Annotated in this window: 56 protein-coding genes (2 of these 56 cut by a window edge); 38 read left to right on the forward strand and 18 right to left on the reverse strand. The window is 72.8% G+C overall.

Features of this window, described 5'->3' with window-relative positions; all coding sequences use genetic code 11:
• Both ABTY61_RS24025 and ABTY61_RS24030 read left to right on the forward strand, forming a co-directional pair.
• A protein-coding gene (locus tag ABTY61_RS24025) for a GntR family transcriptional regulator (protein WP_350507106.1) crosses the window boundary here: on the forward strand, window positions 1-604 show its 3' portion. Its footprint begins 107 nt before the window's first position; only the last 604 of its 711 coding nucleotides appear in the window; the start codon falls outside the window, past its left edge; the stop codon is at window positions 602-604.
• 100 nt (window positions 605-704) lie between these two features.
• Window positions 705-1,328, forward strand: coding sequence for a Uma2 family endonuclease (locus ABTY61_RS24030; RefSeq protein ID WP_350507107.1), 624 nt, complete (start codon window positions 705-707; stop codon window positions 1,326-1,328).
• A 1-nt stretch (window position 1,329) separates the two neighbouring features.
• On the opposite strand, the gene ABTY61_RS24035 is transcribed toward ABTY61_RS24030, so the two are convergent.
• Window positions 1,330-2,010 (reverse strand): ABC transporter ATP-binding protein, encoded by a 681-nt coding sequence (locus ABTY61_RS24035; protein ID WP_350507108.1) that lies wholly within the window; start codon window positions 2,008-2,010, stop codon window positions 1,330-1,332.
• A complete protein-coding gene (locus ABTY61_RS24040; protein ID WP_350507109.1) occupies window positions 2,007-3,083 on the reverse strand; it encodes an ABC transporter permease in 1,077 nt (358 codons plus the stop codon). Before ABTY61_RS24040 ends, ABTY61_RS24035 begins: the two co-directional genes overlap by 4 nt.
• A gap of 162 nt (window positions 3,084-3,245) precedes the next feature.
• Between ABTY61_RS24040 and ABTY61_RS24045 the strand changes: the two genes are divergently transcribed.
• The 5 genes from ABTY61_RS24045 (at window position 3,246) to ABTY61_RS24065 (ending at window position 6,829) form a co-directional block, all read left to right on the forward strand.
• The gene (locus ABTY61_RS24045) at window positions 3,246-4,457 is read left to right on the forward strand and encodes a sensor histidine kinase (RefSeq protein ID WP_350507110.1); all 1,212 of its coding nucleotides are present in this window, start codon (window positions 3,246-3,248) and stop codon (window positions 4,455-4,457) included.
• Window positions 4,454-5,080: a response regulator transcription factor gene (locus ABTY61_RS24050; RefSeq protein WP_350507111.1), complete on the forward strand. Its 627-nt coding sequence runs from the start codon at window positions 4,454-4,456 to the stop codon at window positions 5,078-5,080. Before ABTY61_RS24045 ends, ABTY61_RS24050 begins: the two co-directional genes overlap by 4 nt.
• Before the next feature lie 60 nt (window positions 5,081-5,140).
• Window positions 5,141-6,163 carry a nitronate monooxygenase gene (locus ABTY61_RS24055; RefSeq protein ID WP_350507112.1) on the forward strand — a complete coding sequence of 341 codons (1,023 nt, stop codon included), beginning with the start codon at window positions 5,141-5,143 and terminating at the stop codon, window positions 6,161-6,163.
• Between the two features lie 100 nt (window positions 6,164-6,263).
• The gene (locus ABTY61_RS24060) at window positions 6,264-6,503 is read left to right on the forward strand and encodes a hypothetical protein (RefSeq protein WP_350507113.1); all 240 of its coding nucleotides are present in this window, start codon (window positions 6,264-6,266) and stop codon (window positions 6,501-6,503) included.
• Window positions 6,500-6,829 carry a helix-turn-helix domain-containing protein gene (locus tag ABTY61_RS24065; RefSeq protein WP_350507114.1) on the forward strand — a complete coding sequence of 110 codons (330 nt, stop codon included), beginning with the start codon at window positions 6,500-6,502 and terminating at the stop codon, window positions 6,827-6,829. Before ABTY61_RS24060 ends, ABTY61_RS24065 begins: the two co-directional genes overlap by 4 nt.
• Window positions 6,830-6,850: 21 nt before the next feature.
• Here the strand turns inward: ABTY61_RS24065 and ABTY61_RS24070 are convergent, their stop codons facing one another.
• Entirely contained in the window at window positions 6,851-8,299 is a 1,449-nt protein-coding gene (locus ABTY61_RS24070) for an aminopeptidase P family protein (RefSeq protein ID WP_350507115.1), read from the reverse strand.
• A 173-nt stretch (window positions 8,300-8,472) separates the two neighbouring features.
• On the opposite strand from ABTY61_RS24070, the gene ABTY61_RS24075 reads away from it, so the two are divergent.
• From ABTY61_RS24075 to ABTY61_RS24095, 5 genes are read left to right on the forward strand one after another with little or no spacing between them, the layout of a single operon-like run.
• A complete protein-coding gene (locus tag ABTY61_RS24075) occupies window positions 8,473-10,221 on the forward strand; it encodes an ABC transporter substrate-binding protein (RefSeq protein ID WP_350507116.1) in 1,749 nt (582 codons plus the stop codon).
• 8 nt (window positions 10,222-10,229) lie between these two features.
• Entirely contained in the window at window positions 10,230-11,192 is a 963-nt protein-coding gene (locus ABTY61_RS24080; protein WP_350507117.1) for an ABC transporter permease, read from the forward strand.
• A 31-nt stretch (window positions 11,193-11,223) separates the two neighbouring features.
• Window positions 11,224-12,210 carry an ABC transporter permease gene (locus ABTY61_RS24085; protein ID WP_350507118.1) on the forward strand — a complete coding sequence of 329 codons (987 nt, stop codon included), beginning with the start codon at window positions 11,224-11,226 and terminating at the stop codon, window positions 12,208-12,210.
• Window positions 12,210-13,217, forward strand: coding sequence for an ABC transporter ATP-binding protein (locus ABTY61_RS24090; protein ID WP_350507119.1), 1,008 nt, complete (start codon window positions 12,210-12,212; stop codon window positions 13,215-13,217). The genes ABTY61_RS24085 and ABTY61_RS24090 overlap by 1 nt, the downstream gene beginning before the upstream one ends.
• On the forward strand, window positions 13,217-14,242 hold the full coding sequence (locus ABTY61_RS24095) for an ABC transporter ATP-binding protein (RefSeq protein WP_350507120.1): 1,026 nt from the start codon (window positions 13,217-13,219) through the stop codon (window positions 14,240-14,242). Before ABTY61_RS24090 ends, ABTY61_RS24095 begins: the two co-directional genes overlap by 1 nt.
• 137 nt (window positions 14,243-14,379) lie before the next feature.
• Here ABTY61_RS24095 and soxR read toward each other — a convergent pair whose 3' ends face one another.
• Both soxR and ABTY61_RS24105 read right to left on the reverse strand, forming a co-directional pair.
• The gene (gene soxR / locus ABTY61_RS24100) at window positions 14,380-14,841 is read right to left on the reverse strand and encodes a redox-sensitive transcriptional activator SoxR (protein ID WP_350507121.1); all 462 of its coding nucleotides are present in this window, start codon (window positions 14,839-14,841) and stop codon (window positions 14,380-14,382) included.
• Between the two features lie 150 nt (window positions 14,842-14,991).
• Entirely contained in the window at window positions 14,992-15,369 is a 378-nt protein-coding gene (locus ABTY61_RS24105) for a YrdB family protein (RefSeq protein WP_350507122.1), read from the reverse strand.
• A gap of 137 nt (window positions 15,370-15,506) precedes the next feature.
• Here ABTY61_RS24105 and ABTY61_RS24110 point away from each other — a divergent pair, with 137 nt between their 5' ends.
• Complete coding sequence (locus ABTY61_RS24110; RefSeq protein ID WP_350507123.1) at window positions 15,507-16,709, forward strand: aminotransferase class V-fold PLP-dependent enzyme; 1,203 nt, start codon at window positions 15,507-15,509, stop codon at window positions 16,707-16,709.
• Here the strand turns inward: ABTY61_RS24110 and ABTY61_RS24115 are convergent.
• Both ABTY61_RS24115 and ABTY61_RS24120 read right to left on the reverse strand, forming a co-directional pair.
• Window positions 16,699-17,097, reverse strand: a complete 399-nt coding sequence (locus tag ABTY61_RS24115; RefSeq protein ID WP_350507124.1) for an ArsR/SmtB family transcription factor — start codon at window positions 17,095-17,097, stop codon at window positions 16,699-16,701. The genes ABTY61_RS24110 and ABTY61_RS24115 overlap by 11 nt on opposite strands.
• Window positions 17,098-17,126: 29 nt before the next feature.
• Window positions 17,127-17,501 carry a hypothetical protein gene (locus ABTY61_RS24120; protein ID WP_350507125.1) on the reverse strand — a complete coding sequence of 125 codons (375 nt, stop codon included), beginning with the start codon at window positions 17,499-17,501 and terminating at the stop codon, window positions 17,127-17,129.
• A 256-nt stretch (window positions 17,502-17,757) separates the two neighbouring features.
• Here ABTY61_RS24120 and ABTY61_RS24125 point away from each other — a divergent pair, with 256 nt between their 5' ends.
• Entirely contained in the window at window positions 17,758-20,613 is a 2,856-nt protein-coding gene (locus ABTY61_RS24125) for a DEAD/DEAH box helicase (protein ID WP_350507184.1), read from the forward strand.
• An 88-nt stretch (window positions 20,614-20,701) separates the two neighbouring features.
• Here ABTY61_RS24125 and ABTY61_RS24130 read toward each other — a convergent pair whose 3' ends face one another.
• Together ABTY61_RS24130 and ABTY61_RS24135 are read right to left on the reverse strand one after the other, a co-directional pair.
• Window positions 20,702-21,604: a 5'-3' exonuclease gene (locus tag ABTY61_RS24130; RefSeq protein ID WP_350507185.1), complete on the reverse strand. Its 903-nt coding sequence runs from the start codon at window positions 21,602-21,604 to the stop codon at window positions 20,702-20,704.
• Window positions 21,605-21,695: 91 nt separating this feature from the next.
• On the reverse strand, window positions 21,696-22,766 hold the full coding sequence (locus ABTY61_RS24135) for a cation diffusion facilitator family transporter (RefSeq protein WP_350507126.1): 1,071 nt from the start codon (window positions 22,764-22,766) through the stop codon (window positions 21,696-21,698).
• Between the two features lie 472 nt (window positions 22,767-23,238).
• Here ABTY61_RS24135 and ABTY61_RS24140 point away from each other — a divergent pair, with 472 nt between their 5' ends.
• Window positions 23,239-23,982, forward strand: a complete 744-nt coding sequence (locus ABTY61_RS24140; RefSeq protein ID WP_350507127.1) for an SGNH/GDSL hydrolase family protein — start codon at window positions 23,239-23,241, stop codon at window positions 23,980-23,982.
• 83 nt (window positions 23,983-24,065) lie between these two features.
• Here ABTY61_RS24140 and ABTY61_RS24145 read toward each other — a convergent pair whose 3' ends face one another.
• Window positions 24,066-24,794: a gamma-glutamyl-gamma-aminobutyrate hydrolase family protein gene (locus tag ABTY61_RS24145; protein ID WP_350507128.1), complete on the reverse strand. Its 729-nt coding sequence runs from the start codon at window positions 24,792-24,794 to the stop codon at window positions 24,066-24,068.
• A 170-nt stretch (window positions 24,795-24,964) separates the two neighbouring features.
• Between ABTY61_RS24145 and ABTY61_RS24150 the strand changes: the two genes are divergently transcribed.
• From ABTY61_RS24150 to ABTY61_RS24165, 4 genes are all read left to right on the forward strand, one after another.
• The gene (locus tag ABTY61_RS24150) at window positions 24,965-26,350 is read left to right on the forward strand and encodes a glutamine synthetase family protein (protein ID WP_502895426.1); all 1,386 of its coding nucleotides are present in this window, start codon (window positions 24,965-24,967) and stop codon (window positions 26,348-26,350) included.
• On the forward strand, window positions 26,347-26,475 hold the full coding sequence (locus tag ABTY61_RS24155; RefSeq protein ID WP_350507130.1) for a hypothetical protein: 129 nt from the start codon (window positions 26,347-26,349) through the stop codon (window positions 26,473-26,475). Before ABTY61_RS24150 ends, ABTY61_RS24155 begins: the two co-directional genes overlap by 4 nt.
• Window positions 26,476-26,482: 7 nt before the next feature.
• Entirely contained in the window at window positions 26,483-27,271 is a 789-nt protein-coding gene (locus ABTY61_RS24160; protein WP_350507131.1) for a 3-oxoacyl-ACP reductase, read from the forward strand.
• Between the two features lie 121 nt (window positions 27,272-27,392).
• The gene (locus ABTY61_RS24165) at window positions 27,393-28,589 is read left to right on the forward strand and encodes a DUF2510 domain-containing protein (protein WP_350507132.1); all 1,197 of its coding nucleotides are present in this window, start codon (window positions 27,393-27,395) and stop codon (window positions 28,587-28,589) included.
• A gap of 151 nt (window positions 28,590-28,740) precedes the next feature.
• Here ABTY61_RS24165 and ABTY61_RS24170 read toward each other — a convergent pair whose 3' ends face one another.
• From ABTY61_RS24170 to ABTY61_RS24180, 3 genes are all read right to left on the reverse strand, one after another.
• Window positions 28,741-29,664, reverse strand: a complete 924-nt coding sequence (locus tag ABTY61_RS24170; protein ID WP_350507133.1) for a lytic polysaccharide monooxygenase auxiliary activity family 9 protein — start codon at window positions 29,662-29,664, stop codon at window positions 28,741-28,743.
• 242 nt (window positions 29,665-29,906) lie between these two features.
• Entirely contained in the window at window positions 29,907-30,311 is a 405-nt protein-coding gene (locus tag ABTY61_RS24175; protein ID WP_350507134.1) for a hypothetical protein, read from the reverse strand.
• A 59-nt stretch (window positions 30,312-30,370) separates the two neighbouring features.
• Window positions 30,371-31,582, reverse strand: coding sequence for an amino acid deaminase/aldolase (locus ABTY61_RS24180; protein ID WP_350507135.1), 1,212 nt, complete (start codon window positions 31,580-31,582; stop codon window positions 30,371-30,373).
• A 91-nt stretch (window positions 31,583-31,673) separates the two neighbouring features.
• Here ABTY61_RS24180 and ABTY61_RS24185 point away from each other — a divergent pair, with 91 nt between their 5' ends.
• The gene (locus ABTY61_RS24185; RefSeq protein ID WP_350507136.1) at window positions 31,674-32,447 is read left to right on the forward strand and encodes an SseB family protein; all 774 of its coding nucleotides are present in this window, start codon (window positions 31,674-31,676) and stop codon (window positions 32,445-32,447) included.
• A gap of 60 nt (window positions 32,448-32,507) precedes the next feature.
• On the opposite strand, the gene ABTY61_RS24190 is transcribed toward ABTY61_RS24185, so the two are convergent.
• Window positions 32,508-32,885: a DUF1844 domain-containing protein gene (locus ABTY61_RS24190; RefSeq protein ID WP_350507137.1), complete on the reverse strand. Its 378-nt coding sequence runs from the start codon at window positions 32,883-32,885 to the stop codon at window positions 32,508-32,510.
• Window positions 32,886-33,375: 490 nt separating this feature from the next.
• On the opposite strand from ABTY61_RS24190, the gene infC reads away from it, so the two are divergent.
• From infC to ABTY61_RS24250, 12 genes are all read left to right on the forward strand, one after another.
• Window positions 33,376-34,137 carry a translation initiation factor IF-3 gene (infC, locus tag ABTY61_RS24195; protein ID WP_350507186.1) on the forward strand — a complete coding sequence of 254 codons (762 nt, stop codon included), beginning with the start codon at window positions 33,376-33,378 and terminating at the stop codon, window positions 34,135-34,137.
• A gap of 137 nt (window positions 34,138-34,274) precedes the next feature.
• A complete protein-coding gene (gene rpmI / locus ABTY61_RS24200; RefSeq protein WP_030055648.1) occupies window positions 34,275-34,469 on the forward strand; it encodes a 50S ribosomal protein L35 in 195 nt (64 codons plus the stop codon).
• A gap of 109 nt (window positions 34,470-34,578) precedes the next feature.
• Window positions 34,579-34,974: a 50S ribosomal protein L20 gene (gene rplT, locus ABTY61_RS24205; protein WP_030055649.1), complete on the forward strand. Its 396-nt coding sequence runs from the start codon at window positions 34,579-34,581 to the stop codon at window positions 34,972-34,974.
• Between the two features lie 125 nt (window positions 34,975-35,099).
• A complete protein-coding gene (locus ABTY61_RS24210) occupies window positions 35,100-35,966 on the forward strand; it encodes a TrmH family RNA methyltransferase (RefSeq protein ID WP_350507138.1) in 867 nt (288 codons plus the stop codon).
• Window positions 35,967-36,082: 116 nt separating this feature from the next.
• A complete protein-coding gene (locus tag ABTY61_RS24215) occupies window positions 36,083-37,186 on the forward strand; it encodes a sensor histidine kinase (protein ID WP_350507139.1) in 1,104 nt (367 codons plus the stop codon).
• Between the two features lie 223 nt (window positions 37,187-37,409).
• Window positions 37,410-38,531: a phenylalanine--tRNA ligase subunit alpha gene (gene pheS / locus ABTY61_RS24220; protein WP_350507140.1), complete on the forward strand. Its 1,122-nt coding sequence runs from the start codon at window positions 37,410-37,412 to the stop codon at window positions 38,529-38,531.
• A complete protein-coding gene (pheT, locus tag ABTY61_RS24225) occupies window positions 38,531-41,032 on the forward strand; it encodes a phenylalanine--tRNA ligase subunit beta (RefSeq protein ID WP_350507141.1) in 2,502 nt (833 codons plus the stop codon). Before pheS ends, pheT begins: the two co-directional genes overlap by 1 nt.
• Before the next feature lie 109 nt (window positions 41,033-41,141).
• Entirely contained in the window at window positions 41,142-41,579 is a 438-nt protein-coding gene (locus ABTY61_RS24230) for a GntR family transcriptional regulator (protein WP_350507142.1), read from the forward strand.
• The gene (locus tag ABTY61_RS24235) at window positions 41,579-42,502 is read left to right on the forward strand and encodes an ATP-binding cassette domain-containing protein (RefSeq protein WP_350507143.1); all 924 of its coding nucleotides are present in this window, start codon (window positions 41,579-41,581) and stop codon (window positions 42,500-42,502) included. Before ABTY61_RS24230 ends, ABTY61_RS24235 begins: the two co-directional genes overlap by 1 nt.
• Window positions 42,499-43,464, forward strand: a complete 966-nt coding sequence (locus ABTY61_RS24240; RefSeq protein WP_350507144.1) for an ABC-2 membrane transporter-related protein — start codon at window positions 42,499-42,501, stop codon at window positions 43,462-43,464. The genes ABTY61_RS24235 and ABTY61_RS24240 overlap by 4 nt, the downstream gene beginning before the upstream one ends.
• Before the next feature lie 119 nt (window positions 43,465-43,583).
• On the forward strand, window positions 43,584-44,426 hold the full coding sequence (locus ABTY61_RS24245) for a chitosanase (RefSeq protein WP_350507145.1): 843 nt from the start codon (window positions 43,584-43,586) through the stop codon (window positions 44,424-44,426).
• Window positions 44,427-44,689: 263 nt separating this feature from the next.
• Window positions 44,690-45,769 (forward strand): sugar ABC transporter substrate-binding protein, encoded by a 1,080-nt coding sequence (locus tag ABTY61_RS24250; RefSeq protein WP_350507146.1) that lies wholly within the window; start codon window positions 44,690-44,692, stop codon window positions 45,767-45,769.
• 76 nt (window positions 45,770-45,845) lie between these two features.
• Here ABTY61_RS24250 and ABTY61_RS24255 read toward each other — a convergent pair whose 3' ends face one another.
• A complete protein-coding gene (locus ABTY61_RS24255) occupies window positions 45,846-46,715 on the reverse strand; it encodes a 3-hydroxybutyryl-CoA dehydrogenase (protein WP_350507147.1) in 870 nt (289 codons plus the stop codon).
• A gap of 284 nt (window positions 46,716-46,999) precedes the next feature.
• Between ABTY61_RS24255 and ABTY61_RS24260 the strand changes: the two genes are divergently transcribed.
• Window positions 47,000-47,818 carry an SDR family NAD(P)-dependent oxidoreductase gene (locus ABTY61_RS24260; RefSeq protein ID WP_350507148.1) on the forward strand — a complete coding sequence of 273 codons (819 nt, stop codon included), beginning with the start codon at window positions 47,000-47,002 and terminating at the stop codon, window positions 47,816-47,818.
• 59 nt (window positions 47,819-47,877) lie between these two features.
• Here ABTY61_RS24260 and ABTY61_RS24265 read toward each other — a convergent pair whose 3' ends face one another.
• Complete coding sequence (locus tag ABTY61_RS24265; protein WP_350507149.1) at window positions 47,878-48,786, reverse strand: polysaccharide deacetylase family protein; 909 nt, start codon at window positions 48,784-48,786, stop codon at window positions 47,878-47,880.
• A gap of 219 nt (window positions 48,787-49,005) precedes the next feature.
• On the opposite strand from ABTY61_RS24265, the gene ABTY61_RS24270 reads away from it, so the two are divergent.
• Complete coding sequence (locus tag ABTY61_RS24270) at window positions 49,006-49,893, forward strand: SAM-dependent methyltransferase (protein WP_350507150.1); 888 nt, start codon at window positions 49,006-49,008, stop codon at window positions 49,891-49,893.
• 246 nt (window positions 49,894-50,139) lie between these two features.
• Window positions 50,140-50,646: an FBP domain-containing protein gene (locus tag ABTY61_RS24275; protein ID WP_350507151.1), complete on the forward strand. Its 507-nt coding sequence runs from the start codon at window positions 50,140-50,142 to the stop codon at window positions 50,644-50,646.
• An 8-nt stretch (window positions 50,647-50,654) separates the two neighbouring features.
• Here the strand turns inward: ABTY61_RS24275 and ABTY61_RS24280 are convergent, their stop codons facing one another.
• Together ABTY61_RS24280 and ABTY61_RS24285 are read right to left on the reverse strand one after the other, a co-directional pair.
• Window positions 50,655-51,032: an RNA-binding S4 domain-containing protein gene (locus ABTY61_RS24280; protein WP_350507152.1), complete on the reverse strand. Its 378-nt coding sequence runs from the start codon at window positions 51,030-51,032 to the stop codon at window positions 50,655-50,657.
• A 30-nt stretch (window positions 51,033-51,062) separates the two neighbouring features.
• On the reverse strand, window positions 51,063-51,467 hold the full coding sequence (locus tag ABTY61_RS24285; protein WP_350507153.1) for a VOC family protein: 405 nt from the start codon (window positions 51,465-51,467) through the stop codon (window positions 51,063-51,065).
• 83 nt (window positions 51,468-51,550) lie between these two features.
• Here ABTY61_RS24285 and ABTY61_RS24290 point away from each other — a divergent pair, with 83 nt between their 5' ends.
• The 3 genes from ABTY61_RS24290 to argJ all read left to right on the forward strand — a co-directional run.
• Window positions 51,551-52,759: a methyltransferase gene (locus ABTY61_RS24290; protein WP_350507154.1), complete on the forward strand. Its 1,209-nt coding sequence runs from the start codon at window positions 51,551-51,553 to the stop codon at window positions 52,757-52,759.
• A gap of 190 nt (window positions 52,760-52,949) precedes the next feature.
• Window positions 52,950-53,978, forward strand: a complete 1,029-nt coding sequence (gene argC / locus ABTY61_RS24295; protein ID WP_350507155.1) for an N-acetyl-gamma-glutamyl-phosphate reductase — start codon at window positions 52,950-52,952, stop codon at window positions 53,976-53,978.
• Between the two features lie 11 nt (window positions 53,979-53,989).
• Window positions 53,990-54,647 carry the 5' portion of a bifunctional glutamate N-acetyltransferase/amino-acid acetyltransferase ArgJ gene (gene argJ, locus ABTY61_RS24300; protein ID WP_350507187.1) on the forward strand. It continues 497 nt past the right edge of the window, so 658 of the gene's 1,155 nt are visible here — the first part of the coding sequence; its start codon is at window positions 53,990-53,992; its stop codon lies off the right edge, out of view.

Here is a 54,647-nt window from a genome sequence, read left to right on the forward strand (position 1 = left end):
CGTCGTCTACTCCGCACCCGCCCTCGCGGCCGACTTCGGCGTCTCCGCGACCCCGGTCCGCGAGGCCATGCTCGACCTCGCCCGGGAAGGGCTGGTCGAGGCCGTCCGCAACAAGGGCTTCCGGGTCACCGAACTCACCGAGCGCGACCTCGACGACTACACCGGGATCCGCGCCCTGATCGAGGTCCCGACCGTCGGCCTGGTCACCCGCACCGCCACCGGGGAACAGCTGGAGCGGCTGCGCCCGCAGGCCGAGGCGATCGTCGCGGCCGCGCGCAAGCACGACCTGATCGGCTACCTGGAGGCGGACCGGCAGTTCCACCTCGACCTGCTCGGCCTGGCCGGCAACGCGCGGCTGGTGGAGGTGGTCGGCGACCTGCGCAAGCGCTCCCGGCTGTACGGGCTGACCCGGCTGGACGAGCAGGGGCAGCTGGTCTCCTCGGCGGAGGAGCACCTCGAACTGCTCGACCTGATGCTGAGCGGCGACGCGGAGGCGGCGGAGGCCTGCATGACCCGGCACCTCAGCCACGTCCGCTCGCTCTGGGCGGGGCAGCAGGAGGCGGCGGAGACGGAGCCCCCGGGGCTGCGGCTGCGGGCCCGGTAGGGACTAAACCACCCGGTCGGGTGAAGGATGGGAATCGGGCGTCGGGAGACGCTCGCGTTCTACGATGATGTTCTCGACATCGGCAGCCAGGAGGAACTCCATGTCCGCCGCAGCAGTGGAAGAGCCCTTCGAGCAGCGCCCGCTGCTCGAAGCCGCCAGGCAGCCGACGCTGCTTGAGGTCGCCGAGCTGATTTCCAACCAGTTCGTTGGGCACCGGGTCGAGATCGTCGGGAGCCAGATTACCGTGACGCCGCCGCCGAATGCTTCGCACGGCAAGTCGCTGAGCCGCCTCATGCGGGCGCTGTTTGCGGCCGGCCTCGACGGGGACGAGGTCGACGTCCTGCAGAACGTCGGTATCTGGTTGCCGGACGGACCTTCGGACTATGCCGTACCAGACCTGTCGATTGTCGACGCCGACATCGATGACCACCTGATCGAGTACAACTGTTACGACCCGGCAGCCTTTCGGCTCGTGCTCGAAGTCACGTCATCGAATCTCAGCGACGACCTCAAGCGGAAACCAACCATTTACGCCTCTGCTGGTGTGCCTGTCTACGTCATCGTGGATCGGAAGAATCAGCGAGTCATGGTGTTGACCGATCCGAAGGACGGCGAGTATCAGGTGCACGCCGTCCACCATCCGGGGCAGTCGTTCACGTTGCCCGAATCGATCGGGGCAACGGTGACGCTTTCAGTGGACGACGTGCTCACCGCCAAGAAGTAGCTCAGGCGACCAGCGGTACCGTCAGGCGGCCGTCGTGGACTTCGGCGATCTGGTCGACAGCCGTCAGGTGGGTGCGGTCGTGGGTGACCAGGACGGTGGCGGTCGCCCGACGGTGGGTGAGTTCGGTGATCAACTCCAGGACGGCCGCGCCGCGTTCGTGGTCGAGGGCGCTGGTGGGCTCGTCGACCAGCAGCACGGTGGGGTCGTTCATCAGGGCGCGGGCGATGTTGACCCGCTGGCGCTGGCCGCCGGAGAGCTGGTGGGGGCGGCGGGCGGTCTGGTCGCGCAGACCCACGGCGTCCAGGAGTTCCAGGGCGCGCGGGAGGGCGCTGCGCGGGGAGCGGCCGTCGAGGTGGGCCATCACCTGGAGTTGCTCGGCGGCCGTCAACGAGGGCAGCAGGTTGGCCTGTTGGAAGACGATGCCGATCCTGGTGCGGCGCAGGGCGGTGAGTTCGGCGCGGCTGAGACCCGCCGTGTCGGTGCCGTCCACGACGACCCGGCCGGAGTCCGGGGCGATCAGGGTGGCGGCCACCGCCAGCAGGCTGGACTTGCCGGAGCCGGAGGGGCCGACGACGGCCGTGAGCGTGCCCTTGGGGACGGTCAGCGAGACGTCGTCCAGGGCGGTGAGCCGGCTGTCGCCGTCCGGGTAGGTCAAGGTGATGCGGTCGAGTTCCAGACTCATCGGGCGCTCCCCAGGGCGGTCAGCGGGTCGACGGAGGTGATCCGGCGGATGGACAGGGCCGCGCCGACCGCGCCGAGGGCGATCATGACGGCGGCGGGCAGCAGCAGGGTCGGGGCGTCCAGGACGAAGGGGACGGCGGAGCCGATCAGCGAGCCGGCGCCGAGGGCGATCGCGGTGCCCACGGCCGTACCGAGCACCAGCAGCAGCACGGCCTGGCCGAGGGCGTCGCGCAGCAGGTAGCGGGTGGAGGCGCCGAGGGCCTTCAACACGGCGATGTCGCCGCTGCGTTGGATCGTCCAGACGGTGAAGAAGGCGCCGATCACCAGGGCGGAGATGGCGAACAGGAAGCCGCGCATCAGCTGGAGGGAGCCGTTCTCGGAGGTGTAGGAGCCGATCGCGGCGAGGGCGTCGTCCCGGGTGCGGGTCACGGTGCCCTGGTGGGTGTCGGCGGCGGCGAGGTCGGCGCCCGCGGTGGTGCGGAGCGCGACGACGGTGGCGTGGCCTGCGCCGCCCGGGGCGAACTGCTGCCAGTCGGTGAGGCTGGTCCAGATCACCGGGGTGTGGCTGTACGCGGCGTCGCCGTCGACGGCGGCCACCTGCAGCGGGTGCCCGGCGAGGGTGAAGCCGGCGCCGGGGGTGAGGTTGCCGAGCTTCTCGGCGGCGGCCTTGGAGAGCACGGCCCTCCCGGGGGCGATCAGGCCGCCCTGCGGGGCCAGGCCGGAGCCGTCGGGGACGCCGAAGGCGGACAGGGCGGCGGTGCGCTGCCCGGCGGCGGCCTTGGTGGTGGTGATGCCGAGCGGCTGGGCGGAGGTGACGCCGGGCTCCCGGGACCAGGCCTGCCACTGGTCGGGGGTGACCTGGGAGTCGGTGAAGTTGAGCTCCTGCCCATCGGCGGGTTTGCCGAAGACCAGGTGGTCGGCGGGCAGGCCGCTGATCGCGGAGATGTTCTGCCGGCCGAGCCCGGCGGTCAACCCGGACAGCATGCCGACCAGGACGGTGATCAGCACGATGACGGTTCCCATCAGGGCGAACCGCCCCTTGGCGAACCCCAGATCCCTCCAGGCGACGAACACGGTGGGCCTTTCTGCGGACGGAACGAGCGATGCCCCCACGGTCGCGGAGAAGGGGGTCCGCGGGCATCGCGCCGGGGATTGCATCCTGGGCATCAAAGGGCAGAAGCGGAGTTCAACCTTTTGATTGATGCCGGACGCCGGGCCGGAACCTAGGCTGGAGGGATGGCGACCGAACGATCCAGAACCACCCCCGTCGCCCTCGTCCTCCGGGTCTGCCTGCACCTGCTGGTGGCGGGCCTGCTGGCGCTCGCCGTCGCCCGGGCCGCGTTCGCCGACCGGGGCGGGGACCCGGCCGCCGTCGCGGCCGCGGCCTCCGCGATGGCCGCCGTGTACGCGGTCGGGCCGAGGCTGGCCGCCGTGCACCGGTCCCGCCGGGGCGCGGCGCTCTGGCTGGCGCTGCTCGGCGTCACCTGGGTAGGCCTGCTGGTCGCCACCCAGGACGGGGTGTGGCTGGCGTTTCCGCTGTACTTTCTGGAACTGCACCTGCTCGGTCGGCGCAGCGGGCTGGTCGCCGTCGCGCTGACGGCGGCGGCGGCGATCGCCGGGTGGTCCTTCCACCAGCACGCTTTCAACCCGGCCGCCTCCATCGGGCCCGCGCTCGGCGCGGCCGTCGCCACCGCCACCGTGCTCGGCTACCAGGCGCTGTACCGGGAGAGCGAGGAACGGCGCCGGCTGATCGACGAACTGACTGCCGCCCGCGCCGACCTCGCCGCCGCCCACCACGCCGCCGGCGTGCTCGCCGAACGGGAGCGGCTGGCCCGGGAGATCCACGACACCCTCGCGCAGAGCCTCAGCTCCATCCAGCTGCTGCTGCGCGCGGCCCAGCGGGCGCTGCCCGAGCGCACCGAGGCCGCCGCCGGGTACGTCGAGCAGGCGCGGCAGGCCGCCCAGGACAACCTGGACGAGGCCCGGCGGTTCGTCCGCGCGCTCACCCCGCCCGCGCTGGACGGCGATCCGCTGTCCGTCGCACTGGAACGGCTGTGCGCGACCACCACGGCGCACAGCGGCCTGCCCGTCCACCTGCACGTCTCCGGGGAGCAGGTACGGCTGCCGGCCCCCCAGGAGGTGGCCCTGCTGCGGATCGCACAGTCGGCGCTCGGCAACACCGTGCGGCACGCGAAGGCCTCGCGGGCCGAGGTGACACTCAGCTACATGGAGGGCGAGGTGGCGTTGGACGTGTTCGACGACGGGGCCGGGTTCGACCCGGCGGCGGTCGCCGGCCGCACCGGCGGGGACGGCGGCTTCGGACTGCCCTCGATGCGGGCCCGGGCCCGGGCGCTCGGCGGCAGCTTCACCGTGGAGTCCGCACCCGGGGAGGGGACGGCGCTGGCCGTGCAGCTGCCCGTCGCCCCGTCGCCGGAGGTCGGACCGTGATCCGGCTGCTGATCGCCGACGACCACCCGGTGGTGCGGGCCGGGCTGCGGGCGGTGCTGGAGAGCGAACCGGACTTCGCCATCGTCGCCGAGGCCGCGACCGCCGAGCGGGCCGTCGAGCTGGCGGCCGAACCGGGCGTGGACGTGGTGCTGATGGACCTCCAGTTCGGTCCCGGCTCGGCGATGAACGGGGCCCAGGCCACCGCCGCGATCACGGCCCGGGCGGGGGCGCCGCGGGTCCTGGTCGTCACCACCTACGACAGCGACGCCGACACCCTGCCGGCCCTGGAGGCGGGCGCCACCGGCTACCTGCTGAAGGACGCGCCGCCGGAGGAACTCGCCCAGGCGGTCCGGGCCGCCGCGGCGGGCCGCAGCGCGCTGGCGCCCAGCGTGGCGGACCGGCTGCTGGAACGCATGCGGACGCCCGCGGCGGCGCTCAGCGCGCGGGAGACCGAGGTGCTCGGGCTGGTCGCGGACGGGCTGACGAACCAGCAGGTCAGCCAGCGGCTGCACCTGAGCCAGGCCACCGTGAAGTCCCATCTGGTGCACATCTACACGAAGTTGGGCGTGGACTCGCGCACCGCGGCGGTGCGGGAGGCGCGTGGGCGCGGGCTGATCCGCTGACCGGGCCGGGCGTAGGGTGGAGGAGTCCGGTGCATGGAGCCGTGGGAGGAGCCGTCCCCGATGACCGTCCGTCTCGATGACCTCGCCGTGCCGGTGATCGGCGCCCCGATGGCGGGCGGGGCCTCCACCCCCGAACTGGTGGCCGCGGTGAACCGGGCCGGCGGGCTGGGGTTCCTCGCGGCCGGCTACCGGTCGGCCGCCGCGATCGCCGAACAGATCGCCGTGGTACGGAAGGCAGGCGACCGGCCGTACGGGGTGAACCTCTTCGTGCCGGCCCCGCCCGGGGATCCGGCGGCCGTCGCCGCCTACCGGGAGCGGCTGCGGCCCGAGGCCGAGCGCTGGGCAGTGGCGCTGCCGGAGGAGATCGGGCCGGACCGGGACGACTGGGAGGCCAAGCTCGACGTACTGCTCGCCGACCCGGTGCCGGTCGTCTCCTACACCTTCGGGCTGCCCACGGCCGAGGAGGCGGCGGCGCTGCGCGCGGCGGGGACGCTGCAGGTCGGCACCGTCACCACGCCGGAGGAGGCCCGGGCGGCGCAGGCGGCTGGCATGGACGCCCTGTGCGTGCAGGGCCCGGAGGCCGGCGGGCACCGCGCCACCCACCGGGTGACGGACCGGCCGGGGAAGCTGCCGCTGCTGGAACTGCTGGCCGCCGTAAGGGCGGTGACGCCGCTGCCGCTGATCGCCGCGGGCGGGCTGGGCGACGGCCCGGCGGTCGCGGCGGCGCTGCGGGCCGGTGCGGCCGCGGTGCAGCTGGGGACGGCGCTGCTGCGCGCCGACGAGTCCGGCGCCTCGGCCGCGCACCGGGCCGCGCTCACCGAACGGCCGGAGACCGTCGTCACCCGCGCCTTCACCGGCCGCCCCGCCCGCGGCCTGCGCAACGCCTTCATCGACCGCCACGGCCCGTACGCCCCGCCGGCCTACCCCGAGGTCCACCACCTCACCGCCCCGCTGCGCGCCGCCGCCACCCGCCGCGCCGACACCGACGCCATGCACCTCTGGGCGGGCACCGCCCACCACCTGGCCCGCACGGGCCCGGTGGAGCAGATCGTCGCGGAGCTGTGGCGGGCTGCGCGGGGGTAGTGCGCCGGGCGCGCGTCGGGCGGGGCGTGTCGTCGCCCGCAGGGGTGGATCGGGTGGGAAAGCGCGCGGTGGCCTATAAGGCACAACTTAATGTGGCCGCATGTGGGAGATCACGCTTCTGGCACCGGTTGAGGAGCGGTACTTGCAGGTTTGCGAGGACGACCCCGAAACAGCGGAGAACATTCTCGAGGCATTGGACCTGCCGGCCGAGGAGGGGCCGACCTTGGGACGGCCTGCGGTGGACCGGATCCACCGCAGCCGGCTGCACAACCTCAAGGAGTTGAGAGAGGGGCGCTACGCGGATTACGTCGAGGAGCAACGGAACGGAGCACGCCGATGAAGGGGCGTAGTTGGACCGAGGTACGGGCCGAGGTCATGAGGCGGTTTCCCGAGCTGGCGACGCCTGAGGCGGAAGCCAGGCGGGAGCGGATGCGTCAGGAGACGCTGGCGCAGGTCAGGGGACACGAGCTGGCTGAGCTGCGGCGCAAGGCAGGGCTCGCCCAGATGCACGTGGCCGAGCTTCTCGGGGTGAGTCAGGCACGGGTTTCGCAGATCGAGCACGGGCAGGTGGACAGCCTGGACAACCTTCGGGCCTATGCTGCCGCGATCGGCGGCGAGGTCGAGGTCATCGTTCGGCAGGGGGAGCGGACGATCAAGGTGGCCTGATCGTCCGCCTCGACCGGGCCCTCAGCTGAGCAGGTTCGCCATCCAGGACTCGATGTCGGTGACCGTCCTGGGGAGGGCGGCGGACATCAGGTGGGCGCCGTCCTCGGTGATGACGAGGTCGTCCTCGATGCGGATGCCGAGGCCGCGGAGTTCGAGCGGGAGGGTTTCGTCGTCGGGCTGGAGGTAGAGGCCGGGTTCGACGGTGAGGACCATGCCGGCTTCCAGGGTGCCGTCGACGTAGCGGTCGGCGCGGGCCTTGGCGCAGTCGTGGTAGTCGAGGCCGAGCATGTGGCCGCTGCCGCAGAGGGTGTAGCGGCGGTAGAGGCCGTTGTCCTCGGCGAGGGCTTGGTCGGCGGGGATGCGCAGGACGCCCCAGTCGGCGAGGCCTTCGGCGATGACCCGCATGGCGGCGCGGTGGAAGTCGCGGAAGCGGGCGCCGGGGCGCAGGGCGGCGATGCCGGCGCTCTGGGCGGCGAGGACGAGCTCGTAGGCCTGGCGCTGGACCGGGGTGAAGGTGCCGCTGAGCGGGAGGGTGCGGGTGATGTCGGCGGCGTAGAGGGTGTCGGTCTCGACGCCGGCGTCGAGCAGGAGCAGGGCGTCGGGGTCGAGGGCGCCGTCGTTGCGGATCCAGTGCAGGACGCAGGCGTGGGCGCCGGAGGCGGCGATGGTGGTGTAGCTGGGGCCGTTGCCCTCGGCGCGGGCGCGCAGGTCGAAGACGCCCTCGATCCAGCGTTCGCCGCGGTGGTGGCGCAGGGCGGCGGGGAGGGCGCGGACGACGTCCTCGAAGCCGGCGACGGTGTGGTCGACGGCGAGTTGCAGCTGCTGGACCTCCCAGGTGTCCTTGACCAGGCGCAACTCGGAGAGCACGGCGGCGAGTTCGTCGTCCTGGACGAAGGAGCCGCGCCCGGTGGCCTGGTCGACGAGGGCGTCGGTGCCGGCCAGCACCCGGGTGGGCGGCTGCGGTCCGCTGAGCAACTTGTCGAGGTCGTCGAGGTGTTCGGTGCGCAGCCCGGTGAGCCGGGCGGCTTCGGCGAGGTCGGGGCGGCGGCCGACCCAGAACTCGCCGTAGCGCCGGTCGCGGTAGAACTCGCCGCCGCTGCGCGGGGATCGGGGGCGTACGTGGAGGACCGGTTCGTGGCCTTCGGGGCCGGCCGGTTCGAGGACGAGGACGTGGTCGGCCTGGTCCTCGCCGGTGAGGCCGGTGAGCCAGGCGTAGGCGCTGTGCGGGCGGAAGCGGTGGTCGAGGTCGTTGCAGCGGACCTTGAGGCGGCCGGCGGGGACGATCAGCCGTTCGCCGGGGAAGGCGGCGGAGAGCCGGGCGCGGCGGCGGGCGAACTCGGGGTAGCCGGGGACGCGTTGGTCGGCGGGGAGCGGGGTGGCGGCCCAGGCGGTGCCCATGAAGGCGTCCAGGGCGGGGGAGACCGCGAGGTCGTGGCTGCCGGCGGCGATTCGGGGGCGGGGTCGGGTCACCGGTGAACTCCTAGGCGGGGGTGGGGAGCTGGGGTTGGTGGGACACAGCTGGGTAACGGCGGGCGCCACCTCTTGTGCAGTGCAATTTCACATTACTATGTTACGGGTCACACAGCGGTGCGGCCAGAGCCGGCCCGCGGACCGATGCAGGCCCCCCACAGCGGAGTTGCCACATGACCAGGCGCACCCATGCCCTCCTCGCCGCCGCCCTCGCGGCGACCCTCACCCTCGGCCTCGGGGCCTGCAAGAACGACAAGAGCGACAGCGGCGACGACGCGGCCGCCACCAGCACCAAGGGCCCGGGCGCGGAGAGCGGTTCGGTCATCGGCGGTACCCCGGCCAAGGGCGGCACCCTCACCGTCCTGACCAACCAGGACTTCGCCCACCTCGACCCGGCGCGCAACTGGACCGTCCCGCACATGGACTTCGGCACCCGGCTGCTCTACCGCACCCTGACGACCTTCAAGTCCGAGCCGGGCGCCGCCGGCAGCGAGATCGTCCCGGACCTCGCGACCGACCTGGGCAAGTCCTCGGACGGCGGGAAGACCTGGACCTTCACCCTCAAGGACGGCCTCAAGTACGAGGACGGCAGCACGATCAAGTCCGCCGACATCAAGTACAACGTCGAGCGCTCCTTCTCCCCGGACCTCACCGGCGGGCCGGACTACGCGATCCAGTACCTGGCCGGCGGCGAGAACTACAAGGGCCCGCTCACCGGCGAGCACCTGGCGAGCATCGAGACCCCGGACGAGAAGACGATCGTCTTCCACCTCAAGCGCCCGGTCGCCGAGTTCTCGGACACCGTCACCCTGCCGACCTTCGCGCCCGTCCCGCAGTCCCAGGAGAAGGGCACCCAGTACGACTCCCGGCCGTTCTCCTCCGGCCCGTACAAGATCGAGACCTACGACCGGGGCAAGCAGCTGGTCCTGGTCCGCAACACCGGCTGGGACCCGGCGACCGACACCGTCCGCAAGGCCTACCCCGACCGGATCGTGGTCACCGAGGGCATCAAGGGCGGCCAGGCGGACGACCGGATCATCGCCAGCGAGGGCGCCGACGCCAACGCGATCAACATGCCCTGGATGCAGCACGAGTCGGTCGCCAAGGTGCTGCCCAAGGCGGACGTCAAGTCCCGGATGGTGGCCGAGCGGACCGGCTGTACGGACATGCTGTACCTGAACACCGCCAAGGCGCCCTTCGACGACCCGAAGGCACGCGAGGCGATGATGTGGGCCGTCGACCGCGAGGCCCAGGTGACGGCGTTCGGCGGCCCGGCGATGGCCGACGTGGCGACCTCCTTCCTCCCGCCGTCGCTGACCGGCGGGGTCAAGGCCGATCCGCTGAAGATCCCGGCCACCGGGGACCCGGAGAAGGCCAAGGCCCTGCTCAAGGACGCGGGCAAGACCGACCTCAAGGTCGGGCTCACCGTTTCGCTCGGCGACAAGACCCGCGCCGAGGCGGTCCAGCAGTCGCTGGCCAAGGCCGGAGTCCAGGTCACCGTCAACACCGTGGACCCGTCCGCCTTCACCGACACCCTCGGCGACACCAAGAACGCCCCGGAGCTGGCCATCAACGGCTGGTGCCCGGACTACCCGTCCGCCGCGACCTTCCTGCCGTTTCAGTTCGACGGACGCACCATCAAGGAAAAGGGCAACCAGGGCAACCTCAGCCAGTTCCGGGACCAGGCCACGATGGACCGGATGGACGCGATCGCGGCCATGCCGGACGTCAACGAGGCCAACAAGGCCTGGCAGCAGCTGGACGAGGACCTGATGCGCAAGGCGCCGGCCGTCCCGCTGATGTGGCAGCGCCGCCCGCTGATGGTCGGCACCAATGTGGCCGGGGCGTTCGGCAGTTCGGGCTACGCCGGGATGATCGACCTGGCCGTGGTGGGCCTCAAGGACCCGGCCAAGGGCAAGTGAGGCGTTCGATGAGCACCACCACCGAGCCTCCCGTCGTGGCGGAAGCCGCGGCGGCGGGCCCCGCGAAGGCCGCCGGGCGCGGGCCGTGGCGGCTGGTCCTGGACCAGCTGTGGGCCCGCGGTTCGGCCCGGTTCGGCCTGATCACGGTCGGCGTGCTGCTGCTGGCGGCCGCCCTGGCAGGCCCGCTGAGCGCGCTCGGCGGCTGGACCCCCGAGGAGTTCGACAAACGCGCCGTGGACGCCTACCTGGGCGGCATGCCCAGGGGGGACTTCGGCGGCATCAGCACCCGGCACTGGCTGGGGGTGGAGCCGATCACCGGGCGCGACCTGTTCGCCCGGGTGCTGCACGGCGGGCAGGTGTCGCTGCTGATCGCGTTCACCGCGACCGCGGTCGTCGTGGTCACCGGCACCCTGGCGGGCGTCGCCGCGGGCTACTTCGGCGGCCGGACCGACGCCGTGCTGTCCCGGCTGATGGACCTCACGATGTCCTTCCCCTCGCTGATCTTCATGATCGCGATGATGTCGGTGGCCAAGGACGTCAACCGGATCCTGCTGATCACCCTGGTGATCGGCCTGTTCACCTGGCCCGGCATCGCCCGGGTGGTGCGCGGCCAGACCCTCTCGCTCAAGCACCGCGAGTACGTCGAGGCCGCCCGGGTCGGTGGCGCCCGCTCCTGGCGCATCCTCACCCGGGAGATCCTGCCGAACGTCTCGGGCCCGGTCATCGCGTACACCACGCTGCTGATCCCCGGCATGATCGCCACCGAGGCCGCGCTCAGCTACCTCGGCGTGGGCGTGCGCCCGCCGACCCCGTCCTGGGGGCAGATGATCGCCGAGAGCATCGTCCACTACGAGACCGACCCGACGTACTTCCTCATCCCGACGGCCTTCCTGTTCCTCGCCGTGCTCGCCTTCACCCTGCTCGGGGACGCGCTGCGGGACATCCTCGACCCCCGGGGAGCCCGGTCGTGATCCGCTACCCCGACCCCCGCGGAGGCCGGTCGTGATCCTTTACCTCGGCCGCCGCCTGCTCGGCGTGGCGGGCATCCTGCTCGCCATCTGCGCCATCACCTTCACCATCTTCTACCTGCTGCCCAACGACCCGGCCGCGGCCGCCTGCGGCAAGACCTGCAGCCCCGAGCGGCTCGCCGACGTCAAGGCGGCGATGGGCCTGGACAAGCCGGTCTGGGACCAGTTCGCCGCCTACCTGACCGGGATCTTCGCGGGCCGCGACTACGGCACCGGCCCGAGCGCGGTGCACTGCGGCTTCCCCTGCCTCGGCTACTCCTACGAGTACGGGCTGCCGGTCTGGGACCTGCTCACCGACCGCCTCCCGGTCTCGATCTCGCTGGCCCTCGGCGCGGCCGTGCTCTGGCTGCTCCTCGGCCTCGGCGCGGGCGTCACCTCGGCGCTGCGCAAGGGCGGCTTCACCGACCGGACCCTGATGGTGCTCTCGGTCGGGGCGGCCTCGCTGCCGGTCTACTTCACCTCGATCATGCTGATCTGGGGCGTGGTCCGGACGGCCGGGCTGCTGCCCTACCCCTCGTACCACGCGTTCACCGACGGCCCGCTCGACTGGGCGAGCAACCTGCTGCTGCCCTGGACCGCGCTCGCCCTGCTGTACGCGGCGATGTACGCCAGGCAGAGCCGCACCTCGATGATCGAGACGATGGCGGAGCCGTACATCCGCACCGCCCGGGCGAAGGGACTGCCGGCCCGCACGGTGACCGTCAAGCACGGGCTGCGCTCTGCGGCGACGCCGATCCTGACCATCTTCGGGATGGACCTCGGCGGGCTGCTGGCCGGGGCCGTCATCACCGAGTCGATCTTCGGCCTGCCCGGCGTCGGCCGGCTGTTCTACGACGGACTGGCCCGCTCCGACCAGCCCGTGATCCTCGGCGTCACCCTGCTCGCGGCCTTCTTCATCGTCGCGGCGAACCTGCTGGTCGACCTGCTCTACGCGGCCGTCGACCCGAGAGTGAGGTACTGATGCCCAGTCTGTTGGAGGTCGAGGACCTCAAGGTCGCCTTCGACACCCCGCGCGGCACCGTCCGGGCCGTGGACGGCATCTCCTTCACCGTCGAGGCCGGGCGCACCCTCGGGCTGGTCGGCGAGTCCGGCAGCGGCAAGTCCGTCACCTCGCTGGCCCTGATGGGCCTGCACCGCGGTGCCGCCGTCACCGGCTCGATCCGGCTCGACGGGCGGGAGCTGACCGGGCTGGGGGAGCGGGAGCTGGGCACCGTCCGGGGCCGGCGGATCGCCATGGTCTTCCAGGACCCGCTGTCCAGCCTCCACCCCTTCTACACCGTCGGCGAACAGATCGCCGAGCACTACCGGGTGCACTTCCGGGCCGGCCGCAAGGCCGGACGGGCCCGGGCGGTGGAGATGCTCGCCGAGGTCGGCATCCCGGAGCCGGCCCGCCGGGTCGACGAGTACCCGCACCAGTTCTCCGGCGGCATGCGCCAGCGCGTGATGATCGCCATGGCGCTCGCCTGCGAACCCGACCTGCTGATCGCCGACGAACCCACCACCGCGCTGGACGTCACCGTCCAGGCCCAGATCCTCGACCTGATCGCCCGGATCCAGCAGGACCGCGGCCTCGGCGTCGTGATGATCACCCACGACCTGGGCGTGGTCGCCCGGGTCGCCCACCAAGTGCTGGTCATGTACGGCGGCCGGGCAGCCGAACAGGCCCCGGCGGAACGGCTGTTCGCCGAACCCGCGCACCCGTACACCCGCGGCCTGCTGGACTCGCTGCCGCGCCTGGACGACCCCGACGACGCCCCGCTGCGGGCCATCCCCGGCAGCCCGCCCTCGCTGCTCGCCCCCGCCCCCGGCTGCTCCTTCGCCCCGCGCTGCGCCCGCACCACCGCGGCGCCCGCCGAGGAGCACGCCCGCTGCCTGGCCGAGCGCCCGCCGCTCGACCCGTTCGGCCCGCCCGAGGCGGGCCACCGGGCCGCCTGCCATCTGCCACTGGTGCCGGAAGGGGCCCTCTGATGGCCGAATCACTGCAGTCCGAGCCGTTGCCGGTCGAGCCGCGGCCGACCGAACCGCTGCTGTCCGTAAGGGACTTGGTGAAGACCTTCGCCGGCCGGCGCAGCCGCACCGGCCGAGCCGGCGCGCCGGTCCGGGCCGTGGACGGGGTGAGCTTCGACCTCGGCGCGGGTGAGACGCTCGGCCTGGTCGGCGAGTCCGGCTGCGGCAAGTCCACCACCGGCCGGATGATCGTCCGGCTGCTCGACCCCACCTCGGGCACCGTCACCTTCGACGGCACTGAGATCGGCGGCCTCTCCCAGGCCCGGCTGCGGCCGCACCGGCGGCACCTGCAGATGGTCTTCCAGGACCCGTACTCCTCGCTCAACCCCCGGCAGACGGTGGCCCGGATCATCTCCGAGCCGCTGCTGGTCCAGGGCGCGAGCGCCGCGGCGGCGCGCGGCCGGGCGGCCGAGCTGATGGAGCTGGTCGGGCTGATCCCCGAGCACCTCGACCGCTACCCGCACGAGTTCTCCGGCGGCCAGGCGCAGCGGATCGGCATCGCCCGCTCGTTGGCCACCTCGCCGAAGCTGGTGGTCGCGGACGAGCCGGTGTCCGCGCTGGACGTCTCGGTCCAGGCCCAAGTGGTCAACCTGATGGAGCAGTTGCAGCGGGAGCTGGGCCTGGCGTACGTGTTCATCGCGCATGACCTCTCGGTGGTCAAGCGGGTCTGCGACCGGGTCGCGGTGATGTACCTGGGCCGGATCGTGGAGATCGGCGACAAGGCCGAGGTGTACGGCAGCCCGGCGCACCCGTACACCCGGGCGCTGCTGTCCGCCGTCCCGCTGCCGGACCCGGCGGCGGAGCGGGCCCGGGAGCGGATCGTGCTGCTCGGCGACCCGCCGAGCCCGGCCGACCCGCCCGCCGGGTGCGGCTTCCACCCACGCTGTCCGAAGGCACAGGCGCGCTGCCGGTCGGAGCGGCCGCTGCTGGAGCCGGTCGGTACGGGCGGCCGCCTGGCGGCCTGCCACTTCCCGGACCGGCCGTAGCGGAGCCGTGGTGAAGCCGCAGTAGAGCCGCAGCAGGGCCGGAGCAGGGCCGCAGCGGCGAACAAGCCCCCGGTCGGGCGTGGCGGGGAACCTCACGAGGGCCGCGTCCGACCGGGTTCCACCCCCCTATCGCTCCGCTACTGCTCCTCGGGGGGCAGCAGCAGCCGGGGCCCGGGCCCCTCGGTGGCGAGTTCGTCGCCGGGGTTGAGCACCCGGCAGCGGCGCAGCGACACGCAGCCGCAGCCGATGCAGCCGGTCAGCTCGGCCTCCAGGTGCTCCAACTCGGTCCGACGGGCCCGCAGCTGATCGGCCCACCGGCGGGAGATCCGTTCCCAGTCGTGCTTGCCCGGCATCCGGTCCTCGGGCAGGCCGGTGAACACCTCGGCGACCTCGGCGAGCGGGATGCCGAGCCGTTTGGCGACCAGGATCAGCGAGATGCGGCGCAGCACGTGCCGCCGGTAGCGGCGCTGGTTGCCCGCCGACCGTTCGGAGGAGATCAGCCCCTGCTCCTCGTAGAAGCGCACGGCCGAGGTGGCGATCCCGGCCCGTCGGGCCACCTCGCCCACGCTCAGCAGGTCGACGGGCGCGGTCCCGGTCATGGTCACCCCACTCCTTGACTTCAAGTTCTCTTGAAGTCCCAGCTTATCGGACGTGACCGGATCGACCGCTGTCCGCCGCCACCGACCGTGCCGACAAGACCAGTTGCCCAACGCGGTCGCCGACCGCCTGGCCCTCTCCGGGCGGGCGGGTCAGTGCGCGGTGTACTCCACGGTCACGCTGACGACCACCAGCGCCGCGTAGACCACGGCCAGGGTGGTCCGGCCGGACGCGTGCAGCGCGAGTGCCCCGCTGAGCAGGGCCAGCAGCTTGAGCACGATCTCCACGCCGAGCGGCTGGCGGAACCTGGGCCCGCCCGCGGCCAGGAACAGCCCCCAGAAGGCGGCCGCCAGGGCCGGGGCGCCGAGGCCCAGCAGCAGTCGGGTGGCCAGGCCGGAGCCGGTCTTGAAGCCCCAGTAGCAGAGCGAGGCCAGCAGGGCGAGCTCCAGCCCGAAGGCGAGTCCCGCGTTGGTGATGGTCAGCGGGGTCCACTGCCGCTGCCCGACCGGTTTCGGTCTTTCGATCCTCATCCCGTGTTCTCCCCGTTCGCGGGCCGCCCGGTCGGGCGGCGGTCAGCCGGAGTTTCCCAGTCCGGCCCGCGGGAACTCAATGGATCGCCCCGAAGACGTGTGCGGAACAGGGGCCGGGCCGTAGCCTGACGCATGCAATGTCACACATCACCAGAGGGAGTACCGCCGTGGTCGACGACCCGAGCACCGCCGAGCCCCCGGCCCCGCTGCCCGCCGCCGAGGGCCTGTTCAGCCTGTCGCCGCAGGCCGCGCACCTCAACCACGGCTCCTTCGGCGCCGTGCCGCTCCCGGTGCAGCGGCTGCAGGCGGAACTGCGGACCGAGCACGAGCTGGACCCGGACGGCTTCTTCGCCGACCTGCCGGCCCGGATCGCCGGGGCCCGGGAGCTGATCGCCGCCGAACTGGCCACCGACCCGGCACGGCTGGCGCTGGTCGCCAACGTCACCGAGGCGGCCGCGATCGCCCTGGACAGCATCCCGCTCGCCGTCGGCGACCGGATTCTGGTCACCGACCACGGCTACGGCGCCGTCACCCAGGCCGCGGCCCGCAGGGCGGCCGAGACCGGCGCCGAGCTGGTGGTCGCCCAGGTGCCGCTGGACGCCCCGGACGAGGCCGCCGTCCGCGACGCGGTGCTCGCCGCCGTGGACGGCCGCACCACCGTCGCCGTCCTGGACCGGATCACCTCGCTCACCGCCCGTACCGTGGCCTCCCCGGCCCTGGTGGCCGAGCTGCGCGGGCGCGGAGTGACCACCCTGGTGGACGGCGCCCACGCCCCCGGGATGCTGCCCGAGCCCGTCGACCCCGATGCCGACTTCTGGTTCGGCAACCTGCACAAGTGGGCCTTCGCCCCGCGCGCCACCGGCGTGCTGTCCGTCCGCCCCGAGTGGACCGCCCGGGTGCGCCCGCTCGCGCTGTCCTGGGAGCACCACCGGGGCTTCCCGGCCAACGTCGAGTGGCGCGGCACCTGCGACTACACCCCCTGGCTGGCCGCCCCGGCCGGCTTCGGGCTGCTGCGCGAACTGGGCCGGGAGGCGGTCGCCGCCCACAACGCCGCGCTCGCCGCGTACGGCCAGCGGGTGCTGGTCGAGCGGGCGGGCCTGCGGGCGCTGCCCGCGACGCCCGGGGTGTGGATGCGCACCGTACGGCTGCCGGAGGGGTTCGCCGACACCGAGCCGCAGTACCTGGCGCTGCTGGCCGAGCTGTGGCGGCGGCACCGGATCCGGGTCGCCGTCCGGCCCGGGCCCGAGGGCGCGGTGCTGCGGGTGAGCGCCCAGGTGTACAACCGGGCGGCGGACTACGAGCGGCTCGCGGACGCGCTGGTGGAGCTGCTCAAGGAGTAGTCGGCGAAGCCGCTGGAGGAGCGGCCGGTGCGGCTGCCCAAGGAGCGGTCGGCCCCTGGTCGCCCGCCGCCCGCAGCTCCGCGAGCAGAACGTCCCGGTCGGCGAGCAGCCCGGTGAGGATCCGCCGGGCTGCTCGCAGCAGGTCGGCGACGTCGCCGCCGGCCAGTGCGTAGACCACGGTGCTGCCGTCCCTGGTGGCGGTGACGATGCCGGAGCGGCGCAGCACCGCGAGCTGCTGGGACAGGCTGGAGGGCTCGACCTCCAGTTCGGCGAGCAGGCAGCGGACGGGTGTCGGCCCGGCCTGCAGCAGCTCCAGCACCCGGATCCGGACGGGATGGCCGAGCATCCGGAAGAACTCGGCCTTGGCCTGGTACAGAGCTACCGTCACGAGGCCCCCCTTCCCTGGTGTCGGCGGGCTCAGATCTCCAGCGAGAGCTCGATCTGCTTGAGCCGGTGGCGGGCCATCGCCAGGTTGGAGCGCTCCCGGTTGAGCGCGAGGAAGAGGAAGAGCCCGCGTCCGCTGGGCGTCGTGATCGGCCGGACCATGTGGTACTGGTTGGTCAGGCTGATCAGGATGTCCTCGATCGCGTTGTCGTGCAGGTTGAGCATCTCCATCGCCCGCATCTTGGCGCGGACCACGTCGGTGTTGCCGGCCGCGGCGATGTTGAGGTCCAGCTCGCCGCCGTCGCCGAGGCTGCCGAGGGCCATGCCGCTGCCGTAGTCGACCAGGGCGACGCCGATCGCGCCGTCGATCGACATGGCGTCCTTGAGGGACGTCTCCAGGTTCGCCATCGTGGCTGTCCTCCCGTGAGTCGGTGGCCGTTGCTCGCGGCCGTGGCTCATGAAGGTAGGGAGCATTTCCCGGACTCCACCGTGAATGACCGGAGTCGTTCGGATCTGGTTGGACCCTGATCACTTGAAGACATTTGCAACTATGGATCTGAGAGAGGAGTGATCTCCTCGCACGGAAAACGGTGCTATCGATGTCACTCCTCCCGGGTAACCTCTCGCTGAGATGCGAGATCACACCAACCACACCCGGACGGCGATGAACACCCCCGACCCAGAGCCCCAGGAAGACCAGGAGCTCAGCCCCGCCGAGGCGTACGCGGCCAGCCGTCGCCGGGCCAAGGAACAGGCCACCGCGCTGTACGGCTTCCAGCAGCTGTACGACTTTCCGCTGGACGACTTCCAGGTGGAGGCCTGCGAGACCCTGGAGGCCGGCTCCGGCGTCCTGGTCGCCGCCCCCACCGGCTCCGGGAAGACCATCGTCGGCGAGTTCGCCGTGCACCTGGCCCTCCAGGCGGGCCGCAAGTGCTTCTACACCACGCCGATCAAGGCGCTCTCCAACCAGAAGTACGGGGACCTGGTCAAGCGCTACGGCGCCGCCAAGGTCGGCCTGCTCACCGGTGACAACACCGTCAACGGCGACGCCCCCGTGGTGGTGATGACCACCGAGGTGCTCCGCAACATGCTCTACGCGGGCTCCAGCACCCTCGACGGCCTCGGCTACGTCGTGATGGACGAGGTGCACTACCTCGCCGACCGCTTCCGCGGCGCCGTCTGGGAGGAGGTCATCATCCACCTCCCCGAGTCGGTCACCCTCGTCTCGCTCTCCGCGACCGTCTCCAACGCCGAGGAGTTCGGCGACTGGCTGGACACCGTCCGCGGCGGCACCAAGGTGATCGTCTCCGAGACCCGCCCGGTGCCGCTGTGGCAGCACGTGATGGCCGGCAACCGGATGTACGACCTGTTCGCCGACCCCGACCGGGACGGCCGCCCCAAGCACAGCCTCAAGAACCCCGGCAAGGCCGTCAACCCCGAGCTGGTCCGGCTCGCCCGCTCCGAGGTCGACCGCAACCCGCGCGACCGGTTCGGCCGCGGCCGGGGCCGCTCCATGCCCAACGGCCGCCCCGGCAAGGTCTGGACGCCGGGCCGGGTCGACGTCATCGACCGGCTCGACGCCGAGGGCCTGCTGCCCGCGATCACCTTCATCTTCAGCCGGGCCGGCTGCGAGGCCGCCGTCCAGCAGTGCCTCAGCTCCGGCCTGCGGCTCAACAAGGACTCCGACCGCGCCGTGGTCCGGGCCATCGTCGAGGAGCGCTGCGCCGACATCCCCGACGAGGACCTGCACGTCCTCGGCTACTTCGAGTGGCTGGACGGGCTGGAGCGCGGCATCGCCGCCCACCACGCCGGGATGCTGCCCCGGTTCAAGGAGGTGGTCGAGGAGCTCTTCGTGAAGGGCCTGGTCAAGGCCGTCTTCGCGACCGAGACCCTGGCCCTCGGCATCAACATGCCCGCCCGCTCGGTGGTCATGGAGAAGCTGGTCAAGTGGAACGGCGAGACCCACGCCGACATCACCCCCGGCGAGTACACCCAGCTCACCGGCCGGGCCGGGCGGCGCGGCATCGACGTCGAGGGCCACGCCGTGGTGCTCTGGCAGCGCGGCCTCGACCCGGAGGCGCTGGCCGGCCTGGCCGGCACCCGCACCTACCCGCTCAAGTCCTCGTTCCGGCCGTCGTACAACATGGCCGTCAACCTGGTCTCCCAGTTCGGCCGGCACCGCTCCCGGGAGCTGCTGGAGACCTCCTTCGCCCAGTTCCAGGCGGACCGCTCGGTGGTCGGCATCGCCCGCCAGGTGCAGCGCAACGAGGAGGGGCTGGACGGCTACCGCGAGTCCATGACCTGCCACCTCGGCGACTTCGACGAGTACATGGAGCTGCGCCGCCGGCTCAAGGACCGGGAGAACGCGCTGGCCCGCGAGGGCACCAGCCAGCGCCGCGCCGCCGCCGTCGAGTCGATCGAGCAGCTCAAGCCGGGCGACGTCATCCACGTCCCCGCCGGCAAGTTCGCCGGCCTCGCCCTGGTCCTCGACCCGGGCCTGCCTCCGGTCAGCCGCTCCGGCCGGGGCGGCCCGCGCCACCCCGACTTCCAGGACGGCCCGCGACCGGTGGTGCTCACCGCCGAACGGCAGGTCAAGCGGCTCGCGATGATCGACTTCCCGTACCCGGTGGCCGCCGTCGAGCGGGTGCGCATCCCCAAGTCCTTCAACCCGCGCAGCCCGCAGTCCCGGCGCGACCTCGCCTCCGCGCTGCGCACCAAGGCCGGCCACCTGGAGCCCGACCGGTTCCGGCGCGGCCGCGCGGCCGCCGCCGACGACCCGGAGATCACCCGGCTGCGCGCCGAACTGCGCCAGCACCCCTGCCACGGCTGCAGCGACCGCGAGGACCACGCCCGCTGGGCCGAGCGCTACCACCGGCTGCACCGCGACACCGAACTGCTGGAACGCCGGATGCGCTCCCGCACCCACACCATCGCCCGCACCTTCGACCGGGTCTGCGGCCTGCTCACCGACCTCGGCTACCTCAGCGGGGACACCGTCACCGACGACGGCAAGCGGCTCGGCCGGCTCTACGGCGAACTCGACCTGCTCGCCTCCGAGTGCATCCGCGAGGGCGTCTGGAGCGGCCTCGCCGCCGCCGAACTCGCCGCCTGCGCCTCGGCGTTGGTGTACGAGTCGCGCCAGTCCGACGACGCCGGCGCCCCCCGGGTGCCGGAGGGCGCGGCCAAGGAGGCGCTCGGCCAGATGGTCCGGATCTGGGGCCACCTGGACGCCCTCGAGGAGCAGCACCGGATCAACACCGCCGAAGGCGTCGGCCAGCGCGAACCCGACCTCGGCTTCGCCTGGGCCGCCTACCGCTGGGCGCTCGGCCACAGCCTCGACCAGGTCCTGCGCGACGCCGAGATGCCGGCCGGCGACTTCGTCCGCTGGACCAAGCAGCTGATCGACGTCCTCGGCCAGATCCAGGACGCGGCCGGTGAGGACGCCGAACTCCGCAAGACCGCCCGCAAGGCCGTCGACGGGCTGCGCCGCGGCATCATCGCCTACTCCTCGGTGGGCTGAGCCGCCGGCGACGCGAAGGGGCCCGCACGTTCTGTTCGAACGTGCGGGCCCCTGGCGTGTGCGGGACTTCGAGGACGAGCCCCGTGGCTCAGCGGGTGGCGAGCGCCTCCAGGACGCGCTCCAGGGAGGTGCCGAGGCCCCAGCGGGCGGAGAGGTGTTCGAGGGTCATCGGGTCGAGGGGCTCGCGGGGGAGCGCCGGGTCGAACTCCGGGAGCGGGGCGTCCTGGGCGACCCGGACGACGGTGGGGGCGACGTCCAGGTAGGCGGCGCCCTCGACGATGTTGCGGCGGCGGGCCGGGGTGAGCCGGGAGCCGAGGTCGAGGGCGGCGGCGCGGATCGCGGGCAGGTCGCCGTACTCGTTGATCAGCTGGGCGGCGGTCTTCTCGCCGATGCCCTTGACGCCGGGCAGGCCGTCCGACGGGTCGCCGCGCAGCGCCGCCATGTCGGCGTACTGGTCGCCGCGCACGCCGTACTTCTCCAACAGCACCGTGTCATCGGTGACCTGGAGGTTGCCCATGCCCTTGACCGGGTAGAGCACGGTGATCCGCCGCTCGTCGTCGACCAGTTGGAAGAGGTCGCGGTCGCCGGTGACGATCTGCACCGGGCCCTCGGCGCGTGCGGTGAGGGTGCCGATCACGTCGTCCGCCTCGTAGCCGGGGGAGCCGACCCGGGCGATGCCGAGGGCGTCCAGCACCTGCTCGATCACCGGGACCTGCGGGGCGAGGGTGTCCGGCACCTCCTCCTCGCCGTCCTCGGCGGCCTCGGCGACCCGGTGGGTCTTGTACGAGGGGACGAGGTCCACCCGCCACTGCGGACGCCAGTCGGCGTCCATGCAGGCGACGAGTTCGTCCGGCCGGTGGTCGTGGACCAGCCGGGCGATGAAGTCCAGCAGGCCGCGGACGGCGTTGACCGGCTCTCCCTGCGGCGAGCGCAGGGAGTCCGGTACGCCGTAGTAGGCCCGGAAGTACAGGCTGGCGGAGTCGAGCAGCATCAGTCGCGGTGCGGTCACGCCTCAGATCATGCCGCACCGCGCTGACGGACGGTGCGTTCTCGGTGCCCGGTGTTCTCGGTGCCCGGTGTTCTCAGTGCTCGTGCGGGCCGGCGCGGTGCACCGGGCCGTGGGCGTCGGCGCAGTGCTCGGCGGCAGGCTCGCCCGGGCCGGCGATCTGCAGCAGCGCGCCCGCCTCGTCCTCGCCGACGTGGTCGACCTGGAGGGTGCTGTGGGTGATGCCGTACTCCTTCGCCAGCCGGCGCTGCAGTTCGCGCCGGACGGCGTGGCAGTCGCCGCCGGGGGTGACCAGGATGTGCGCGGACAGGGCCGGCTGGTTGGAGGTGATCTCCCAGATGTGCAGGTCGTGGATCTCCTCGACCAGCGGCTCGGTGACCAGCCGGTCGGCGACCGCGTCCGGGTCGATCCCGGCCGGGGCGGCCTCCAGGAAGATCCGCCCGGAGTCCCGGACCAGCCCGATGCCCGCCTTGAGCATCAGCGCGACCACGATCAGCGAGGCGATCGCGTCGGCCCGGGCGAAGCCGGTGGTCACCATGACCACACCGGCCACGGCGGTGGCGATGAAGGCGTACAGGTCGGTGAGCACGTGCTGGAAGGCGCCCTCGACGTTCAGCGAGCTGCGGTTGGCCTTCGACATGCACCAGGCGGCGGCCAGGTTGACCGCGACCCCGATCAGTGCCGTGATCAGCACCAGCGAGCCGGTGACTGCGGGCGGCTCGATCAGCCGGGTGATCGCCTCGTAGCCCAGCCAGGCCGACAGCACCAGCAGCGTCACGCCGTTGGCCTGCGCGGAGAGGATCTCGGCGCGCTTGAGCCCGTAGGTGTAGCCGCCGCGGGCCGGGCGGGCGGCGAGCCGCATGGCGATCAGGGCCAGCACGATCGAGGCGGCGTCGGTGAGCATGTGCGCCGCGTCGGAGATCAGGGCCAGCGACTGGGCGGCGAAGCCGACCACGACCTCGCCGGCCATGAAGACGACGATCAGGGCGAGGGCGCTGACCAGCCAGCGGCGGTCGGCGTCGGCGGCGACGCCGTGGGAGTGGCCGCCGTGGCCCCCGTGGCCGTGCGCGTGGCCGCCGTGGCCGTGGCCCTGCGGGTTCTGGTGGTCATGCGCATGATCATCGTGGGAATGCTCGTGCCCGGCCATCGAAGTCCTCTCTGGACGCACGGGTGGGTGGTGACGGGATGCGATCGCCCGCACTCGAAGTGAACCGCAGAATCGACAAAGATCCAAAGGCTGTACTGGTGACCGTTGTCGTTGCCGTTCACCCGCCGCGTGTCGGGTCGGTCGGGGTCGGTCGGGCGCCGGTCGGCGGCCGGATTGCCGGTGGCATGTTCCCAGGTCAGGGCCGTGACCCCGGGGTCACCTGAACGGGTGAGGCGAGCTTGCGCAGCCGTGCGCCGGTCGGCGACGATCATGGCCGGTGAAGATCGCTGCCGCGGAAACCGCCCGCCGGCCCTCCGAACGCGGAGCGACCGCAGGGGAGTTGATGAACCGTCGTCTCCCGGCGGCGCACGAGTGGTTCCCGCAGCAGTACGTCCCCTGGAGCCTCGGCCGGGACTTCGACGGCCCGCTGGGCGGCGAACCCTGACCGCCCGACCCCGGAGTCCATCCCCTCATGCGCCGCCTCGCCCGGCTGTACCTGCACCTGCTCGCCCACAAGCCGCCCGCCGACTGGACCGCCCCGGTCGCCGACGGCCGGTACGGGCCATCCGCCGATGACGCCGACGACCATCCGCTCACCCTGCTGATGCTCGGCGACTCGCTCGCCCAGGGCTTCGGCGCCCACCGCCCCGAGCAGACCCTCGGCGCCCTGCTCGCCCGGGGCCTCGCCGAGGGCACCGGCCGGCCCGTCCTCCTCCGGGTCCACGCCCGGGCCGGCGCCACCACGGCCGACGTCGGCCGCCAAGTCCTGCGTGCCGCCCGGCTGCGGCCCGGTATCGCCGTGCTGATCGTCGGCGGCAACGACGTCCTGCTGCCCGCCCCGCTCGGCCGCGCCGCCCGTCGGCACGCCCACCTCGCCCGGTCCCTCCGGGAGGCCGGCTGGCAGCTCGTCGTCGTCCCCTGCCCCGACCCCGGCTACGCGCCCGGCTTCCGCGCCCCCGTCCGCTGGATCGGCCACCACCGCTCCACCCGCCTCGCCCGCCTCCACACCCGCACCGTCACCCGCACCGACGCCCACCTCGCCCCCACCTCCGGCCCCGAATTCCACCGCCGGGCCGCCCGACTCCTCGGCCCCGACGGCATTCACCCCTCCCCCCACGGCTACGCCATCCACGCCACCCGCATGCTCCCCACCCTCCTCACCGCCGCCTTCCACCTCGCCCCCTCCCTCCCCACCCCGGCCCCGGCCACCCGCTGACCCCTCGCCCCGCCTCCACCCACCCCTCCTCCCGCGCACAAGGAGAGCCGGCAGGCCTCCGGGGGAAGGTGGTCATCGCACTCTCAGGCGAGGGCGACCGCGTCCAGCGAAGCGGCGGTGGCGGCGCGGACGAGGGCTTGCATGATGCGGAGGTCGGTGCCCTGTTCGGGGTGCCACTGGACGCCGAGGGTGAAGCCGGGGCCCTCGACGGCCTCCACGGTGCCGTCCGGGGCGAGGGCGCTGACGCGCAGGCCGGCACCGAGGCGGTCGACGGCCTGGTGGTGGAAGGTGGGCACCTCCAGCTCGCTCTCCGGGAGCAGCCCGCCGAGCAGGGTGCCCGGCACCGGCCGTACGAGGTGGGCGCCGTAGTGGCCCGGCGAGCCGGCGTGCACGTCGACGTCGAGGACGTCCGGCAGGTGCTGCACCAGTGTCCCGCCGCAGACCACGTTGAGCACCTGCATGCCCCGGCAGATGCCCAGCACCGGCATGCCCGCCGCCAGGGCGCCGCGCAGCAGGGCGACTTCCCAGGCGTCGCGTTCCGGGGAGTCGACGTCCGTCAACGGGTGGGCGGGTTCCCCGTAGTAGGCCGGGTCGATGTCCGGGCCGCCGGCGATGACGAGGGCGTCGAGCCGGGCGAGCACCTCGGGGGCGCGCTCGGGGGCGTCCGGCGGGAGCAGGACGGCGATCCCGCCGGAGCCCTGCACGTAGGCGGTGTACCGCTCCGGCACCAGGGCGACGCGACGGCCGCGCCAGTCGCTCCAACTCGCGTCCACCAGGTACGTGCTGACACCGATGAAAGGCCTGCGATCCATGGCGCGCATTCTCCTCCCGTACCGTCCGGTACCTCGTCAACCACGCACCTCGGCGCGCCACACCCGTCCGCCCTCTTCCGCCCCGTGAGTCGCAGGCCGTACGGTTCGCTGTGACCGCTTGATCTCGAAGAGTGATCGAGGAGGAGGGTTTCGGCATGCCCGAGAACGCCATGCCCGAGAACGCCCCCGCGGGTTCGCGGCCCCGGCCGCCACTGACGCTGGCCGAGCTGCGCATCCTGGTGGACGCGGGCGAGGTGCACACCGTCGCGCTCGCCTTCACCGACATGCAGGGCCGGTTGCAGGGCAAGCGGTTCGCCGCCCGCTTCTTCCTCGACGAGGTGGCGGAGAACGGCGCCGAGGCCTGCGACTACCTGCTGGCCGTGGACGTCGACCTGAACACCGTGGACGGCTACGCCTTCTCCTCCTGGGCCACCGGCTACGGCGACTTCGCGATGCGCCCCGACCTCAACACCCTGCGCCTGATGCCCTGGCAGCCCGGCACCGCCCAGGTCACCGCCGACCTGGCCCGGCACGGCGGCCACCCGGTCGACGCCGCCCCGCGCCAGCTGCTGCGCCGCCAGATCGCCCGCCTCGCCGAGTACGGGCTGGCCGCGGACATCGGCACCGAGTTGGAGTTCCTGGTCTTCCGCGACACCTACGAGCAGGCCTGGTTGGGCGGCTACCGCGGCCTGACCCCGGCGAACCTCTACAACGTGGACTACTCGATGCTGGGCACCGCCCGGGTGGAGCCGCTGCTCTCCCGGATCCGCAACGAGATGGCCGGCGCCGGGTTGACCGTCGAGTCCGCCAAGGGCGAGTGCAACCTCGGCCAGCACGAGATCGCGTTCCGCTACGCCGACGCCCTCACCACCTGCGACCAGCACAGCGTCTACAAGACCGGCGCCAAGGAGATCGCCGCCCAACAGGGCTGCGCGCTCACCTTCATGGCCAAGTACGACGAGCGCGAGGGCAACAGCTGCCACATCCACCTGTCGCTGCGCGACGCCGTCGGCGCCCCCGCCTTCGCGGACCGGGACGGCCGGATGACCGACACGATGCGGCACTTCCTGGCCGGGCAGCTCGTCGCGCTGCGCGAGTTCAGCCTGCTGTACGCGCCGAACGTCAACTCCTACAAGCGCTACCGCCCGGGCTCCTTCGCCCCGACCGCCGTCGCCTGGGGCCGGGACAACCGCACCTGCGCCTACCGGGTGGTCGGCCACGGCCCGGCCCTGCGGATGGAGAACCGGGTGCCCGGCGGCGACGTCAACCCGTACCTCGCGGTGGCCGGGATGATCGCGGCCGGACTGCACGGGATCCAGCACAAGCTCGACCTGCCCACGCCCTGCCTGGGCAACGCCTACGCGGTGGAGGAGTACCCCCGGGTGCCCGGATCACTGCGCGAGGCCGCCGAGTTGTGGGCGGGGAGCGAACTGGCCCGGACGGCCTTCGGGGACGACGTGGTCGAGCACTACCTGAACATGGCCCGGGTCGAACAGGCCGCCTACGACGGAGCCGTCACCGACTGGGAGCGTTACCGCTCCTTCGAACGGATGTGAGGCGGGGCGGTACTGGACGCCCCTTCGGCGGCTTCGGCGACTCCAGGGTCGGCCGCGAGCCGGGGCCGGACGCGCTGCGCCACTTCACCGAGACCAAGAACGTCTTCATCCACCCCGAGGAGTGAGCGCCCGATGCCCGCCAAGGACGAAATGGTCTGCCGCCGCCTGGTCGGCCGCACCGCCGTGGTCACCGGCGCGGGCAGCGGGATCGGCCTGGCCGCGGCCCGCCGACTGGCCTCGGAGGGGGCCGAGGTGGTCTGCGCGGACCTCGACGAGCAGACCGGACGGGCAGCCGCCAAGGAGGTCGGCGGGCTCTTCGTGCACACCGACGTCACCGACCCGTACATGGTCGAGGCGCTGTTCGACGAGGCGTACGAGACCTGCGGCAGCGTGGACGTCGCCTTCAACAACGCGGGCATCTCCCCGCCGGAGGACGACTCGATCCTGACCACCGGGCTGGACGCCTGGCGCAAGGTCCAGGAGGTCAACCTGACCTCGGTCTACCTGTGCTGCAAGGCCGCGCTGCCGTACATGCGCCGGCACGGGCGCGGCTCGATCATCAACACCGCCGGCTTCGTGGCCCGGATGGGCGCGGCCACCTCGCAGATCTCGTACACCGCCTCCAAGGGCGGGGTGCTGGCGATGTCCCGCGAGCTGGGCGTGCAGTTCGCCCGGGAGGGGATCCGGGTGAACGCGCTGTCGCCCGGGCCGGTGGACACCCCGCTGCTGCGCGAGCTGTTCGCCGCCGACCCGGAGCGGGCGGCCCGGCGGCTGGTGCACATCCCGCTCGGCCGGTTCGCCCGGGCCGAGGAGATCGCCGCCGCGGTGGCCTTCCTGGCCAGCGACGACTCCTCGTTCATCACCGCGAGCGAGTTCCTGGTGGACGGCGGCATCTCCGGGGCGTACGTCACCCCGCAGTAGGCCCGCTGCAGGCGCCGGCGGAGGAGCCAGGGGGCCTTCTCACCGTAATCTCATCGAAAACCACCGGAATTCCCGGCTGCGCTGATTTCGCGTTTATCCGGCTACCTTTAGATTCTTTGCTGTGAGTGAGCAGATCCCCGCCGGGTGGTACCCGGACCCGAAGAACACCGGCGACCCGAGACCGCAGCGCTGGTGGGACGGCAAGGGCTGGACGGCCGACACCCGGCCCGCACCCTCGGACGCCCCGCAGCCGGAGCCTCCGGCCGCGACGGTCCCGGGGCCGGAGACGGCCGAGCAGCCCAGGGTGCTGGAGGGCGAGGTCCTGGACAGCGGGCCGACGGTCCGCTACCCGGAGCCGCCGCCCTTCGGCACCGCCTACGGCGCCCCCGGCGAGCCGCCGCGCAAGGCCCGGCGCAAGCCGTCCAAGCTGGTCGTGGCCACCGTCGTCGCTGCCGTGCTCGGCCTGGGCGCCGGTTCCGGGATCACCTACCTGGCGATGGACGGCCACGGCAACGGCTCGCAGCAGCGCAGCGCGGCCCGGAGCCAGCCGGCCCCGAACGGCGACGGGCCGTTCGGCTTCCCCGGCTTCGGCGGCGGCAGCAGTGGCGGGAACGGCAACGGCGGCAGCGGCAACGGCAACGGCGGCGGGAATGGCAGCGGGAAGGCCAGGCCGGGCGCCAACAAGGCGATCGACCTGGTGAACGGGCTCACCCTGCCCACCCCCTCCGGCTGGCAGGCGGGCACCACCAACGACGGTTACGCCTCGCTGTCCGTCGGCGCCTACAAGTGCGCGGACGGCAGCAGCAACTGCACCCTCGGCGGCGTCAACACCGGCCGGATCCCCGGCGGCGGCACGGACGTCCAGGCGGCGGCGAAGGCGGACATCGCGCAGGCCGCCAAGGACGCCTACGGCGACATCACCGGGCACCAGGAGCTCAAGTCCGAGGCCGTGAAGGTCAACGGCCAGGACGGCTACCTGGTCCGCTGGAAGGTGGACGCGGCCAAGGGCAACCCCGGCTACGTCCAGACCGTGGTCTTCCCGTCCAGTGACGGCAAGGCGCTGGTCTCGGTGCACTTCGGCTTCGACATCGCCGACAAGGCGCCGGACGTCGGCGTGATGGACACCATCGTCAAGGGCATCGCCGACTTCAAGGGCAAGATCCCGAGCCTGCCCGGCCTGCCGGGCTCCGGCTCCGGCAGCGGGTCCGGCAGCGGGTCGGGCGGCGGCTCCGCGCCGGGCTCCGGTTCGGGGTCCGCCCCCGGCTCGGGCTCCGGAGCCGACGGCAGCCCCGACGGCTCCGGAACGGCCACCACCTGAGCCCCCCGCTCCTCACACCACGACGGCCCACCCGGGAGGAATCCTCCCGGGTGGGCCTCGCCGTTCGGTCCGTCAGGGCTTTGAGTGGGGGCAGGGGCCACGGAACCGGACCGGACGGGGGTGGGCCGGCCCGGCCCCGTGCCGTCCGGCGTCAGGAGTCGCGTCGAACAGCCTCGATGCGACGGCGCCGGAGCACCATGCCCGCCCAGCCGACGCCGAGCGCGGCGGCACCGGCGAGCAGCAGCGGACCGGTGGCGGAGGTGCCGGCCACGGCCGCCGCGGTGGTCGGGAGCGGCTGGCCGGCCGGGGCGTTCGGGTCCCCGCCGTGCCCGTGGTGGGCGACCGTGGACTTGGGCGCGTCGGCGGCGATCTGGGCGTCGCTGGGCGCGGCCGGGGCGGCGAACGAGGAGACGGCCGGAGCCCCGGCGGCGGTGCCGGACGTGCCGAAGTCGACGTCGGAGCAGCTGTAGAACGCCTCCGGGCTGTCGCTGCGCTGCCAGATCATGTACAGCAGCTGGCGGCCGGTGCGCTGCGGCAGGGTGCCCGGGTAGGTGTAGTACCCGTTGGTGGCGGTGCGGTCGACCTGCACCTGGGCCACCGGGGTCGGGTCGAGGTCCGACCACTTCAGCGGCTTGGTGGGGTCGTAACCCGGCTTGGTGATGTAGACGGTCTGGGTGCCGACGTGCGGCGCGGTGGTGCGGAACTGGAAGGTGAAGGCGCCCGCGCCGACCTGGGTGGCCGGCCAGTCGGTGCGCGGCCAGTCCAGGGCCGCGTACTTGTCGCGGTTGGCCGAGCAGAGCCTGCCGTCCGGGATCAGCGCCTGGTGGTTGCCGTTGGCGTTGGCGATGTTGACCTCGTTCCAGTCGTACAGCGGCTGGGTGCCGCTCGCGGCGACGAGGTCCTTGCAGACCTGGGACACCGGGTGCTCGGGGCCCTCGGCGTAACAGGCGGCGATCCGGCTGACCGGGCCGGTCATGGTGCCGTGGGCACTGGCGGTACCGGCGCTGGTCGCCGCCACCGCGAGGACCGCGGCGCCGACCATGCCCACGGACAGGGCACTTCGCTTGATGGACATGGGGTGGGGACTCCTTGACCGTCGTTCCGGGCGGGTGTGGGGGAGCGGACACGCCTGCCCGTTCGGGGGCCGCCGGCCCGGATCGCGGGCCCCCGGCCAGAGCGTAGGATTGGTCTGGACCAGATGGCAATAGCCTGGACTGGTGCGGTTATTGACGGACTGTAGGCTCCCGAACAGCGCAAAGGCCCGACGGGACACCAGGGTTAGGTGTTCCATCGGGCCCGCTTAAGGCTGGGGAAAGGTCAGCGCTTCCCGTCGTTGTAGAAGCCGGCCTGGATCACGGTCTGGTTGTAGGTCCCGCTCTCGATCGTGTTGTAGATGTACGTCGAGCCGGGTTCCTGCCGGGGGACGAATTCGGTGAGGATCTCCCGGAGTTCGACCGCCGCCTCCGGGTGCTCGCGGAACAGCCGGCGCAGCCGGGTGCGCAGCACGGCCGTCTGGTCCGCCAGTGCGTCCTCGTCGTCCCCGGCCTCCACCACCTCGGCCCGGATCACCTCCAGCTCGGCGCCGGCCGCCTCGTCCTCCTCGCCGCGCCCGAACAATCGGGAGACCCGCGAACTGACCTGCTGCCAGGCCGCCGTGGCCATCAGCCCGGCCAGCGAAGAGGCGCCCGACGTCACCATCTGCTGGACGATCTCGGCTTCCATGCTGCTCCCTCGTCGTTCGTCGTGTCTGCGACCACGGTAGGGCAGAGCCGGACGGACCGTCAGAGGAACGTCTTCGCCTCGCCCCGGTAGGTGGGGACGGTCCGGACGATCCGGTCCCCCTCGATCAGGTGCAGTTCGGCGAAGCGCTCGCACAGCTCGCCCGCCTTGGCGTGCCGGAACCACACCCGGTCGCCGATCAGCAGGTCGTCGGCGGCCGGGCCGATCAGCGGGGTCTGCACCTCGCCCGCGCCCTCCATCGGGTCGTACTGCAGCCCCGGCGGCAGGTACGGCACGGGCGGGCGGTCCGGCCCGGCCGGGCCGGAGGCCGGGTAGCCGCCGCCGAGCACCGTCACCACCCCGACGCCGGGGCGGCGCACCACCGGCTGGCCGAACAGCGCGGCCGGACGGCCCCGGAAGGCGCGGTAGTTGTCGAACAGCTGCGGCTGGTAGAGCCCCGAGCCGGCGGCGACCTCGGTGACGGCCCGTTCGGCCACGGTGGACTCCACGCTGCCGGTGCCGCCGCCGTTGACGAACTCCAGCTCGGCCACCTCGCGCAGCCGCTGGACCACTGCCGCCCGCCGCTCGGCCAGTTCGGTCCGGGACCTGGCCTGCATCAGCCGGATCAGCTGGGAGCGCACCGGCCGCCCGGGCAGCCGGTCGCCCACCCCGGCCACGTGCCCCTCGTACGCCATCAGGCCGACCACCCGGAACCCGGGGCGGCGCTGGACGAGTTCGGCGAAGGTGCCGAGCTCCTCCGGGGTGCGCAGCGGCGAGCGCCGGGCGCCGACCCGGACCCGGCCGCCGAACAGGTGCAGCGCGGTGTCCAGTTCCAGGCAGACCCGCACCTCGGCGTCGCCGGTGCGGGCCTTGTCGATCAGGTCCAGCTGGGCCGGGTCGTCCAGGACGACGGTGACCCGCTCGGCCAGCTCCCGGTCGCCGGTCAGTTCGGCGTAGCCGGCGCGGTCGGTGGAGGGGTAGGCGAGCAGGATGTCGCGCACGCCGGTACGGGCCAGCCAGAGCGACTCGTCCAGGGTGAAGCTCATCACCCCGCGGAAGCCGTCCACGGCCAACGCCCGTTCCAGCAGGGCCCGGCAGCGCAGCGACTTGCTGGCGACCCGGATCGGCTTGCCGCCCGCGCGGCGCACCAGGTCGGCGGCGTTGGCGTCGAAGGCGGCGAGGTCCACGACGGCCACCGGTCCGTCGAGGTGGGCGGTGGCCCGGTCGTACCGGTGCCGGTCGGAGACCGGGGTGGGCGCAACGAGGATGGGCATGGCCGCAGGGTGCCACAGTGCGCTACCGGTGGGTAGAGGTCGTGTGCACGGAAATGCGGGCGGCGGTGCCCGGTGGCATAGGGTCGGCCGGGTGGACCGCAAAGACTTCTCCAACCCGGCGTTCGTCGGCAAGAGCATCCCGAATCCCGGTTTCTCCGACGACGACGGCACGGCGGACGCGGCCCTGACCGCGGCGCTGGCCCGCTGGTCGCAGGACCGTACGGCCGAGCCCGAGGTGCTGGCGGCGCTGACCCCGACCCGGCTGATGGTCCCGATCGTGGCCATCCTCGGCGAGGTCGAGGTGGACGAGCACGGGCACCAGCACGACAAGTCCAGCGACATGGCGGTCCCGGTGCTGGAGGCCCCGGACGGGCGCCGCGCGCTGCCGGCCTTCACCTCGCTGGAGACGCTGACCCGCTGGCGGGCCGACGCCCGCCCGGCGCCGACCGCGGCCCCGCAGGCCGCGATGGTCGCCTTCTCCGAGCGCGCCGACACACTGCTGATCGACCCGGCCGGGCCGGTGCCGTTCCTGCTGTCCGGCGCCCGGCTGCGGGCGCTGGCGGAGAACCGTCCGTACCTGCCGCCGGTCCGGGACCCGGAGGTGCGGGAGGCGGTCCGGGCGCTGCTGGCGGCCGAGCCGCAGGTGGTCAGCGGGCTGCTGGCGCCGTCGGAGGACTCGGACGGGGTGCTCGCGGTGGTGTTCGACCCGGCGTTGGACCAGCCGGGGCTTCAGGAGGCCGCGCAGCGGGTCGGCCGGGCGGTGGCCGGGGACCCGGTGCTGCGGGTGCGGCTGGACCGGGGCCTGGACCTCGCGGTGCTGCCGGCCGACGCGCAGCTGCCGGGGGAGCCGCTGTACCGGCGGTAGACACGACGAAGGGCCTTCACGTACGAAATTTCGTACGTGAAGGCCCCGGCCGGATCCGTCTCAGCTGTAGACCGGCCCGGTGAACTTCTCGCCCGGCCCCGTGCCCGGCGCGTCCGGCACCAGCGAGGCCTCGCGGAAGGCCAGCTGCAGCGAGCGCAGCCCGTCCCGCAGCGGCGCGGCGTGGAAGTTGCTGATCTCCGGGGCGCCGGCGGTGACCAGCCCGGCGAGCGCGGTGATCAGCTTGCGGGCCTCGTCCAGGTCCTTGTCCTTGTCGCCGCCCTCGGCCAGGCCGCACTTGACCGCGGCCGCGCTCATCAGGTGCACCGCGACGGTGGTGATCACCTCGACGGCCGGGACCTCGGCGATGTCGCGGGTGAGGTCGTCGAAGCCGATCGCGTCGTCGTCCGCGCCGGGGGTCTGGGTGGGGTCGCTGCTCACAGGGGGCTCTTCCGTCGTGCGGTGTGGGTACAGGTGGAGCGTACAAGGGGTCCGGAAGGCGCCGGGAAGGCAGTGCGCCGGGGTGGAGCGGCGGCGGAATGGCGTTCGACAGCGCGACGCTGTAAGCTTCGAGACTGACCGGCCGGGATCCCGCATGGGCGCCTGGCCAGCAAGTGGAGGCTCCACTGCGAGGAGGCCCGAGAGGGCAACCGCGAAAGTCTCCCACCTGATCGGCTTCACGGTCGACGGGTCCCGGTCCGCGACGGGCGCCACGGCGCCGAGTCGCCCGCAGCGTCCCTCACCGGACGCGGCCCCCGGTTGTGTGGAGCCCCGCTTGTACCGAGCGGGGCTTTTTTCGTGTGGCGGTGCACGCGGTACCGAGAGGTGCCGGGCAGCGCAGCACGAATGAAGCCCCGCCCAGTGGTCGAGTCCACTACGTGCGACCGCCGTCCGACGGCCGCATCGCAGAAGGTGCAACCGAGGAGGCCCCATCAGCACCGAGCCCCGCATCAACGACCGGATTCGCGTTCCGGAGGTGCGACTCGTCGGTCCCAGCGGCGAGCAGGTCGGCATCGTGCCGCTTGCCAAGGCGCTGGAGCTTGCGCAGGAGTACGACCTCGACCTGGTCGAGGTCGCGGCGACCGCCCGGCCGCCGGTGTGCAAGCTCATGGACTACGGCAAGTTCAAGTACGAGTCGGCCATGAAGGCCCGTGAGGCGCGCAAGAACCAGGCGCACACGGTCATCAAGGAGATGAAGCTCCGGCCGAAGATCGACCCGCACGACTATGACACCAAGAAGGGTCACGTCGTCCGGTTCCTCAAGCAGGGCGACAAGGTCAAGATCACGATCATGTTCCGTGGTCGTGAGCAGTCCCGCCCCGAGCTGGGCTTCCGCCTGCTGCAGCGGCTCGCCGACGACGTCCAGGACCTGGGCTTCATCGAGTCCTCGCCGAAGCAGGACGGCCGGAACATGATCATGGTTCTCGGCCCGCACAAGAAGAAGACCGAGGCGATGGCCGAGGCCCGCGCCATCGCGGACGCCCGCAAGGCCGAGCGTCAGGGCCGTGCCCACGGCTCCGACGCCGCCGCGGACGACGACGCGGTGGCCGAGGACCTGGACGCCGACGACCTGGTCACCGAGGACCTGGCGGACGACGACGCCGTGATCGAGGCGCAGGACGCCCCGGTCGAGGCGCCGGCCGCCGAGGCCGAGGCCCCGGTCGAGCAGCCGGCCGCTTCCCAGGGCGCCTGAGCCGCAAGGCTCACAGTCCGGGGTCGGCCCCCAGGGTGACGGGGCGTCCCGCCCGGTCACCACAGATCCATCCAGTTCACGCCCGCGCGGCGCAGGTCGCGCGGGCGTGGACGGGACTGACGAGGAGATACGGCGAAATGCCGAAGCAGAAGACGCACAGTGGCGCCAGCAAGCGCTTCAAGATCAGTGGCTCTGGCAAGGTGCTGCGCGAGCGCGCCGGCCGCCGCCACCTCCTGGAGCACAAGCCCTCGACGCTGACCCGCAAGCTGGCCGGGACCGTCGAGCTGGCCCCCGCTGACGCCAAGAAGATCAAGAAGCTTCTCGGCAAGTGATCGCCCTCCCGCCCGGCGCGAGCCGTGTGCGGGGCAGCTGATCCTTCCCGACCCATTCGAATGACGGACCACGTGAAGTAGTCCGTGGTCCAACCCAAGGAGTAATCAAGTGGCACGCGTCAAGCGGGCAGTCAACGCCCACAAGAAGCGCCGGGTCATCCTGGAGCGCGCCAGCGGCTACCGTGGCCAGCGTTCGCGCCTGTACCGCAAGGCCAAGGAGCAGGTCACCCACTCGCTGGTCTACAACTTCAACGACCGCAAGAAGCGCAAGGGCGACTTCCGTCAGCTGTGGATCCAGCGCATCAACGCTGCGGCCCGTGCCAACGGCATCACCTACAACCGCTTCGTGCAGGGCCTGAAGGCCGCCAGCGTCGAGATCGACCGCAAGATGCTGGCCGACCTGGCCGTCAACGACCCGGGTGCGTTCGCCTCCCTGGTCGAGGTCGCCCAGAAGGCGCTGCCGGCCGACGTGAACGCCCCGAAGGCCGCCGCGGACGCCGCCTGATCTTCCGAGATCGGTTGAGCTCTGACCGGACCCGCAGGCTCGCCTGCGGGTCCGGTTCTGCGTTCCCCCCACCTCCAGCCTCCGTCAGCCCCCGTCAGCCGCCTGCGCCTCCAGAGAACGAGACCATGTCGAGCACCGAGACCCCCCTGCTCACCTCCCTGCGCTCGCCGCGCGTCGTCGCCGCCCGCCGGCTCGCCAAGCGGAACCAGCGCACCAAGGAGCGTCGCTTCCTGGCCGAGGGCCCGCAGGCCGTCCGGGAGGCCATCGCGTTCGGCCGGCTGCCGGGGACGGCCGACCACGCCGTGGTCGAGGTGTACGTGGGCCTGGAGGCCGCCGAGCGGCACGCCGACATCGTCGAGGCGGCCCTGGCGGAGGGGCTGCCGGTGCTGACCGCCACCGACGAGGTGATCGCCGACATCTGCGACACGGTGACCCCGCAGGGGATCGTGGCGCTCTGCCGCTTCATCGACACCCCGTTCGCCGAGGTGCTGGCGGCTCGGCCGAAGCTGGTGGCGATCCTCGCCCATGTGCGCGACCCCGGCAACGCCGGCACCGTGCTGCGCACCGCCGACGCGGCCGGCGCGGACGCCGTGGTGCTCACCGACGCCTCGGTGGACCTGTACAACCCCAAGGCCGTCCGGGCCTCCGTCGGCAGCCTGTTCCACCTGCCGGTCGCGGTCGGCGTGCCGGTCGAGGAGGCCGTCGGGCAGCTGCGCGCGGCCGGTGTCCGGGTGCTCGCCGCGGACGGCGCGGGGGAGCGCGACCTGGACCAGGAGCTCGACGAGGGCACCCTGGGCGCGCCCGGCGCATGGGTGTTCGGCAACGAGGCGTGGGGGCTCCCGGAGGAGACCCGCGCGCTCACCGACGAGGTCGTGCGCGTCCCGATCCACGGGCACGCCGAGAGCCTCAACCTGGCCACGGCCGCGGCCGTCTGCCTGTACGCCTCGGCCCGGGCGCAGCGCTCGCCCGGCGGCTGCCGCCCGAACGGCTGACACACGCCCGGGCGCGCGGCGTTCTCACGTTGCAAGCCCTACTGCGGGGGCCTGGGAGGCGCTAGGGTCTGCCTCGGTGGGGGGAACGGCACGGTGGGTAATCGGGGAGGCAACCCATGGTCGGCAGCGGACCCGAGCTCGACCCGGACGACCTTCCGGACGGCCTGGTGGTCGCCGACGCGCTGGGTCGGGTGGTCTGCTTCAACCGGGCCGCGGCCCGGCTCACCGGCGTGCTCGCGGGCGCCGCGCTGGGCAGCGCACTGGAGGACGTCCTGCCGCTGGAGGACCTGGACGGCCGCCGCTGGTGGCAGCTGACCGATCCGTACGGCGGCCTGGCGATCCGCACCCGTCAGCCGGAGCGCAACCTGCTGCTGCCCGGCGGCCGCGAGGTGCTGGTGTCCGCCCGCTACGTCCGGGCGGTGCCGCTGGGGCCGCTGGAGCGCCTGGTGATCGCGCTGCGCGGGACGGAGGCCCGGCGCCGCACCGAGCGCAGCCACGCCGAGCTGATCGCCACCGTCGCGCACGAGCTGCGCTCCCCGCTGACCAGCGTCAAGGGCTTCACGGCGACGCTGCTGGCCAAGTGGGAGCGGTTCACCGACGGGCAGAAGCGGCTGATGCTGGAGACGGTGGACGCCGACGCCGACCGGGTCACCCGGCTGATCGCCGAGCTGCTGGACATCTCCCGGATCGACGCCGGGCGGCTGGAGCTGCGCAAGCAGGTGGTCGACCTGGCGGCCGCGGTGCGCCGGCACGTCGAGCGCAAGGTCGCCACCGGGATCCCCGAGGAGCGCTTCGACATCCGGATCACCGAGCCGCTGACCGTGCTCTGGGCGGACCCGGACAAGGTCGACCAGGTGCTGGCGAACCTGCTGGAAAACGCGGTGCGGCACGGCGAGGGAACTGTCACCATCGAGGTGGCACCGGCCAAGGAGGTCGTCGAGGCGCCCGTCTGGGAGCGCTCCGGCACCCCGCCCCGCATCGTGGAAGGCACAGCGGTCACCGTGAGCGACGAAGGCAGCGGCATCCCCGAGGAGTCGATGCCGCGCGTCTTCACCCGCTTCTGGCGGGGCTCCAAGCGCGGTGGCACCGGCCTGGGGCTCTACATCGTCAAGGGCATCGTGGAGGCCCACGGCGGCTCGATCCGGGTCGACCGCGCGCCCGGCGGCGGGGCCCGGTTCCGATTTATCCTGCCCGCCGGGGTGCCCGACTTCATGCTCTGAGAGAGCATGCGGTCGGTGACCGGACGGGCTTGACGGCAGCCGCGCTACGCGCTGCGACTACACTCGACCTTTGGCGTTGCGCAACGCCCTGTGCGGCTGTGCCGCGGACACCACTCCCAGTGACCACGGAGAACGGCTGCCCGCGCCCCGGCCCCGCCGGGCGTGACGCGAAGGCGAGCCCACACACCTGAGCACGGACGAGCAGGAGCACGGGAAGATAGAGATGTCGGCACCCAACAAGTCGTACGACCCGGTCGAGGTCGAGGCCCTCAAGCCCGAGGTGGTGGAGCAGGCGCGGGACGAGGCGATCGCCGCCTTCGCCGCCGCCGGCTCCCTGGACGAGCTGAAGCAGGCCAAGGTCGCCCACACCGGCGACCGCTCCGCGCTCTCACTCGCCAACCGCGAGATCGGCGCCCTTCCGCCGCACGCCAAGGCCGCCGCCGGAAAGCTGATCGGCCAGGCCCGCGGCGCCGTCAACCAGGCGCTGGCCAAGCGGCAGGCCGAGCTGGAGGCGGAGCGGGACGCCCGCGTGCTGGTCGAGGAGGCGGTGGACGTCACGCTGCCGTACGACCGCACCCCGCGCGGCGCCCGGCACCCGCTGACCACGCTGGCCGAGCGCATCGAGGACACCTTCGTCGCGATGGGCTACCAGGTCGCGGAGGGCCCCGAGGTCGAGGCCGAGTGGCTGAACTTCGACGCCCTCAACCTGGGCCCGGACCACCCGGCCCGCTCGATGCAGGACACCTTCTTCGTGCAGGCCCCGGACGGCTCCGCCGACTCCGGCGTGGTGCTGCGCACCCAGACCTCCCCGGTCCAGGCCCGCACCCTGCTCGACCGCGAGCCCCCGGTGTACGTGGTCTGCCCCGGCCGGGTCTACCGGACGGACGAGCTGGACGCCACCCACACCCCGGTGTTCCGTCAGGTCGAGGGTCTCGCCGTCGACGAGGGCATCACCTTCGCCGACCTCAAGGGCACCATCGAGGTGCTGGTCGAGAAGCTGATCGGCGGCGGCCTGGAGCTGCGCTGGCGCCCCTCGTACTTCCCGTTCACCGAGCCGAGCGCCGAGATCGACCTGCAGTGCTTCGTGTGCCGCGGCGAGAGCGTCGGCAACCCGGACCGCCCGTGCCGCACCTGCTCCTCCGAGGGCTGGATCGAGCTCGGCGGCTGCGGCGTGGTCAACCCCCGGGTGCTGGTCGCCTGCGGCGTGGACCCGAACCGCTACAGCGGGTTCGCCTTCGGCCTGGGCCTGGAGCGGATCCTGATGAATCGTCACAACGTCGCCGACATGCGCGACATGGTCGAGGGTGACGTGCGCTTCACCCTCCCGTTCGGGATGGAGATCTGATGCGCGTCCCGCTTTCCTGGCTGCGCGAGTACGTCGACCTTCCGGCCGGCGAGACCGGCCGTGACGTGGCCGAGCGCCTGGTCCGGGCCGGCCTGGAGGTCGAGACCGTCGAGCAGCTCGGCGCCGACTTCAAGGGCCCGCTGGTGGTCGGCGAGGTGCTCTCCATCGAGGAGCTGTCCGGCTTCAAGAAGCCGATCCGGCACTGCTTCGTCAACGTCGGTGACGCCAACGGCACCGGCGAGCCGCAGGAGATCGTCTGCGGCGCGACCAACTTCGCCGTCGGCGACAAGGTCGTCGTGGTGCTCCCGGGCGCCGTCCTGCCGGGCCCGTTCCCGATCGCGGCCCGCCAGACCTACGGCCACACCTCGGCCGGCATGATCTGCTCCGCCCGCGAGCTGGGCATGGGCGACGACCACAACGGCATCATCGTGCTCCCGCCGGAGTACGAGCCCGGCACGGACGCCATCGAGCTGCTCCAGCTGGTCGACGAGGTGCTCGACATCGCCGTCACCCCGGACCGCGGCTACTGCCTGTCGATGCGCGGGGTGGCCCGTGAGGCCGCCGCCGCGTACGGGCTGCCGCTGGCCGACCCGGCGCTGCTCGACGTGCCGCCGGCCAACTCCTTCGGCTACCTGGTCAAGGTCGACGACCCGGCCGGCTGCGACCGCTTCGTGGCCCGCACGGTCGTCGGCGTCGACCCGACCGCCAAGTCGCCGATCTGGCTGCAGCGCCGCCTCCAGAAGGCGGGCATCCGCCCGATCTCGCTGACCGTCGACATCACCAACTACGTGATGCTGGAGGTCGGCCAGCCGCTGCACGCCTACGACAAGCAGCGCGTGGCCGGCCCGATCACGGTCCGCCGGGCGGCCGAGGGCGAGACCCTCACCACCCTCGACGGGGTCGAGCGCAAGCTCGCCGCCGAGGACCTGCTGATCTGCGACACCAGCGGCCCGATCGGCCTGGCCGGGGTCATGGGCGGCGCCTCCACCGAGATCCTCGACCCGGCCGCCGGTCCGGGCACCACCGAGGTGATCATCGAGGCCGCGCACTTCGACCCGGTCTCGATCGCCCGCACCGCCAAGCGGCACAAGCTGCCCTCCGAGGCGTCCAAGCGCTTCGAGCGCGGCGTCGACCCGGAGGCCGCCCGCGCCGCCGCGCAGCGCGCCGTCGACCTGCTGGTGCTGATCGCCGGCGGCACCGCCGAGGCCGGGGTCACCGACATCGCGGCGCCGCACCCGGTGCGCACCATCACCATCGCCGCCGACCTGCCGGACCGGGTCGCCGGGACGGTGTACGGCCGGGAGACCGTCACCCGACGGTTGCAGGAGATCGGCTGCTCGGTCGCGGGCGCCGACGTCCTGGAGGTCACCCCGCCGACCTGGCGGCCCGACCTCACCGACCCGTACGACCTCGCGGAGGAGGTCATCCGGCTGGAGGGCTACGACAACGTCCCCGCCCGGATGCCGAACGTCCCTCCGGGCAAGGGCCTGACCGAGGCCCAGCGGGTGCACCGCCGGATCGGCGTGGCGCTGGCCGCGGCCGGCTACGTCGAGGTCAACAACTACCCGTTCCTCGGCGAGGCCGCCTTCGAGGCGCTCGGCCTGGAGCCGGAGGACCGCCGCCGCCGTACGGTCAAGCTGGTCAACCCGCTCAACGACGAGGAACCGTCGCTGCGCACCACGATGCTGCCGGGCCTGCTCGGCACGCTGCGCCGCAACATCGGCCGGGGCAACACCGACCTGGCGGTCTTCGAGACCGGCACCGTGTTCCTGCCGAAGGACGAGCTCTCGGTGGCCCCGCGCCCGGCCGTCGACCGTCGGCCGAGCGACGCCGAGCTGGCCGAGCTGGACGCCGCGCTGCCGGACCAGCCGCGCCGGGTCGCCGTCGCCCTCGCGGGCGAGCGGCTGCCGTCCGGCTGGTGGGGCAAGGGCGACCAGGCCTCCTGGGCGGACGCGGTCGAGGCGGCCCGTACGGTGGCCCGCGCGGCCGGCGTCGAGCTGACCGTCCGCCAGGGCCAGCTGGCGCCCTGGCACCCGGGCCGCTGCGCCGAGCTGGTCGTGGCCGGCACCGACCGGGTGGTCGGCCACGCGGGTGAGCTGCACCCGCGGGTGCTCAAGGCGCTCGGGCTGCCCGCCCGTGCGGCGGCGATGGAGCTGGACATCGACCTGCTGACGGCCGACGGCTCGACGAGGGTCGACGGCCCGGTGGTCTCCGGCTTCCCGGTGGCCACCCAGGACGTCGCGCTGATCGTCGACACCGCCGTCCCGGCCGCCGAGGTCGAGGCCGCGCTGCGTTCGGGCGCCGGCGAACTGCTGGAGGCCATCCGGCTGTTCGACGTGTTCACCGGCGAGCAGGTCGGCGAGGGCAAGAAGTCGCTGGCCTACGCGCTGCGCTTCCGCGCGGCCGACCGCACCCTGACCGCCGACGAGGCCACCGCCGCCCGCGAGGCGGCCGTGGCCGAGGCCGTCAGCCGCACCGGCGCGGTGCTGCGCGGCGCCTGATCGCTGTTCAGGGCCTGTGGGGCCCCGTCCGGACCGTTTCGGTCCGGGCGGGGCCCTTTGCCTTTCCTTGGGTTGACGGCCTGTCATCCGCTCGTTTATCTCTTTACCTATGGAACTAGATAAAGGCGCCGACCAGCCCTCTCCGATCGAGTTCCGCCTGGACCCGGCCTCCGGCGTCCCGACCTACCTGCAACTCGTGCAGCAGGTCGAGCAGGCGTTGCGGATGGGCTGGTTGACGGAGGGGGACCAGCTGCCCCGGGTGCGGGAGGTGGTCGCCGGACTGGCGATCAACCCCAACACCGTGCTCAAGGCCTACCGCGAGCTGGAGCACCGCGGCCTGGCGGCCGGCCGGCGCGGCCAGGGCACCTTCGTGCGCGGACTGCCCGCCGGAGTGGTGCCGCTGCGCGAACGGGCCGCGCTGCGGCGGGGGTTGCTGGACTGGATGCGCTCGGCGCGGACCGCCGGGCTGGACGAAGGGGGAATGGTCGCGGTGTTCGAGGACGCGCTGCGCGACCTGCGCGAGGGCCGCGACGGGGTGGTGGCGTGATGGCCGCGGACACCGTCATCGACTGCGGCGGGATCGGCAAGCGCTACCGCCGCTCCTGGGCGCTGCGGGACTGCCACCTCGCCGTCCCGGCCGGGCACGTGGTCGCCCTGGTCGGCCCGAACGGCGCCGGCAAGACCACCCTGCTCAGCCTGGCCGCCGGCCTGACCCTGCCCAGCGAGGGCGCGATGACCGTCCTCGGCGACCAACTCCCCGGCTCGCCCCGGGCCTTGGACCGGATCGGCTTCGTCGCCCAGAACGCCGCGCTCTACCCGGGCCTGCCCGTACGCGACCTGCTCGCGATGGGCCGCCACCTCAACCGGCGCTGGGACGACGCCCGGGCGCGCACCCACCTGGACGGCCTCGGCATCCCGCTGGACCGCAAGTACGGCCGGCTCTCCGGCGGCCAGCAGGCCCAGGTCTCGCTCGCCCTCGCACTCGCCAAGCGGCCCGAACTCCTCCTCCTGGACGAGCCGTTGGCCGCGCTCGACCCGCTCGCCCGACACGACTTCATGGCCGTGCTGCTGACCGCGGTGGCCGAGGACGGCCTCTCGGTGCTGTTCTCCTCGCACGCCGTCAACGAGCTGGAGCAGAGCTGCGACTACCTGGTGGTGCTGGCCGGCGGCCGGGTCCAGGTGTCCGGGGAGGTGGACGACCTGGTCGGCGGCCACCGGATGCTCACCGGCCCCACCGCCGAGGCGGACGCGGTCGCCGAACGGCTGCCGGTGGTCCGCGACCGCCGGGCCGGCGTCCAGTCCCACCTGCTGGTGCGCACCGGCGGCCCGGACGCGCCGGTCTCCGCCGGCTGGCGCCAACAGCGCGTCGGCCTGGAGGAGTTGGTGCTCGCCTACCTGCGCGAGCCGACCGCCTCCGCCCTGCCCGGCCCGCGCGGGGCCGTCCGTACGAACCAGAAGGTACTGTCGTGAGCTCGACCACCCTCGCCCCGCCCCGCTCGGCCGTGCTGCGGGCCGCCGGGCTGCGCCACCGGCCGGCGCTGCTGACCCTGCTCGCGGTGATGGGCGCGGTCTCCCTCGCCCTGCTGCTGCACGGCTGGTACCTGCACGACGGCCTGGACCGTACCGGCGCGGGCTCCTGCGATCCGAGCACCGCCGCCTGCGCGGCCACCTTCAAGCGGTTCCTGCACCAGTACGCCGACACCATGCCGATGCTCGGCAGTGTCTCCTACGTCCTCGGCGGCGTGTTCGGCGCGTTCCTCGGCGGACCGCTGCTGGCGCGGGAGTTCGAGCACGGCACGGTGCGCTTCGCCTGGACCCAGGGCGCCGGGCGGACCCGTTGGACGGCGGGCGGCCTGGTGCTGGGCGGCGCGGTGCTGGCCGTGGTGGCCGCGCTGTTCGGGCTGGTGCTGCGCTGGTGGAGCGCGCCGCTGGAGCGCCTGGGCGGGCAGTTCCACCCGGACCTCTTCGTACAGACGTCGCCGGTGCTGATCGGCCGGGTGCTGGTGGCCTTCGGGGTGGCGGCGCTGGCCGGCGCGGTGCTGCGCCGCACCGTGCTCGCGGTGGGTCTCGGTCTGGCGGTCTCGGTCGCGCTGCCGTTCCTCGCCCAGGCCGTGCGCTCGCACTACATGACTCCGCTGGAGGAGCCGGTGCGCGCCATGACGTCCCTGGCGGTGGACGACCGCTGGGTGCTGAGCGTCTGGTACTCGGACCCGGCCGGGAACCGGCTCTCCGAGTCCGAGTTCTACAACCTCGGCGGCGACTACGCCCACCTCCAGTCCCTGGTGCACGACGGCGGGTACACCATGCACGAGGTGTACCAGCCGGCGGACCGGTTCTGGCCGTTCCAGTGGATCGAGTTCGGTTGGACGACCCTGCTCGCGGTGGCGCTGTGCGCTGCGGCGGTCTGGTGGGTGCGGCGCCGGGCGGTCTGACCGGACCGCTCCCGTGGTTTGAAGTGTTTTCGTCAAAACCCTTGCGGGACCTACGGTTCCGGGCGTTTGCTTCTCGTTAGGAAGGTTACCTAACCCAACGAGGAACCGGAGCATCCCCCATGCGCCCTCAGCCCCGTCGTGCCCTCCGCATAGCCCTCGCCGCCGCTCTGGTGGCCGCGCCCCTCACGGTCGCGGCCACCACGGCCGCCCAGGCCGCGCCGGCCCCGGCAACCGCCGCGCACCTCGGCGGAGTCGGCCTCGACGACCCGCACAAGAAGGACATCGCGATGCAGCTGGTGTCCAGCGCGGAGAACTCCTCGCTGGACTGGAAGGCCCAGTACAAGTACATCGAGGACATCGGCGACGGCCGCGGCTACACCGCCGGCATCATCGGCTTCTGCTCCGGCACGGGCGACATGCTGGACCTGGTCCAGCACTACACCGACCTCAAGCCCGGCAACGTCCTCGCCAAGTACCTGCCCGCGCTCAAGAAGGTCAACGGCAGTGCCTCCCACTCCGGCCTCGGCACCCCCTTCGTCAAGGACTGGGCCGCCGCCGCCAAGGACCCGGCCTTCCAGCAGGCCCAGAACGACGAGCGCGACCGGGTGTACTTCGACCCCGCCGTCAACCAGGCCAAGGCCGACGGCCTGCGCGCGCTCGGCCAGTTCGCCTACTACGACGCGATCGTGATGCACGGGCCCGGCAACAGCTCCGACAGCTTCGGCGGCATCCGCGCGGCCGCCCTGAAGAAGGCGAAGACGCCCGCCCAGGGCGGCGACGAGGCCACCTACCTCAGGGCCTTCCTGGACGCCCGCAAGGTGGTCATGAAGAAGGAGGCCGCGCACTCCGACACCAGCCGGGTCGACACCGAGCAGTCGGTCTTCCTCAACGCCAAGAACTTCGACCTCAACCCGCCGCTCAAGTGGAAGGTCTACGGCGACAGCTACGCCATCAACGGCTGACGCCAGGGTCGGCGCGGTGGCGGGAGCCCGTCCCCCCGGGTCTCCCGCCGCCGCGGTGTTCGATCACCCGGGTTCTCGATCGCCCCCCTCCCGCGAAAAACCCAAGGGACTGTGAAATTCCTGTTCATCCCGTAACGAATCGAGCAGGGGCATAACGAACGATCCCTCCCGCATTGACGCATTCGCCCGGTGGCGCTTGACTCCGTCCCCTGCCGCAGGGTTGCGGCGCAGTACAGGAGGCACCACCGATCATGATCAGACCCATGCGTCTCGCGGCCACGGGCACGGCCGCCGTGTCGCTCGCACTCGCCCTCACGGCCTGCGGCCAGACGGTGGCGAGCCAGACGCCGGCAGCTGGCGGCGGAGGTGGCGAGGGCATCGGTCTGCTGCTGCCGGAGAGCGCGTCCTCCACCCGGTACGACGCGTTCGACAAGCCCCTGATCCAGCAGACGGTGACCGGCCTCTGCGCCAAGTGCACGGTGAGCTACGCCAACGCGGGCGGCGACGCCACCGTGCAGAAGAAGCAGTTCGACGACCTGCTCGCCAAGGGCGTGAAGGTCATCCTGCTCGACCCGGTCGACGCCAAGCTCACCGCCCCGTGGGTGGACGCCGCCAACGCCAAGGGCGTGAAGGTCGTCGCCTACGACCGGCTGGCGCAGGGCAAGGTGGCCGCGTACGTCTCCTTCGACAACCAGCAGACCGGTCAGCTCCAGGGCCAGTCCCTGCTCGACGCGCTCGGCTCGAAGGCCTCCTCGGCCAACGTCGTGATGATCGACGGCGCCGAATCCGACCCCAACGCGGCGCAGTTCAAGGCGGGCGCGCACCTGGCGCTGGACGGCCGGGTCAAGATCGCCTATGAGCAGTCCGGCGAGTGGAAGCCGGACGTGGCCACGGCGAAGACGAACGAGGCCATCCAGAGCCTCGGGAAGAACGGCATCCAGGCCGTCTACGCCGCCAACGACGGCATGGCCGCCGCCGTCATCGAGGCCCTGAAGGCCGCGGGCATCAAGAACGTGCCGGTCGGCGGCCAGGACGCCTCCATCGACGCGGTCCGCCGGGTGCTCAGCGGCGAGCAGGCGTACACCATCTACAAGCCGTACAAGCCCGAGGCGGACGCGGCGGGCAGCATCGCCGTCCAGCTGGCCGAGGGCATGGACATCAGCACGACCGCCTCCACGCTCACCGACAGCGGCGGGCTGAAGATCCCCTCGCTGCTGCTCACCCCGATCGTGGTGACCAAGTCGAAGGTGGAGGCCACCGTCGTCGGCGGCGGGCTCTACAAGGCGTCCGACATCTGCACCCCGCAGTACGCCGATGCCTGTGCCGAGGCCGGGGTCAAGTAGCGCGGCACGTCGGCCAGTCGGAAAAGGGGCGCGCCCGTACCGGTGACCGGTACGGGCGCGCCCCTCGCGTCCGGGCTCAGACGCTCGCGGTGTAGTCGTAGAAGCCGCGGCCGGACTTGCGGCCCAGCAGGCCGGCGTCGACCATCCGGGAGAGCAGCGGGGGAGCGGCGTACAGCGGCTCCTTGTACTCGTCGTACATCGACTCGGCGATCGAGACGATGGTGTCCAGGCCGATCAGGTCGCACAGCCGCAGCGGGCCCATCGGGTGGGCGCAGCCGGCCTCCATGCCCTTGTCGATGTCGGAGGCGGTGGCCACGCCCGACTCGAACATCCGCACCGCGGACAGCAGGTACGGCACGAGCAGCGCGTTGACCACGAAGCCGGCCCGGTCGCGGGCCCGGATCGGCTCCTTGGCGAGGACCTGGGAGGCGAAGGCCTCGACCCGCTCGGTGGTGGCCGCCGAGGTGGTCAGCGTCGGGATGACCTCGACCAGCTTCTGCACCGGCGCCGGGTTGAAGAAGTGCAGGCCGATGACTTGCTCCGGGCGGGAGGTGGCGGCGGCCAGCTTCACGATCGGGATCGAGGAGGTGTTGGAGGCGAGGATCGCGTCCCGGCGCTCGATGACCTGGTCCAGGGTCTGGAAGATCTTGACCTTGATGTCCTCGCGCTCGGCGACGGCCTCCACCACCAGGTCGCGGTCGGCGAAGTCGGACAGCTCGGTGGTGAACGACAGCCGGGCCATCGCCTCGTCCCGCTGCTCGGGGCTCAGCTTGCCGCGCTTGACCGCCGTGTCAAGGGAGTTGGTCAGCCGGGTGCGGCCGAACTCCAGCGCCTCGCCGCTGGCCTCCGACACCAGGACGTCCAGTCCGGCCCGGGCGAAGACCTCGGCGATGCCCGACCCCATGAGACCGCAGCCGACTACTCCGACGCGCGCGATGTCACTCACTCAGTTGCCCTTCGGTGGTGCTGGGGGTCGCCCAGCGAACTGGTGGCCCAGCGAGCTCGCTGGTCAACGGGGTCGGTGTACCGGAATGGGTGCACCGGTCACCGCCCCGACGACGTTACTACTCCGTACCGGCCAGTAGGTCACCCCCTCCCCGGCGGAGTGCCAGCGCGGACGGCCCCCGATCGGGTGAGGCCGGGCCGCCCGCGCGTGTACCCGGGCCCGCCGCCGCCCTCCGGCCGACAGAATGCCGCAGACGGGGGCCTGGGACGGGAAGGGAGCACACGGTGCCGACGGGATCGCTCGCAGGACAGGTCGCCCTGGTCACCGGCGGCGGCCGGGGCATCGGCCGGGAGATCGCCATCGGACTGGCCGCCGAGGGCATGGCCGTCGGCCTGCTCGGCCGCACCCACGAGACGCTCACCGACACCCTCAAGGAGTGCGTCAAGCGCGGCTCCCGGGGCGTCGCCGTCACCGCCGACGTCTGCCGTCCCGGCCCGGTGCGCGAGGCCGTCCGGCTGGTCGAGCGCGACCTCGGCCCGATCGACCTGCTGGTCAACAACGCCGGCCTGATCGACGGGGCCGAGGTGCCGCTGTGGGAGACCGACCCCAACCAGTGGTGGCAGGTGATCGAGACCAACCTGCGCGGCCCCTACAACCTGCTGCGCTGCGTCCTGCCCGGCATGGTCGCCCGCCGCGGCGGCCGGGTGGTCAACCTCAACTCCGGCTTCGCGCTGCGCCCGGACGGCCACTACACGGCGTACGCGACCTCCAAGGGGGCGCTGCTCCAGCTCTCCGACAACATGGCGGACTCGCTGGCCGAGCACGACGTCGTGGTGCTCGACATCAGTCCCGGCGCGGTGGCCACCGACATGACCGCGGCGATGCCGATGTTCCGGGACATGAAGGCCTGGGGCTCGATCCCGTACGTGGTCGCGGTCACCGTGGACGCCGCCCGCGGCCGCTTCGACGCCCTGCACGGGCGGTTCATCCACGCCGGGCGGGACGACCTGGCGGAGCTGGTCGCCCGGGCCGAGGAGATCCGGGCGACGGACGCCCGGACGCTGCGGCTGCGCCCGTACAAGGACGACGACCCGATGGTTTGACCGGCGGCCCGGGCTGTTGCGCTCGTTCGGCGGCCCGACGGGTCAGCGGCCGGGGCCGGTCAGGCGCACAGCTGGCTGGCCGTGACCGGCTTGAGCCCCGCCTTGGCCAGCCCGTCCAGGATCGCCGGCAGCGCGTCGATGGTGCACTGGTGGCCCATGTGCAGGGCCACCACCGAGCCGCCGCGCACCGAGCCCAGCACCCGGCGCTGCAGCTCGGCGGCGGTCGGGTCGTTGTAGTCGCGCGGGTCGACGTCGAAGGAGAGCACGTGCTCGTAACCGACGGCCTTGGCCTGGTCGCGCACCATCGCGGTGGCGTACTGCGCGGCGGAGGGGCGGAACCAGCGGCCGATCGAACCGGTCAGCCGCTGCAGCCGGTCGGCGCACTGGGCGATCTCGGCGCGGGCCTGGTCCGGGGTCATCGCCGAGATGTTGAGGTGGTTCTGGGTGTGGTTGCCCAGCTCGTGGCCGCCGTCCAGGATCCGCCGGGCCATCTGCGGCTGCTGGTCCAGCCAGCTGCCGACCGCCATCACGGTCACCTTGGTGCCGCGCTGCTCGGCGGCCTCCAGCAGGGCCAGGGCGAGCTTCGGGTCACCGCTGCCGTGGAAGGTGAGCGCCACGTTCTTGCCGGTGCGCGGCCCGTACACCACCTCGTACGGCGTGCCGGCCGCCAGCGGCGCCAGCACCGGCGGGGTCGGCGGGGCGGAGGTCTGGGCGGCGGCCGGGGTCGGCCCGCCGTCGGGCTGCGGCTCGGCCGGCGTGCTCGGGGCGGGGGAGACGGGCCCCTCCCCGCCGTTCCAGGCCGGGTCGGTGGTGTGCTGCGGGTCGGCGCTGCCGGGGTGCGCGGCGAGCGCCCCGGTGTCGGCCCGGCGGGGCGCGCCGCTGCCGCAGGAGGTGAGCAGTCCGCCCGCGGCGGACAGGGCGGCCAGCTTGGCGGCGGTGCGCAGTACGGTGCGGCGGTCGGCAGTCATCGGCAGCCAGCATAGAGAGGGCGGACCCTCCGGGCGATCCGGCAGCGCCGTCCGACGCGGTTCGCCACACCACGTTTGACGTGCACACACTCCGTTGGTGCGGTGTTGCGTAAACCTGAACTCCCGCTGTTTCCACGGCGTGTCGTTGGATACGATCACCGCGCACCGCGTGTTACGGGGCAGTAGGCACATTCCGGCATTGCGCATTGGGGGCGGAACATGATGCACGAGGACACCGCGGCCGTCGACCAGGACACCCGTACCGGCTGGGAGTGGGCCAGAGCCGATGACTGGCAGCCGCCGAGCGAGCTGGACACCGGCATCCCGCACACCGCCCGGATGTACGACTACTACCTGGGCGGCAAGGACAACTTCGAGGCGGACCGCAAGGCCGCCCAGGCCGCGATAGCCGCCTACCCCGCGCTGCCGCTGCTGGCCCGCACCAACCGGCAGTTCCTGGGCCGGGCCGTCGAGTTCGCGGCCGGCCGGGGGATCCGCCAGTTCGTCGACATCGGCACCGGCATACCGACCGTCGGCTCCACCAACGAGGTCGCCCAGCGCGTCGCCCCGGACGCCCGGGTGGTCTACATCGACAACGACCCGATCGTCGCCACCCACGCCCGCGCCCTGCTGGCCGGGCACCCGGCCGGGCGCACCTCGGTCATCGAGGCCGACCTGCGCGACCCGGAGGCGATCCTGCGCCACCCCGCGCTGGGCGCCGCCGTCGACCTCTCCCAGCCGGTCGCGCTGATGCTCGTCGCCGTCCTGCACTTCATACGCGACGAGGAGGGCGCCCAGCAGATCGTCCGCACCCTGCGCGAGGTGCTCGCCCCCGGCAGCGCCCTGATCCTCTCCCACGGCAGCCCCGACTTCGCCTCCCGGGAGAGCGCCGCGGAGGGGACCCGGATCTACCGGAGCGCCAGCGCGCCGCTCGTCCTGCGGCCCCGCGCCGACGTCGAACCCTTCTTCGGCGACTTCGAGTTCGTCGGCCCCGGCCTGGTCCAACTCCCGCTCTGGCGCCCCACCGCGGGCCACATCCGCACCGCCGAACTGCCCGAGGGCTGGCAGGACGTCTCGGCCTACGCCGGCGTCGCCCTCAAGCCGTGACCGGGCGCGACCCCGCCGTCCGCCCGTGACGGCGCCCGGCCCCGGCACCCCCCTCCGGCGCCGGGGCCGGCCGCCCCACATCCAGCACAGTAGATCCGGGCACTGACAAGCCCTCGCCCTGGACGACCTGCTGGCCGGGATCGGCGAGGACGCCCCGCGGCGGCTCGCCGTGCAGGCCGCCCATCCGGTGCGTACCGGGAGGAAATGACGCGACAGGGCGCGGCGGCCGGTGTTAGGTTCCGCGACATGGAACCCCTCACCGACCCGGAGATCCGCGCGTCCTTCGTCAACTGCTCCAAGGGCGAGGCCCGTCGGCTCAACCTGCCCCGCGGCCTGGCCGAACTGCCGTGGGCGGACTTGGACTTCCTCGGCTGGCGGGACCAAGGCGCGCCCGACCGGGCGTACTTGGTCGCACCGCACGGCGGTGAGCTGGTCGGGGTGACGATGCGCTCGCCGATGGTCCGGCGCAGCCTGACCAAGACCAACGTGTGCTCGCTGTGCATCACCGCGCACGCCGGTTCGGGGGTCTCGCTGCTGGCCGCCCGCCGGGCCGGTGCCTCCGGGCGCGAGGGCAACACCGTCGGGACCTACATCTGCGCCGACCTCGCCTGCTCGCTCTACGTCCGCGGCCTGAAGAAGTCCGCCGCGGTGACCAGGCCGGACGAGTCGCTGCCGCTGGAGCTGCAGGTCGCCCGTACGGTGGGCAACCTCGACGCATTCCTCGCCAAGGTGCTCACCGACACGGCGGCGTAGGCGCGGGGCTACCGGCCCCCGCGCAGCTGGTCCAGGTCGCGGCGCTCCCGCTTGGTCGGGCGGCCGGCGCCGCGGTCCCGCTCGAAGACCGGTGCCACGAACTCCCGCGGCGGCCGCGGTGGACTGTTGTCGACCAGGCACTCCGCCGCGACCGCCGCGCCGACCCGCTTGCGGATCAGCTTCGTCACCACCACGACCCGCTCGTACCCCTCCTCGCGGACCCGGACCTCGTCCCCGGGCTTGAGCGTCTGCGCCGGCTTGGCCCGCTCGCCGTTCACCCGCACGTGCCCGGCCTTGCAGGCGGCCGCCGCCAGCGCGCGGGTCTTGGCCAGCCGGACCGACCAGACCCAGACGTCCAGCCGCACGCTTCCCTGTTCTTCAGCCATCCTCCGAGCCTATCCACGGCCCGGCAGGTGCTACGCCGCGGACGGGGCCTCCTGGACCGCCCAGCCGTTGCCGTCCGGGTCGTTGAAGAACACGAAGTTGTTCCAGGCCTCGCCGTGTCCGTTCACCCGGGCTCCCGCCTCGAAGTGCTGGACCGGGCTGACCGCCACGCCCCGCGCGGCCAGCTCCGCGTGCGCCTTCTCGATGTCCGGCACCACCAGCTGGAGGCCCTTCACCGAGCCGGGCGCCGACTCGATCACCCCGGTGCCGACCACGATCGAACAGCGTGAGCCCGGGGGAGTCAGCTGGACCACCCGGACCCCGTCGCGCAGCCGGGTGTCGTGGTCCACGGTGAAGCCGGCCTGCTCCTCGTAGAAGAGCTTCGCGCGGTCCACGTCCGACACCGGGACCACCACGACTTCGAGCTTCCAGTCCATCGCCCTCACCCCTCTCGGTCGGGCTCTTCCAGTATCTGCCCGAAACCGTTCCCCGGCTGACCTTCGGATAGCCTGAGAGCACGATGAATCCGCAGACCACGCCCGCTTCGTCACCCTCAGCCACCGCCTTCGCGACCCCCTGGGGCACCCTCGACCTCACCCGCTTCCCGGTGGACCCCCGCGAGCGGCTGCGCGCCTGGGACGCCGCCGACGAGTACCTGCTGCGCCACCTGGCCGGCGAGGCCGCCGCGGACGGCGCCGCCACCGAACTGGCCGGCCGCCGGATCGCCGTCCTCGGCGACCGCTGGGGCGCGCTGACCACCGCGCTGGCGCCGTACGGACCGGTCCAGATCAGCGACTCCCACCTCGGCCGGCAGGCCACCCGGGAGAACCTCGCCCGGGCCGGCGCCGCCGTCGACGAGGCCCGGCTGCGCACCACCCGGGACACCCCGCCGGAGCGGATCGACGTCCTGCTTGTGCGGGTGCCCAAGAGCCTGGCCCTGCTGGAGGACCAGCTGCACCGGCTCGCCCCGGCGCTGCACCCGGGCACGGTCGTGATCGGCACCGGCATGGTCACCGAGATCCACACCTCCACCCTGCAGCTCTTCGAGAAGGTCCTCGGCCCGACCCGCACCTCGCTCGCGGTCCGCAAGGCCCGGCTGATCTTCTGCACCCCCGATCCGGCGCTGGACCCCGGCCCCAACCCGTGGCCGCACCGCTACGCGCTGCCGCCGGACATCGGCCCCGCCGCCGGCCGGACGGTGGTCAACCACGCGGGCACCTTCTGCGCCGAGCGGCTCGACATCGGCACCCGCTTCTTCCTGGCCCACCTGCCCACCCCCGCCCCCGGCGACCGGGTGGTGGACCTCGGCTGCGGCAACGGCGTGGTCGGCACGGCCGCCGCGCTGGCCGGGCCGGGCGCGGAGCTGGTGTTCGTGGACGAGTCCCACCAGGCGGTGGCCTCCGCGGAGGAGACCTTCCGCGCCAACCTGGGCCCGGACGCCCCGGCCGAGTTCCGCACGGCCGACGCGCTCGACCCGGCGGTGTTCGCCCTCGGCTCGGTGGACCTGGTGCTCAACAACCCGCCGTTCCACTCCCACCAGGCCACCACCGACGCCACCGCCTGGCGGATGTTCACCGGCGCCCGCCGGGCGCTGCGGCCCGGCGGCGAGCTGTGGGTGGTCGGCAACCGGCACCTGGGCTACCACGTGAAGCTGCGCAAGCTGTTCGGCAACTGCCAACTCGTCGCCGGGAACCCCAAGTTCGTCGTGCTGCGGGCCGTGAAGCGCTGAACGGCCGCGCTCTGCGGCGCAGTCCGACGGACGCCCCGGCCGCGCCGCCGGGTGGGTGCTCCGGGGCGTGCGTGATCAGTCCGTCGATCCCCCGATCGGTCGCGGCGGTGTGAAGCCCGGGTGTCCGGGCTCAGCCTTGCATGGATTTTCCCTCCCGCGTATATTCATGCCACGACCAAGGAGGAACGCCATGGCATTGCGAGTCGCCGTCGCCGGCGCGAGCGGATACGCGGGCGGTGAGGTGCTGCGCCTGCTGCTCGGCCACCCGGAGGTGGAGATCGGGGCGCTGACCGGCGGCTCGAACGCGGGCACCAGGCTGGGCGCGCTGCAGCCCCACCTGATCCCGCTGGCCGAGCGCGTCCTCGAGCCGACCACCCCCGAGGTGCTGGCCGACCACGACGTGGTCTTCCTGGCGCTGCCGCACGGCCAGTCCGCCGCGGTCGCCGAGGCGCTCGGCCAGAACGTCCTGGTGATCGACTGCGGCGCCGACTTCCGGCTCAAGGCCGCCGCCGACTGGGAGCAGTTCTACGGTTCCGCCCACGCCGGCACCTGGCCCTACGGCCTGCCCGAACTCCCCGGCCACCGCGCCGCGTTGAAGGGCAGCAACCGGATCGCCGTGCCCGGCTGCTACCCGACGGCCGTCTCCCTGGCGCTCTTCCCGGCCTACGCGGCCGGCCTCGCCGAGCCGGAGGCCGTGGTGGTCGCCGCCTCCGGCACCTCCGGCGCGGGCAAGGCCGCCAAGACCCACCTGCTCGGCAGCGAGGTCATGGGCAGCGTCAGCCCGTACGGCGTCGGCGGCGTGCACCGGCACACCCCGGAGATGGTGCAGAACCTCACCCCGCTGGCCGGCGAGCCGCTGACCGTCTCCTTCACCCCCACCCTGGTCCCGATGCCGCGCGGCATCCTCGCCACCTGCTCCGCCAAGGCGAAGCCGGGCGTCAGTGCCCAGAGCCTGCGCGCCGCCTACGCCGAGGCGTTCGCCGACGAGCCTTTCGTCCACCTGCTGCCCGAGGGGCAGTGGCCGCAGACCAGCAGCGTCTACGGCGCCAACACCGCCCTGGTCCAGGTCGCCCTGGACGCCACCGCCGGGCGGATCATCGCGATCAGCGCGATCGACAACCTGGTCAAGGGCACCGCCGGCGGCGCGGTGCAGAGCATGAACATCGCCCTCGGCCTGCCCGAGGAGCTGGGCCTTCCCCTGAACGGAGTCGCACCGTGACCACCCCGAACATCGGCGTGACCGCCGCCAAGGGTTTCCGGGCCGCCGGCGTGACCGCGGGCATCAAGGCCTCCGGCACCCCGGACCTCGCCCTGGTGGTCAACGACGGCCCCTCGCTGGCCGCGGCCGGCGTCTTCACCGCCAACCGGGTCAAGGCCGCCCCCGTGCTCTGGTCCCAGCAGGTCCTCAAGGGCGGCCGGGTCTCCGCCGTCGTCCTCAACTCCGGTGGCGCCAACGCGTGCACCGGCCCGCTGGGCTTCCAGGACACCCACGCCACCGCGGAGAAGGTCGCCGCGGAGCTGGACGTGAACGCCGGCGAGGTCGCCGTCGCCTCGACCGGCCTGATCGGCGTCCGGCTGCCGATGGACGTGCTGCTGCCCGGCGTCACCCTGGCCGCCCGGCAGCTCGACGCCGAGGGCGGCGAGGCCGCCGCCATCGCCATCAAGACCACCGACACCGTGCACAAGACCGCCCAGTTCACCAGCCCGGCGGGCTGGACGGTCGGCGGCATGGCCAAGGGCGCGGGCATGCTCGCCCCGAGCCTGGCCACCATGCTGGTCGTGCTCACCACCGACGCCGACCTGGACAGCGCCGCCCTGGACGCCGCGCTGCGCGGCGCCACCCGCACCACCTTCGACCGGATCGACTCCGACGGCTGCATGTCGACCA

This window comes from Kitasatospora sp. NPDC096128, assembly GCF_040303105.1.
GTDB lineage: Bacteria > Actinomycetota > Actinomycetes > Streptomycetales > Streptomycetaceae > Kitasatospora.

Excerpts from the sequence above, each read along its gene's own strand:
- ABTY61_RS24030 (WP_350507107.1), top strand. The coding sequence starts at position 705 with ATGTCCGCCGCAGCAGTGGAAGAGCCCTTCGAGCAGCGCCCGCTGCTC.
- ABTY61_RS24035 (WP_350507108.1), bottom strand. The coding sequence starts at position 2,010 with ATGAGTCTGGAACTCGACCGCATCACCTTGACCTACCCGGACGGCGAC.
- ABTY61_RS24045 (WP_350507110.1), top strand. The coding sequence starts at position 3,246 with ATGGCGACCGAACGATCCAGAACCACCCCCGTCGCCCTCGTCCTCCGG.
- ABTY61_RS24055 (WP_350507112.1), top strand. The coding sequence starts at position 5,141 with ATGACCGTCCGTCTCGATGACCTCGCCGTGCCGGTGATCGGCGCCCCG.
- ABTY61_RS24060 (WP_350507113.1), top strand. The coding sequence starts at position 6,264 with ATGTGGGAGATCACGCTTCTGGCACCGGTTGAGGAGCGGTACTTGCAG.
- ABTY61_RS24065 (WP_350507114.1), top strand. The coding sequence starts at position 6,500 with ATGAAGGGGCGTAGTTGGACCGAGGTACGGGCCGAGGTCATGAGGCGG.
- ABTY61_RS24075 (WP_350507116.1), top strand. The coding sequence starts at position 8,473 with ATGACCAGGCGCACCCATGCCCTCCTCGCCGCCGCCCTCGCGGCGACC.
- ABTY61_RS24080 (WP_350507117.1), top strand. The coding sequence starts at position 10,230 with ATGAGCACCACCACCGAGCCTCCCGTCGTGGCGGAAGCCGCGGCGGCG.
- ABTY61_RS24090 (WP_350507119.1), top strand. The coding sequence starts at position 12,210 with ATGCCCAGTCTGTTGGAGGTCGAGGACCTCAAGGTCGCCTTCGACACC.
- ABTY61_RS24095 (WP_350507120.1), top strand. The coding sequence starts at position 13,217 with ATGGCCGAATCACTGCAGTCCGAGCCGTTGCCGGTCGAGCCGCGGCCG.
- soxR (WP_350507121.1), bottom strand. The coding sequence starts at position 14,841 with ATGACCGGGACCGCGCCCGTCGACCTGCTGAGCGTGGGCGAGGTGGCC.
- ABTY61_RS24105 (WP_350507122.1), bottom strand. The coding sequence starts at position 15,369 with ATGAGGATCGAAAGACCGAAACCGGTCGGGCAGCGGCAGTGGACCCCG.
- ABTY61_RS24110 (WP_350507123.1), top strand. The coding sequence starts at position 15,507 with ATGTCACACATCACCAGAGGGAGTACCGCCGTGGTCGACGACCCGAGC.
- ABTY61_RS24120 (WP_350507125.1), bottom strand. The coding sequence starts at position 17,501 with ATGGCGAACCTGGAGACGTCCCTCAAGGACGCCATGTCGATCGACGGC.
- ABTY61_RS24125 (WP_350507184.1), top strand. The coding sequence starts at position 17,758 with ATGAACACCCCCGACCCAGAGCCCCAGGAAGACCAGGAGCTCAGCCCC.
- ABTY61_RS24130 (WP_350507185.1), bottom strand. The coding sequence starts at position 21,604 with ATGCTGCTCGACTCCGCCAGCCTGTACTTCCGGGCCTACTACGGCGTA.
- ABTY61_RS24135 (WP_350507126.1), bottom strand. The coding sequence starts at position 22,766 with ATGGCCGGGCACGAGCATTCCCACGATGATCATGCGCATGACCACCAG.
- ABTY61_RS24140 (WP_350507127.1), top strand. The coding sequence starts at position 23,239 with ATGCGCCGCCTCGCCCGGCTGTACCTGCACCTGCTCGCCCACAAGCCG.
- ABTY61_RS24145 (WP_350507128.1), bottom strand. The coding sequence starts at position 24,794 with ATGGATCGCAGGCCTTTCATCGGTGTCAGCACGTACCTGGTGGACGCG.
- ABTY61_RS24150 (WP_502895426.1), top strand. The coding sequence starts at position 24,965 with ATGCCCGAGAACGCCCCCGCGGGTTCGCGGCCCCGGCCGCCACTGACG.
- ABTY61_RS24160 (WP_350507131.1), top strand. The coding sequence starts at position 26,483 with ATGCCCGCCAAGGACGAAATGGTCTGCCGCCGCCTGGTCGGCCGCACC.
- ABTY61_RS24170 (WP_350507133.1), bottom strand. The coding sequence starts at position 29,664 with ATGTCCATCAAGCGAAGTGCCCTGTCCGTGGGCATGGTCGGCGCCGCG.
- ABTY61_RS24175 (WP_350507134.1), bottom strand. The coding sequence starts at position 30,311 with ATGGAAGCCGAGATCGTCCAGCAGATGGTGACGTCGGGCGCCTCTTCG.
- ABTY61_RS24180 (WP_350507135.1), bottom strand. The coding sequence starts at position 31,582 with ATGCCCATCCTCGTTGCGCCCACCCCGGTCTCCGACCGGCACCGGTAC.
- rpmI (WP_030055648.1), top strand. The coding sequence starts at position 34,275 with ATGCCGAAGCAGAAGACGCACAGTGGCGCCAGCAAGCGCTTCAAGATC.
- ABTY61_RS24210 (WP_350507138.1), top strand. The coding sequence starts at position 35,100 with ATGTCGAGCACCGAGACCCCCCTGCTCACCTCCCTGCGCTCGCCGCGC.
- ABTY61_RS24215 (WP_350507139.1), top strand. The coding sequence starts at position 36,083 with ATGGTCGGCAGCGGACCCGAGCTCGACCCGGACGACCTTCCGGACGGC.
- pheS (WP_350507140.1), top strand. The coding sequence starts at position 37,410 with ATGTCGGCACCCAACAAGTCGTACGACCCGGTCGAGGTCGAGGCCCTC.
- pheT (WP_350507141.1), top strand. The coding sequence starts at position 38,531 with ATGCGCGTCCCGCTTTCCTGGCTGCGCGAGTACGTCGACCTTCCGGCC.
- ABTY61_RS24230 (WP_350507142.1), top strand. The coding sequence starts at position 41,142 with ATGGAACTAGATAAAGGCGCCGACCAGCCCTCTCCGATCGAGTTCCGC.
- ABTY61_RS24235 (WP_350507143.1), top strand. The coding sequence starts at position 41,579 with ATGGCCGCGGACACCGTCATCGACTGCGGCGGGATCGGCAAGCGCTAC.
- ABTY61_RS24245 (WP_350507145.1), top strand. The coding sequence starts at position 43,584 with ATGCGCCCTCAGCCCCGTCGTGCCCTCCGCATAGCCCTCGCCGCCGCT.
- ABTY61_RS24250 (WP_350507146.1), top strand. The coding sequence starts at position 44,690 with ATGCGTCTCGCGGCCACGGGCACGGCCGCCGTGTCGCTCGCACTCGCC.
- ABTY61_RS24265 (WP_350507149.1), bottom strand. The coding sequence starts at position 48,786 with ATGACTGCCGACCGCCGCACCGTACTGCGCACCGCCGCCAAGCTGGCC.
- ABTY61_RS24270 (WP_350507150.1), top strand. The coding sequence starts at position 49,006 with ATGATGCACGAGGACACCGCGGCCGTCGACCAGGACACCCGTACCGGC.
- ABTY61_RS24275 (WP_350507151.1), top strand. The coding sequence starts at position 50,140 with ATGGAACCCCTCACCGACCCGGAGATCCGCGCGTCCTTCGTCAACTGC.
- ABTY61_RS24280 (WP_350507152.1), bottom strand. The coding sequence starts at position 51,032 with ATGGCTGAAGAACAGGGAAGCGTGCGGCTGGACGTCTGGGTCTGGTCG.
- ABTY61_RS24285 (WP_350507153.1), bottom strand. The coding sequence starts at position 51,467 with ATGGACTGGAAGCTCGAAGTCGTGGTGGTCCCGGTGTCGGACGTGGAC.
- ABTY61_RS24290 (WP_350507154.1), top strand. The coding sequence starts at position 51,551 with ATGAATCCGCAGACCACGCCCGCTTCGTCACCCTCAGCCACCGCCTTC.
- argC (WP_350507155.1), top strand. The coding sequence starts at position 52,950 with ATGGCATTGCGAGTCGCCGTCGCCGGCGCGAGCGGATACGCGGGCGGT.